The 57671-nt window shown below is 46.9% G+C and carries 55 protein-coding genes (1 of these 55 cut by a window edge); 32 read left to right on the forward strand and 23 right to left on the reverse strand.

The genetic code is table 11. The features are described from left to right. Positions 1 to 93 precede the first annotated feature (93 nt). Both P2W83_RS08305 and P2W83_RS08310 read left to right on the forward strand, forming a co-directional pair. Positions 94 to 810 (forward strand): ferredoxin--NADP reductase, encoded by a 717-nt coding sequence (locus P2W83_RS08305; RefSeq protein ID WP_276133252.1) that lies wholly within the window; start codon positions 94 to 96, stop codon positions 808 to 810. Positions 811 to 918: 108 nt separating this feature from the next. Continuing rightward, positions 919 to 3156 (forward strand): bifunctional alpha,alpha-trehalose-phosphate synthase (UDP-forming)/trehalose-phosphatase, encoded by a 2238-nt coding sequence (locus P2W83_RS08310; protein WP_276133253.1) that lies wholly within the window; start codon positions 919 to 921, stop codon positions 3154 to 3156. Between the two features lie 68 nt (positions 3157 to 3224). On the opposite strand, the gene P2W83_RS08315 is transcribed toward P2W83_RS08310, so the two are convergent. From P2W83_RS08315 to P2W83_RS08345, 7 genes are all read right to left on the reverse strand, one after another. Continuing rightward, positions 3225 to 5003 (reverse strand): glycoside hydrolase family 15 protein, encoded by a 1779-nt coding sequence (locus P2W83_RS08315; protein WP_276133254.1) that lies wholly within the window; start codon positions 5001 to 5003, stop codon positions 3225 to 3227. A gap of 56 nt (positions 5004 to 5059) precedes the next feature. Continuing rightward, positions 5060 to 6118, reverse strand: a complete 1059-nt coding sequence (locus P2W83_RS08320) for a beta-ketoacyl synthase chain length factor (protein ID WP_276133255.1) — start codon at positions 6116 to 6118, stop codon at positions 5060 to 5062. A 1-nt stretch (position 6119) separates the two neighbouring features. Then, the gene (locus tag P2W83_RS08325) at positions 6120 to 7316 is read right to left on the reverse strand and encodes a beta-ketoacyl-[acyl-carrier-protein] synthase family protein (protein WP_276133256.1); all 1197 of its coding nucleotides are present in this window, start codon (positions 7314 to 7316) and stop codon (positions 6120 to 6122) included. A gap of 243 nt (positions 7317 to 7559) precedes the next feature. Beyond that, the gene (locus P2W83_RS08330) at positions 7560 to 8171 is read right to left on the reverse strand and encodes a hypothetical protein (RefSeq protein WP_276133257.1); all 612 of its coding nucleotides are present in this window, start codon (positions 8169 to 8171) and stop codon (positions 7560 to 7562) included. A gap of 31 nt (positions 8172 to 8202) precedes the next feature. After that, on the reverse strand, positions 8203 to 9444 hold the full coding sequence (locus tag P2W83_RS08335) for an NAD(P)/FAD-dependent oxidoreductase (RefSeq protein WP_276133258.1): 1242 nt from the start codon (positions 9442 to 9444) through the stop codon (positions 8203 to 8205). Between the two features lie 38 nt (positions 9445 to 9482). Further along, positions 9483 to 10571 (reverse strand): SAM-dependent methyltransferase, encoded by a 1089-nt coding sequence (locus tag P2W83_RS08340; protein WP_276133259.1) that lies wholly within the window; start codon positions 10569 to 10571, stop codon positions 9483 to 9485. 186 nt (positions 10572 to 10757) lie between these two features. Next, a complete protein-coding gene (locus P2W83_RS08345; RefSeq protein WP_276133260.1) occupies positions 10758 to 11318 on the reverse strand; it encodes a Crp/Fnr family transcriptional regulator in 561 nt (186 codons plus the stop codon). 131 nt (positions 11319 to 11449) lie between these two features. On the opposite strand from P2W83_RS08345, the gene P2W83_RS08350 reads away from it, so the two are divergent. Together P2W83_RS08350 and P2W83_RS08355 are read left to right on the forward strand one after the other, a co-directional pair. Then, complete coding sequence (locus tag P2W83_RS08350) at positions 11450 to 12028, forward strand: YceI family protein (RefSeq protein WP_276133261.1); 579 nt, start codon at positions 11450 to 11452, stop codon at positions 12026 to 12028. Next, positions 12028 to 12420: a hypothetical protein gene (locus P2W83_RS08355; protein WP_276133262.1), complete on the forward strand. Its 393-nt coding sequence runs from the start codon at positions 12028 to 12030 to the stop codon at positions 12418 to 12420. The genes P2W83_RS08350 and P2W83_RS08355 overlap by 1 nt, the downstream gene beginning before the upstream one ends. A gap of 52 nt (positions 12421 to 12472) precedes the next feature. Here the strand turns inward: P2W83_RS08355 and P2W83_RS08360 are convergent, their stop codons facing one another. Together P2W83_RS08360 and lepB are read right to left on the reverse strand one after the other, a co-directional pair. Then, positions 12473 to 12862, reverse strand: coding sequence for a c-type cytochrome (locus P2W83_RS08360; protein ID WP_276133263.1), 390 nt, complete (start codon positions 12860 to 12862; stop codon positions 12473 to 12475). A 2-nt stretch (positions 12863 to 12864) separates the two neighbouring features. Further along, a complete protein-coding gene (gene lepB, locus P2W83_RS08365) occupies positions 12865 to 14094 on the reverse strand; it encodes a signal peptidase I (RefSeq protein WP_276133264.1) in 1230 nt (409 codons plus the stop codon). Positions 14095 to 14260: 166 nt separating this feature from the next. On the opposite strand from lepB, the gene P2W83_RS08370 reads away from it, so the two are divergent. Further along, complete coding sequence (locus tag P2W83_RS08370; RefSeq protein WP_276133265.1) at positions 14261 to 15643, forward strand: FAD-dependent oxidoreductase; 1383 nt, start codon at positions 14261 to 14263, stop codon at positions 15641 to 15643. Beyond that, complete coding sequence (gene recJ / locus P2W83_RS08375) at positions 15630 to 17339, forward strand: single-stranded-DNA-specific exonuclease RecJ (RefSeq protein WP_276133266.1); 1710 nt, start codon at positions 15630 to 15632, stop codon at positions 17337 to 17339. Before P2W83_RS08370 ends, recJ begins: the two co-directional genes overlap by 14 nt. Positions 17340 to 17720: 381 nt before the next feature. Here recJ and P2W83_RS08380 read toward each other — a convergent pair whose 3' ends face one another. Further along, positions 17721 to 18251, reverse strand: coding sequence for a DUF1772 domain-containing protein (locus tag P2W83_RS08380; protein ID WP_276133267.1), 531 nt, complete (start codon positions 18249 to 18251; stop codon positions 17721 to 17723). A gap of 46 nt (positions 18252 to 18297) precedes the next feature. Between P2W83_RS08380 and P2W83_RS08385 the strand changes: the two genes are divergently transcribed. After that, on the forward strand, positions 18298 to 18870 hold the full coding sequence (locus P2W83_RS08385; RefSeq protein WP_276133268.1) for a Crp/Fnr family transcriptional regulator: 573 nt from the start codon (positions 18298 to 18300) through the stop codon (positions 18868 to 18870). A gap of 1016 nt (positions 18871 to 19886) precedes the next feature. On the opposite strand, the gene P2W83_RS08390 is transcribed toward P2W83_RS08385, so the two are convergent. Then, positions 19887 to 20630 carry a hypothetical protein gene (locus P2W83_RS08390; RefSeq protein ID WP_276133269.1) on the reverse strand — a complete coding sequence of 248 codons (744 nt, stop codon included), beginning with the start codon at positions 20628 to 20630 and terminating at the stop codon, positions 19887 to 19889. A 571-nt stretch (positions 20631 to 21201) separates the two neighbouring features. Between P2W83_RS08390 and P2W83_RS08395 the strand changes: the two genes are divergently transcribed. The 6 genes from P2W83_RS08395 to P2W83_RS08420 all read left to right on the forward strand — a co-directional run bounded on the left by P2W83_RS08395 (position 21202) and on the right by P2W83_RS08420 (position 25779). Beyond that, the gene (locus P2W83_RS08395) at positions 21202 to 21423 is read left to right on the forward strand and encodes a helix-turn-helix domain-containing protein (protein ID WP_276133270.1); all 222 of its coding nucleotides are present in this window, start codon (positions 21202 to 21204) and stop codon (positions 21421 to 21423) included. Then, on the forward strand, positions 21423 to 23414 hold the full coding sequence (locus tag P2W83_RS08400) for a DNA/RNA helicase domain-containing protein (RefSeq protein ID WP_276133271.1): 1992 nt from the start codon (positions 21423 to 21425) through the stop codon (positions 23412 to 23414). The genes P2W83_RS08395 and P2W83_RS08400 overlap by 1 nt, the downstream gene beginning before the upstream one ends. Before the next feature lie 1221 nt (positions 23415 to 24635). Beyond that, positions 24636 to 24983 (forward strand): hypothetical protein, encoded by a 348-nt coding sequence (locus tag P2W83_RS08405; protein ID WP_276133272.1) that lies wholly within the window; start codon positions 24636 to 24638, stop codon positions 24981 to 24983. Between the two features lie 13 nt (positions 24984 to 24996). Continuing rightward, positions 24997 to 25248, forward strand: a complete 252-nt coding sequence (locus P2W83_RS08410; RefSeq protein WP_276133273.1) for a hypothetical protein — start codon at positions 24997 to 24999, stop codon at positions 25246 to 25248. Positions 25249 to 25315: 67 nt separating this feature from the next. Beyond that, on the forward strand, positions 25316 to 25465 hold the full coding sequence (locus tag P2W83_RS08415) for a hypothetical protein (protein ID WP_276133274.1): 150 nt from the start codon (positions 25316 to 25318) through the stop codon (positions 25463 to 25465). Positions 25466 to 25584: 119 nt separating this feature from the next. Continuing rightward, positions 25585 to 25779: a hypothetical protein gene (locus tag P2W83_RS08420; RefSeq protein ID WP_276133275.1), complete on the forward strand. Its 195-nt coding sequence runs from the start codon at positions 25585 to 25587 to the stop codon at positions 25777 to 25779. 169 nt (positions 25780 to 25948) lie between these two features. On the opposite strand, the gene yidD is transcribed toward P2W83_RS08420, so the two are convergent. The 5 genes from yidD to mscL all read right to left on the reverse strand — a co-directional run bounded on the left by yidD (position 25949) and on the right by mscL (position 28169). Beyond that, positions 25949 to 26200, reverse strand: a complete 252-nt coding sequence (gene yidD / locus P2W83_RS08425; protein WP_276133276.1) for a membrane protein insertion efficiency factor YidD — start codon at positions 26198 to 26200, stop codon at positions 25949 to 25951. Further along, entirely contained in the window at positions 26197 to 26646 is a 450-nt protein-coding gene (locus P2W83_RS08430; RefSeq protein WP_338090246.1) for a ribonuclease P protein component, read from the reverse strand. Before P2W83_RS08430 ends, yidD begins: the two co-directional genes overlap by 4 nt. Continuing rightward, positions 26618 to 26773 (reverse strand): 50S ribosomal protein L34, encoded by a 156-nt coding sequence (gene rpmH, locus P2W83_RS08435; protein WP_276133277.1) that lies wholly within the window; start codon positions 26771 to 26773, stop codon positions 26618 to 26620. Before rpmH ends, P2W83_RS08430 begins: the two co-directional genes overlap by 29 nt. A gap of 132 nt (positions 26774 to 26905) precedes the next feature. Continuing rightward, positions 26906 to 27667 carry a phosphoglycerol geranylgeranyltransferase gene (locus P2W83_RS08440; RefSeq protein ID WP_276133278.1) on the reverse strand — a complete coding sequence of 254 codons (762 nt, stop codon included), beginning with the start codon at positions 27665 to 27667 and terminating at the stop codon, positions 26906 to 26908. A 64-nt stretch (positions 27668 to 27731) separates the two neighbouring features. Beyond that, positions 27732 to 28169, reverse strand: a complete 438-nt coding sequence (gene mscL / locus P2W83_RS08445) for a large conductance mechanosensitive channel protein MscL (protein WP_276133279.1) — start codon at positions 28167 to 28169, stop codon at positions 27732 to 27734. A gap of 198 nt (positions 28170 to 28367) precedes the next feature. On the opposite strand from mscL, the gene P2W83_RS08450 reads away from it, so the two are divergent. From P2W83_RS08450 to P2W83_RS08465, 4 genes are read left to right on the forward strand one after another with little or no spacing between them, the layout of a single operon-like run. Beyond that, positions 28368 to 28991, forward strand: a complete 624-nt coding sequence (locus tag P2W83_RS08450; protein ID WP_276133280.1) for a TetR/AcrR family transcriptional regulator — start codon at positions 28368 to 28370, stop codon at positions 28989 to 28991. Further along, positions 28988 to 30334: a TolC family protein gene (locus P2W83_RS08455; RefSeq protein WP_276133281.1), complete on the forward strand. Its 1347-nt coding sequence runs from the start codon at positions 28988 to 28990 to the stop codon at positions 30332 to 30334. The genes P2W83_RS08450 and P2W83_RS08455 overlap by 4 nt, the downstream gene beginning before the upstream one ends. Positions 30335 to 30373: 39 nt before the next feature. Next, the gene (locus tag P2W83_RS08460) at positions 30374 to 31468 is read left to right on the forward strand and encodes an efflux RND transporter periplasmic adaptor subunit (protein ID WP_276133282.1); all 1095 of its coding nucleotides are present in this window, start codon (positions 30374 to 30376) and stop codon (positions 31466 to 31468) included. A gap of 24 nt (positions 31469 to 31492) precedes the next feature. Further along, a complete protein-coding gene (locus tag P2W83_RS08465; RefSeq protein ID WP_276133283.1) occupies positions 31493 to 34951 on the forward strand; it encodes an efflux RND transporter permease subunit in 3459 nt (1152 codons plus the stop codon). 76 nt (positions 34952 to 35027) lie between these two features. On the opposite strand, the gene kbl is transcribed toward P2W83_RS08465, so the two are convergent. After that, on the reverse strand, positions 35028 to 36230 hold the full coding sequence (kbl, locus tag P2W83_RS08470; protein ID WP_276133284.1) for a glycine C-acetyltransferase: 1203 nt from the start codon (positions 36228 to 36230) through the stop codon (positions 35028 to 35030). Positions 36231 to 36403: 173 nt separating this feature from the next. On the opposite strand from kbl, the gene P2W83_RS08475 reads away from it, so the two are divergent. The 3 genes from P2W83_RS08475 to P2W83_RS08485 all read left to right on the forward strand — a co-directional run bounded on the left by P2W83_RS08475 (position 36404) and on the right by P2W83_RS08485 (position 38535). Further along, positions 36404 to 37123, forward strand: coding sequence for a carboxypeptidase-like regulatory domain-containing protein (locus P2W83_RS08475; protein ID WP_276133285.1), 720 nt, complete (start codon positions 36404 to 36406; stop codon positions 37121 to 37123). A gap of 130 nt (positions 37124 to 37253) precedes the next feature. Next, positions 37254 to 37907, forward strand: a complete 654-nt coding sequence (locus tag P2W83_RS08480) for a DUF6766 family protein (protein ID WP_276133286.1) — start codon at positions 37254 to 37256, stop codon at positions 37905 to 37907. A gap of 31 nt (positions 37908 to 37938) precedes the next feature. Beyond that, a complete protein-coding gene (locus P2W83_RS08485; protein WP_276133287.1) occupies positions 37939 to 38535 on the forward strand; it encodes an acyltransferase in 597 nt (198 codons plus the stop codon). 74 nt (positions 38536 to 38609) lie between these two features. Here P2W83_RS08485 and P2W83_RS08490 read toward each other — a convergent pair whose 3' ends face one another. After that, the gene (locus P2W83_RS08490) at positions 38610 to 38972 is read right to left on the reverse strand and encodes an ArsR/SmtB family transcription factor (RefSeq protein ID WP_276133288.1); all 363 of its coding nucleotides are present in this window, start codon (positions 38970 to 38972) and stop codon (positions 38610 to 38612) included. A gap of 164 nt (positions 38973 to 39136) precedes the next feature. After that, positions 39137 to 39835, reverse strand: coding sequence for a tRNA (adenosine(37)-N6)-threonylcarbamoyltransferase complex dimerization subunit type 1 TsaB (tsaB, locus tag P2W83_RS08495; RefSeq protein WP_276133289.1), 699 nt, complete (start codon positions 39833 to 39835; stop codon positions 39137 to 39139). A 42-nt stretch (positions 39836 to 39877) separates the two neighbouring features. Here tsaB and P2W83_RS08500 point away from each other — a divergent pair, with 42 nt between their 5' ends. Next, positions 39878 to 40258, forward strand: a complete 381-nt coding sequence (locus tag P2W83_RS08500; protein ID WP_276133290.1) for a RidA family protein — start codon at positions 39878 to 39880, stop codon at positions 40256 to 40258. 54 nt (positions 40259 to 40312) lie between these two features. Here the strand turns inward: P2W83_RS08500 and P2W83_RS08505 are convergent, their stop codons facing one another. The 3 genes from P2W83_RS08505 to P2W83_RS08515 form a co-directional block, all read right to left on the reverse strand. Continuing rightward, a complete protein-coding gene (locus tag P2W83_RS08505) occupies positions 40313 to 41977 on the reverse strand; it encodes a glutamine--tRNA ligase/YqeY domain fusion protein (RefSeq protein WP_276133291.1) in 1665 nt (554 codons plus the stop codon). A gap of 54 nt (positions 41978 to 42031) precedes the next feature. Then, on the reverse strand, positions 42032 to 42634 hold the full coding sequence (locus tag P2W83_RS08510) for a hypothetical protein (RefSeq protein ID WP_276133292.1): 603 nt from the start codon (positions 42632 to 42634) through the stop codon (positions 42032 to 42034). Between the two features lie 113 nt (positions 42635 to 42747). After that, entirely contained in the window at positions 42748 to 43392 is a 645-nt protein-coding gene (locus P2W83_RS08515; protein WP_276133293.1) for a hypothetical protein, read from the reverse strand. 88 nt (positions 43393 to 43480) lie between these two features. Here P2W83_RS08515 and P2W83_RS08520 point away from each other — a divergent pair, with 88 nt between their 5' ends. The 11 genes from P2W83_RS08520 to P2W83_RS08570 all read left to right on the forward strand — a co-directional run bounded on the left by P2W83_RS08520 (position 43481) and on the right by P2W83_RS08570 (position 57543). Beyond that, positions 43481 to 43906, forward strand: coding sequence for a cobalamin B12-binding domain-containing protein (locus P2W83_RS08520; RefSeq protein WP_276133294.1), 426 nt, complete (start codon positions 43481 to 43483; stop codon positions 43904 to 43906). Positions 43907 to 43930: 24 nt separating this feature from the next. After that, entirely contained in the window at positions 43931 to 44710 is a 780-nt protein-coding gene (locus tag P2W83_RS08525; RefSeq protein ID WP_276133295.1) for an enoyl-CoA hydratase/isomerase family protein, read from the forward strand. Positions 44711 to 44743: 33 nt separating this feature from the next. After that, entirely contained in the window at positions 44744 to 45724 is a 981-nt protein-coding gene (locus P2W83_RS08530; RefSeq protein ID WP_276133296.1) for an outer membrane beta-barrel protein, read from the forward strand. Positions 45725 to 45886: 162 nt separating this feature from the next. Then, positions 45887 to 46465, forward strand: coding sequence for a Holliday junction branch migration protein RuvA (ruvA, locus tag P2W83_RS08535; protein WP_276133297.1), 579 nt, complete (start codon positions 45887 to 45889; stop codon positions 46463 to 46465). 14 nt (positions 46466 to 46479) lie between these two features. Next, the gene (gene sov, locus P2W83_RS08540) at positions 46480 to 53883 is read left to right on the forward strand and encodes a T9SS outer membrane translocon Sov/SprA (protein ID WP_276133298.1); all 7404 of its coding nucleotides are present in this window, start codon (positions 46480 to 46482) and stop codon (positions 53881 to 53883) included. A 115-nt stretch (positions 53884 to 53998) separates the two neighbouring features. Beyond that, positions 53999 to 54949 (forward strand): 1,2-phenylacetyl-CoA epoxidase subunit PaaA, encoded by a 951-nt coding sequence (gene paaA / locus P2W83_RS08545; RefSeq protein ID WP_276133299.1) that lies wholly within the window; start codon positions 53999 to 54001, stop codon positions 54947 to 54949. Positions 54950 to 54996: 47 nt separating this feature from the next. Beyond that, a complete protein-coding gene (gene paaB, locus P2W83_RS08550) occupies positions 54997 to 55299 on the forward strand; it encodes a 1,2-phenylacetyl-CoA epoxidase subunit PaaB (RefSeq protein WP_276133300.1) in 303 nt (100 codons plus the stop codon). A 22-nt stretch (positions 55300 to 55321) separates the two neighbouring features. Next, a complete protein-coding gene (gene paaC, locus P2W83_RS08555) occupies positions 55322 to 56143 on the forward strand; it encodes a 1,2-phenylacetyl-CoA epoxidase subunit PaaC (protein WP_276133301.1) in 822 nt (273 codons plus the stop codon). Positions 56144 to 56236: 93 nt separating this feature from the next. Then, complete coding sequence (gene paaD / locus P2W83_RS08560) at positions 56237 to 56752, forward strand: 1,2-phenylacetyl-CoA epoxidase subunit PaaD (protein ID WP_276133302.1); 516 nt, start codon at positions 56237 to 56239, stop codon at positions 56750 to 56752. Between the two features lie 42 nt (positions 56753 to 56794). Next, positions 56795 to 57136 carry a hypothetical protein gene (locus tag P2W83_RS08565; protein ID WP_276133303.1) on the forward strand — a complete coding sequence of 114 codons (342 nt, stop codon included), beginning with the start codon at positions 56795 to 56797 and terminating at the stop codon, positions 57134 to 57136. Beyond that, positions 57136 to 57543 carry a DUF3887 domain-containing protein gene (locus P2W83_RS08570; protein ID WP_276133304.1) on the forward strand — a complete coding sequence of 136 codons (408 nt, stop codon included), beginning with the start codon at positions 57136 to 57138 and terminating at the stop codon, positions 57541 to 57543. Before P2W83_RS08565 ends, P2W83_RS08570 begins: the two co-directional genes overlap by 1 nt. On the opposite strand, the gene rnc is transcribed toward P2W83_RS08570, so the two are convergent. Next, positions 57544 to 57671, reverse strand: partial view of a ribonuclease III gene (rnc, locus tag P2W83_RS08575; RefSeq protein WP_276133305.1) — the end only. 589 nt of this gene lie beyond the right edge of the window; 128 of the gene's 717 nt are visible here — the last part of the coding sequence; its start codon lies off the right edge, out of view; it ends in the stop codon at positions 57544 to 57546. It abuts the gene before it with no gap.

Genomic DNA, 57671 nt, shown 5'->3' on the forward strand with positions numbered 1-57671 from the left:
TTTTTATTGCCTATAATGTTTGATTATGTGCGCTTTGGCAAATCAAGTGGCAGAATACTGCGTCCCGCATTGGTATTTGTGTAACTTTATTGCATGATCCCCGAATGGCAAAAAGGAATTGTTCGTAGCATAGAAGATGCAACGTATAACACCAGGCGTTACTGGATCGAGTTGCCGGGAACACAACGCTTTGATTTTAAGCCCGGCCAGTTCGTTACAATTGACCTGCCTATACACGAGCAGCGTAACAAACGTTGGCGCAGCTACAGCATTGCTTCAGCACCCGATGGTGGCAATGTCATTGAGCTGGTGATCGTACTGGTAGATGGCGGTTCAGGCAGCACTTATTTTTTTGAGCAGGTTAAGGTGGGGACGGAGCTGACGCTGCGTGGTCCTCATGGTGTGTTTGTTTTACCGGAGCCCATTGAGAAAGAGCTGTTCATGATCTGCACCGGAACCGGCATTGCGCCTTTCCGCAGCATGCTGCACTATATTCATGAAAACAAGCTGACATATTCAAAACTGCACCTCATTTTTGGCACGCGCACGCAGAAGGACTTGTTGTATGCCGACGAAATGCATGGATTTGAAAAGCTGCTTCCGTCATTCACTTATTATCCAACATTATCCAGGGAAGAGTGGGATGGCCTGAGAGGGTATGTTCATTCAGTGTATGAAGCGCTCTGCGAAAAAAAGCCTGACGCAGATTTTATGTTGTGCGGCTGGCGCAATATGATCGACGAAGCGAAGCATCGCATCCTGGACCTTGGCTACGATAAAAAGGCCATTCACCTGGAGCTGTATGGTTAAGCCATAACAGCTTTGCACATTATCCTAAATTTATTAAGAATCAGCACGTTTGAGCTCTTCGGATGGCATACTCTTTTTAGGGTATACTGTCCAATGTGTTGATCTGCTATGGAAATAAATAAGAGGGTAATTATTGTGTCTAATCGCTTGCCTGTGAAGATCAAGGAGCAGGACGGCGAGATGACCTATCACACCAGCGAAGGCGGACTGGCTACCGGGTTAGCCAGTATATATAAACAAAACAATAACTTATGGATAGGATGGCCCGGCGCGATAGTGGAAGACCGGGTCAAAACCAAGGTTGAAGAAGACCTGCAGCAAAAAAACCTGCTGCCGATCTTTTTGACGCAGCAGGAGATCAATGAGTTCTACGAAGGTTTCTCGAACGAGACCATCTGGCCGCTGTTCCATTATTTCCCCACTTATACAACGTACAATCCCCAATACTGGGAAAGCTATAAAGCAGTCAACCAAAAGTTTGCCGATGCAATATTAAAAGTTGCATCGAAAGACGATGTAATATGGATACACGACTACCAGTTGATGTTGGTGCCGCAAATGGTGCGCGACGTGCTGCCTGAAGTAAGTATCGGGTTCTTTCAACACATTCCGTTCCCGTCTTACGAGATCTTCAGGATACTACCCTGGCGCAAAGAATTGCTGCAAGGTGTTCTCGGCGCCGACGTACTGGGTTTCCATACCTACGACGATGTCCGCCACTTTCTGAGTGCCACCACGCGCATCCTTAATATAGATGGTATGGCCAACGAGCTGACCATCGGTAACCGTAAAGTGGCAGTGGATGCGTTCCCGATAAGTATCGATTATAAGAAATACCGCCAGATAGCGGAAGATAATATAACAAGACGCAACGAGCGCAAACTCAAACAGCTCATCAATCATAACAAGCTGGTGATCTCGATAGATAGGCTGGATTACAGCAAGGGTATTATTCACCGCCTGCGTGCTTATGAACTGTTCCTGCAAAAGCATCCTGAGTTACGAGGTAAAGTAACTATGATACAACTCGTTGTACCATCACGCGACAATGTGCCTCAGTACAAAGAGCTGAAAGAAGAAATGAACAGGATGGTGAGTGAGATAAATGGCCGCTTCAGCACACTGGGCTGGCAACCGATACAGCACTTCTATCGTTCATTCCCAATACACCTGCTCTCCGCGCTATATAAAGCTGCAGACGTTGCATTGGTAACACCCATGCGCGATGGGATGAACCTGGTGAGTAAAGAATACATCGCCAGCAAGATAGACCAGAAAGGAGTACTGGTGCTGAGCGAAACGGCCGGCGCATCGCGAGAGCTGTCTGACGCTGTTCTCGTGAATCCGAATGACATCTGGGAGTTTTCTGATAAAATATACAGCGCACTCAATATGCCTGAAGACGAACAGAAACGCCGTATGGCTGCCATGCAGCAAACCGTTGCCCGTTTCGACATCTTCAACTGGGTGAACAACTTTATGGATAAGCTGGCGGAAGTGAAGGCGCAGCAACAGGCTATGTACACTCGCCGCATCAATACCTCTATACAGCAAAAGATAGGCATACGCTACTATTACGGCCAGAAGCGACTCATCTTCCTGGATTATGATGGTACGCTGGTGCCTTTCCATAACCAGGTAGACGCCGCGATACCTGATAAAGATTTGCTGAGCATTCTGAAGAAGTTGAGCGAAGATCCGCACAATACTGTGGTTATTACCAGCGGCCGCGATTACAACACGCTGCAGGCATGGCTGGGGCATCTGCCATTGGATATGATAGCTGAACACGGTGCCTGGTACCGAGATCATGGTAAAGAATGGCGTAGCCGTCGCGATCTGAATAACGAATGGCGACATGAGATACACCGTGTAATGGATATGTACGCTCGTCGTACTCCTGGTGCATTCATTGAAGAAAAAAGCTTTTCGCTGGCATGGCACTACCGTAAGGTGGAAGAAGGCCTTGGCTCGCTGCGTGCGCACGAGCTGATGGCGGATATCAAACACTTTGTATCCGACCAGGGTCTGCAATTGCTGCAAGGCGATAAAGTAATAGAGATAAAAAGTATCACCGTAAACAAAGGCAAGGCTGCCAAACGCTGGCTGGAAAAAGACGATTACGATTTTGTGATGGCAATAGGCGATGACTATACCGATGAAGATACCTTCAAGGCTATGCCCGATGACGCGATCACGATCAAAGTAGGGAATAATGTTTCGGCAGCTACTTATTTTATGAGTTCGTACGCCGAAGTGCGCGCACTGCTGCATGAACTGTATATGGCCGAAAACATAGGCGACCAGCTACGCCGGGATGCCGGCATACTTAAAGAAGCGAGTTGACGTAGATGACAGATAAAAATGAAAGGCGCTGCAATTGCGGCGCCTTTATATTTTCAGAATAATTCTCTTTATAGAAATCCCGGTCTGTCGAGTTTCTTGGCAATACGATAAGCAGCGTTCATCAAACCCACGTGGCTATATGCCTGCGGAAAATTGCCCCACTGGCTGCCATCCGTTGCATCAACATCTTCACTAAGCAGTCCAAGGTGGTTGGTGAATTTCATCAGGCTGTTGAAATGCTCGATGGCTTCCTTAACACGGCCAACGCAAGCCAACGCCTCAACATACCAGAACGCAGTGATCAGGAAAGTAGTTTGCGGCTTGCCGAAATCGTCTTTGTGTAGGTATCGGTAAAACAGTCCGTGGTCTGCTTTCAGCTCTGCTTCTACGGCAGCAAGGTGGTCGCGCGCACGTTCCGAATGCGGATCGAGGTAGTGCATCATGATCAGCTGCAGCGTACTCGCATCCAGGTTTTTGGTGCCTATTGCTTGTGTATACACCTTGCGTTCAGGGTCGTAGCAAGCTTCTATCTTGTCTTTGGCTTTTTCGCGCAGGTCGTGTGCACGGTTAAGCAAATGTTCATCGCCTATGTGTCGAGCCATTTTCATAGCTGCCATGCAACCCGCCCACTGGAACAGGTTAGTATAACAGTGCTCCTGCGTAAAATGCCTGAACTCCCAGATGCCTGCATCAGGCTCATCTATTGTATGCTCTATCTTCTCCAGTATATCGCTGATCCATTTGGATGAATCATGACGCTCTTCGAAGATAAAGCGACGGTCAGTGTATAGCGGGAGCAATGAAAGCAATACTTGTCCGTACGTATCGTTCTGTATATGCTCCACTGCTTGGTTGCCCACGCGCACTGGTTTGTTGCCTTTGTAACCGTCAAGGTCTACAATAACCTCTACAAAGTCTGCCGTACCGGTGATCTTATACAACGGGTTATACCTACCATCTTCTTTCACCGCGACGTTTGCTATAAACTGGAAGTATTGTTCAGCTTCTTCGAAGTGACCGATATTGTTGAAGGCGTTCAAAATGTAATAAGCATCACGCAGCCAGCAGTAGCGGTAATCCCATGTACGTCCGCTGCCGTCAAACTCGGGCAGGCTGGTGGTGCTGGCGGCTATGATGGCACCAGTGTCTTCGTACTGGTGTATTTTCAGTGCCAGCGACGAACGTATCACCTGTTGCTGGTACATGTTGCCAATACCGGTATTCTTTATCCAGTGTCTCCAGTACGATACGGTGCGCATCAGGAAATCTTCGCAGGTAGTGATCAGTGGTGCCTCGAGAGGCAGGCCATAAGTCAGCACGAGGTATTTAGGCTCATTCAGCACGAAATACTGGCCGTTCATGATGTTGTTGAGCGATACATTCGAGGTTAGTCTCAAGGGGCGCTCCAAACCCGTAAACTCTATATGATTGCTGCCCTGTGTTGCGTCTACCCTCCGTTCACCATATTCGCCTACCGGCCTGCAAACCATCTTGATCCTCGGGTAGCCTACTACGGGTTCTACCTTGCGTATCACCATTAGCGGACGGAAGTAACGTTCATATAACTGGAACCTCGGTGCAAAATCGGTGATCCTGTATGTGCCGTCAGCGCATTCTACCTCGGTGGTCAGTACATTGGTGTTTTCGATATAGCGTTGTGTGGAAGAAAATTCACCTTCAGGGAGTATTGAAAATTCACCGCCTTTCTCCTTATCCAGCAGCCCACCAAAGATGAAACTGCTGTCAAACTTAGGCCAGCAAAGCCACGAGATGTTGGTGTCCTTGGAAACATGCGCCAGGTAGGCACAGTTGCCTATGATACCCGACTCATAAATATGTGCTTGCATATCAGCTGATTAGCGTAATCTAAAATCAGGACAGCAAAAAAAGGATGCCAGCTTTCTTACCTCAGCACCGAAATGTGCCAAAAACTGTAATAGTGTACGTAATTGTTGATCAGCAAAATGTTCTCCAGCTTCTTAGGCGCATGGTTTAGCACCATTGATTCAGGAAGATGATTTTGGTCTGCTGCGTGCATGATCATACCGAGGCCTAACGCACTCGCGGTGCCATATTCGCCTGACAAATGTTTGAATGCTGCCTGGCTGTTTTTGGCAAAAGTGGATTGTTGCAGCTTTTTGTAAAAAAGGGATGTTCGCTCATCGCCGCTTATGCCCAGCATTACGAGGTCGATGTCTTCCAGTTTTATGCTATTGCGGGATATGAACTCATTTACCTTATTCAACGCAACGGTTATGTCTTTGGTGACAAAAGCCGAAATGTCTTTGACGTGCAGGTTAAGGCCTTGCGGTCTTGTATCGGTTACGGTAAAAAACGCTACGCCTTCGCCGGCTATGCTGCCGGTTTCAGCACTTGCAAGTAATTCGGATGGGTTAGAATTTTCTACCCGGTATACTTTCGCATGTTGCAATACGGCCTGGCTGGTGTCAGTGAGTTCGTCGATGCCGCCTACCAGCATTTTTTCGCCGGGGTGTTCCCCCAGGTACAACTGCGCATTGATCATCGCATGCTCGAACGAATGACCGCGTTGTACATAAGTAAGGTTATGACCATTGCATCCTGTAAGCATGGCTATCGTGCCTGCAACAGTATTGTGTGTAGATTGTATAAAGGCGGTAGGCGTAAGCATTTGTTCGCCCTGCGAGACCATCTTTCGCAAAAAGTTGTCGGTATCCTCGAGGCAACCCATAGCCGTTCCCACTGAGATAGCATCAGGGCGTTCGATACCGCTTTGTTTCATACACTCCTTGGCCGCGGCAATTCCCATACGTACTGCTTTGCCCATCCTGCGCAGTTGCATAGGCGGTATTTCGCCTGTATAGTCAGGTTCTATGGCCAGTATCTTATCCGTCTCCTCGTTGCGTACAGCATTAGGAAAACCTTCAGTCCTGTTGTTGCCTGCTGCGCTGATAATACCCGTGCCTTTCAGATACAGATCCATGCTAGCTTTTTGAAAAAACGAGAGATGAACAATTGCCGCCAAACCCAAAAGAATTAGACAGCACGTGATTTATATCCTGTCCGGTCTGTAGTTCAGTTACAGGCTTCCAGCCGATGTCTTCCATTTGTGTTTGCCAACGCAGGTTGGGGTATATGATGCCATCGCGAATAGCGATGTAACTAAATACCGCTTCAACGGCGCCCGCGGCTCCGAGTGTATGCCCGGTATACGCTTTGGTCGATGATGCCTTTGGCAGGTATCCATCAAACACGGCTTCTATTGCCTTTCCTTCAGAGCTGTCGTTATTAGCAGTGCCTGTGCCGTGCAGGTTGATGTAGTCTATGTCCTTTGGCGAGATGCCTGCGGTTTTCATCGCATTCTGCATCGCCAGCTTGTTGCCGGTACCTTCAGGCGAAGAGGCCGTCTGGTGGTAAGCATCATTATTGTTTGCGTAACCGCTGACCGTGCACACTGCCGTAGCACCACATTGCTTCATGGCCTTTTCACTCATCATCACGATGTAGGCTGCGCCTTCGCCAAGGTTCAGACCGCGCCTGTTATTGTCAAATGGCTGGCAGGGTTGCCTGTCTAGTATCATCAGCGTATTAAAACCATTCAGTGTAAAGCGTGAAAGGCTGTCGGCACCACCGGCTACGGCAACATCTATCATACCGTTCTGAATCATTTGCGCGGCCATCATGATGCTGTTGGCTGATGAAGAACACGCAGTGCTCACGGTGGTCATGAAATCATTGAAGCCAAAAAGCGCAGCTACGATCTCTGTTACCGCGCCACATTCATGATTCTCCAGCTTAGAGAAATCAACATCGTTTCGGTCTTTCTGAAACTGGCCATAATAATTCTCGGTCAGGTCCATACCGCCAACGGTATTGGCAGAGAAGAATCCTACACGCAACCCCTGCACCTTGTCTTTGAACGGAGCCCAGGCTTCTTTTACAGCAACGGCGCTCAGCAATGCTGTACGTGGCCATTGCTCGCCAGCTCCTGTAAGTGCGGCAAGTTCTTTATTGGAAAGTTTTACCTCTGCGACGGGTATCTCGTCGCGCCAGTGTGTTTGAAGGAATTCCGGTTTGCCGATGTTGCTGCGTCCTTCTACCAGCGACGCTTTACACGACTCAGTATCATTACCGATAGCAGTGATGATACCGGTACCAACAACATAGGCTTTTGCTCTCATCGAATGTACGTGGTGGTTTTAGATGCGAAGATAACATCTGAAACCGGTGCTTTTTTTCGGTTGTCTGATCGTCCGTCTGCGGTTCCTCTTGGGGCAGGTTCTTCATCTGCCTGGGGGCAATTTGCAGGGACGGTCAATAAAAATACTGTTTCCTGTTCACGTACATGGTCCAACTTCTGGCGTACAGCTCTCAAACGCCAGGGTTTGATCAGTTGCAGTCTTGTGTGCTCCAAATCTGTTGTTTTAGCGTTTATATATTTCCTGCATTGCAGCTGCAGAAAACTCAATGCCTTGCTTTCCTTTTTCTATCCAAAACATGCAAACATCATTGACATTTGCTGTTGCATCTACCCAGCCGCAAAGACATGCATCCATGCCCCTGTTATTGAGTAGATCGTTCACCCAGAACTGCAGTTCGCCTGTGTCGAATGTATCGCTTACCAGGCAAAGCTGCTCGCCCTTGAAACCATGCCTGATGCAAATCTCGCCAAGCATGATGTTAGGTAAGGTGTACACAAATAACGCAGGACTCGGAATAGTGGCCAAACTTTGCAGATATTTTTTATCCACATCTAAACACCCGTGCGACGTCATGAGCACGACTGCAACTTTGGTTTTATCCAGTCCTTCATACAAGAAACCTTGTTCGGAAGAAAGAAGAAATTCGGCACCGAGCCAGGCCCATTTACAGAGTATATCCATCTTGAAAAACTTGAGATAGTTATACTGCTGTTGCTGGTAGAACAGTGCGGGATCCACAGGGCCTGATGGCTGATCAAAGGTTAGCACCGGAACATTGTTCCGGTGTGCTAACTCATTGTTAATGTGTGTCCAGTGACTGATGGCCAGGTTCAAATGCTATAGATTTTTTCAGCGCAAACAGGAATTACATGGAAGTTTTTGTAGCTGTCAGGTAGCGCGAAAGTGTTCTGATATTTTTCTCGTGGTTTTTCACGAATGGATTGCTTTCATCCCATACATAACCGGCCAGTACCGAGCATATCTGCGACATGATCTCAGGGTTCCTGTTCTCGGCAAAAAATATGTTGAAAAGTGTTCCGTCGTACCATCCGTTCACATAGGTGCGGAATACGTCTACACCTGTCATCATCTTCTTCATGTAGTCATTCTCCCAATCAGGTTGTTCGCCGTTCAACTGGCGTACTACCATGTTGGCAGCAAGTTGCGCGCTCACTGATGCCAGTGTAACACCCGAAGAGAATACAGGATCTAGGAATTCTGTTACGTTGCCGGTAAGCACAAAGCCTTTACCGTAGAAAGTTGAAGTAGTAGCGCTCCAGCTTTGCAGTGATCTTGGTTCGCCCCAAACCATCTCCGATTCATCGAAGCGTACTGCCAGTTCAGGTTGTGCATTGAGCAGCGCCCTGAATTGTTCTTTTATATCGCCCGGAAATTTCTCGAAGAATTCAGGATCGCCCACGTAGCCAACCGATGTGTTGCCATTAGAGAATGGGATCACCCATATCCACGTTTTAGGATCGTGAACGAAAACAGTAATGCGGTTAGGTTCAACAGCCTCGCTACGTTTGGGGTCTGTCATGTGACAGAACACCGTTTTGCGCGGAGACTGTGTAGATGGTTTGTCGAGGCCAAACAGGCGCGGTATCACGCGGCCATAACCGCTCCCATCTACAATGAATTTAGCTTGTATCGTTTCTTCTTTACCATCCTTTACAACAGTAGTAATAGAATGATCGTCGAATATCTTGATGTCGGTTACTTCAGTTTCGTAATGTAATGGAATGCCCATTTTTTCACATTCATCTGCGAGCACTTTATCAAACTCTGAACGGGGCACCTGCCATGTCCAGTTCCACCCCGGGGTAAACTGCTGATTGAAATTGAAATCGCAGACCTGGTCGCCCATCACGAACTTGGCGCCATCTTTTTGCTGAAACTTTTTTGCTTTCACCGCGTCGAGGAATTTTGCTTCTTCGAGCGCTTCCATGCAGCGCGGCAGCAGGCTTTCTCCGATCACAAAACGTGGGAACAATTGCTTTTCTACTATTTGGACATCCAGTCCCTTCTGGTGCATAATAGATGCGGCAATAGTGCCCGAAGGGCCCGCGCCGATCACTAACACGTCTACTTGCTTCTTGATACTCATAAAAAATGATACGTTACGGAGTAACTATAATGTGTGGTTTATTTTTTTCTTAACTCGAGGATAGTGTGGCTCAGTCCGACATTGTCTGTGATGTTCACAACTTCAAAACCTGCCTGGTCTATCAGTTTTGAGAACAATTCATACGCATACATCTGGCTGTTGCCGTTTGCCATGGTGGTAAAGTATAGCGAGGTCATTTGCAGGCTGAATGCCGATGCTTCGAAACGCTGGCGGTCCCAGAAAGTTTCGTTGATGAACACGCGGCCATCAGGACCCAGTGCGCGGTGGCACTTGCCCAAAATAGAAATTACCTGGTGTTCTGCAAAGCAATCCAGGAACTGACTCATCCATATCACATCGTAGCCGGTGGGGAGATCGGATTTTTCGTCCAGCATATCTACCGCGAAGAATTTAGCGCGGTCGCTATAACCGGCATCGGCAACTATCTGTTTGGCCACATTCAACTGCACCTGCAGATCTACCAATCCTATTTCCACATCGCTATCATAACCCAGGCAGGCCAGCGTGAACTTGCCAGTATTCGCACCGATGTCCATCACCTTTTTAGTAGGCTGCGAAAATATCAGCGGCATTGCTACCGGGAAGGCATTATCTGAATAGTAATGATCGAAATCGAACCAGCTGGTTTTAGCTGGATCTTTCATGATCGAGAGGCCCTGGTAAATAGTTGACCAATCGCCGAGGTGACGCAGACCCGCTGGTCTTCCTTCTTTAAGAGACGCTTCAAGATCCTGCGCACCGTCGTAACACACATCGCGCATGAAATCTGTGTTGATACGCGTCATCGGGTCGTTCAGGAAGAAGTGCCCGGTCTTTGCGAGGAAAAATTTGTCCTCGTTACGGAATACAAGACCAATACCCAGCCCCGCTTCTAATAGTACGCGTACTGCATACTCAGACATATTTACCTGTTTGGCAAGATCGGCCACAGCGCTGCCCTGGCGGTTTTGTTCTACCAGGTTTAGGATATTACTATCGCGCAATATGATGGATGCCTGGAACACATAAGGTGCAAATGCAATGAACTGCGCCATCGATATGGCTTCAAGCGCCGGTTTCTTGTCGGTTGAAAACAATGGAGCTTTTTGGGTCTGGGTCTCTACCATAAAATAGTTCTAAGGGCTCCAAAAATAAGGAAGTACAAGCGGTTTAGGTACAGTTTAAGGTTTTAGATATGTACTTATTTTAGAGGATTTTAATATGCATTTATTTCCTCTTTATCTAAGGTCAAGGCTAAGCCAATTTAGGAGAAATGGGGTAAGTCGAAGACCGCGATTAGCGACTGGATCACCTCATGGTTTTTTTGCTAACTCACTGCGCACTTTGCTCAGTGCTTCAGGCGTGACACCAAGATAGGAAGCGATCATTTTTTGCGGTACGCGCTGCACGATATCTGGATATGTTTCAATAAAATCAAGGTAGCGTTCCTGCAACGTGGCGCTCATTAGCATGATTATTCTCTTCTGAAGCACATAATTTCTTTTGAGAAGCCTCATTATTGCATTGTGATTATGTTCATTAAACTGTGAGAAAAGCTCACTATTGAAAACCTCCACCTCGGAATCTTCGAGAGCGTCGATAAACAGCTCTGCGGGCTTATCATGAATATGCGCACCGATATCGGTAATTATCCAGCCTTCGGGTGCAAACATGAAAACATGTTCTTTTCCTTTTTCATCTATTGCATAGCTTCTAAGGCAACCGCTTCTTACAAAATAGGCTTTTCCAACTTTTTCTCCTTTTCGGAGCAATATCTGGCCTTTCGATACCTGTTTTGTTGTCACATTTGACTTTAACTTCTGCAACATATCTGCAGATAGTCCTTCAGGAAAATTGTCAAAAATTGAAGGCATTTGTAATGAATAATTCAAACGAAGATAGGCCGTTTCTTAATCTACATTAATGCAGATTGTTTAGGTCCTTTTGACCTTTGCATTGTCACTGCATACCAAAGGGAGGCAAAAACAACGACAGCATTTATAGAATGTTGATCAATACAAATTGTCAATTATCAGAAACAATCAAATCAATGAAAAATTTAAAATCAATTGCAGCAGCATTCGTCATTCTGGTTGCGTCGGCTTTCACAACTGCCAATTCCATCAACTGGAAAATAGCAGATGGCTATTCCATAAAATTTACAAGTAAAGATCCGTCCGGGGTATTCACAAAATTTCGCGGGGATATAGTTTTTGATGAACATAACCTCAGCGCTTCAAAATTTGATGTAGCCGTTGATGTTTCTTCTATCAACACCGGTAACGGCATGAAGAATAAAAAAGCGAAAGGCGAAACATTCTTCGACGTTGAAAGGTATCCTGAGATAAAATTTACTTCCAACAAATTTTCTAAAGCTGTGGCTGGTTACGAGGTAAAAGGAATATTAGACATGCATGGAGTAAAGAAAGAAATTACGATCCCCTTTACATTTATCAATAACACCTTTGCCGGGAGCTTTGTAGTTAATAGGCTTGACTATAACGTGGGACCTGAAAAAGGAATGGCGGGACACGCCGCGAAAGAATTGAAGATCGAAATTTCAGTACCTGTAACTAAGCAGTAATGAAAAAGGTATTTGCACATGGCGTGATCGCGGGGGTATTGGCAGCGCTAGCGGGCGGGATTTACCTGACCATTTACAAGAATACCCTCGAGGTCTCGTTCGACCAGATCGTCAATATTCCCTCAATTGCAGGAAGCTGCGTGTTCGCTACTATGTTAATTGCGGGCGGATATGCTGTCTTATTAAAAACCAACAAGCTGAGATTTTCAGGATGGTATAACGTAGCAGTTGCCGTTATTTCATTTGCGACAATAATCGGCCCAATTAGCATGAGTTTACCATTGGATATTGAAAGTCCTGAAATGTTTCCTGGGCTGATCGTACCAATGCATTTTTTTCCTGCACTGGCATATTTTACAATTGCCCCGCTCTTCAACTACCCTAAAGCCTAACGGCGGCCACTATCTAAAAAACAAGGGGCGCATTTAGCGGCCCCTTGTTTTTTTATTGTGCTCCGGAGTTGATGTACTCCAGTACTTGGTCTATGTCTTTATCTGTAAGATGCGGCATCGGCGTCATCATTGCATAATTCCATTCCTTTGCCACTTGCACTGCACGTGGGTCGCCGGCGTTGATCATCTCCTGGGAGCTGCGCACAAAAGCTCTGAAACGTGTAGTATCGTTATCCCAGCGGGCCAGCGCACCTTCCAGCTTCGGACCGATCTTATCGGCCTTTACGGTATGGCACTGCGCGCAGTTGTTGATGAATATTTGTTCGCCGGCACTTACCATTGTTTCCGCGGGAGTTTCAGTTATTGCCCCTGTAGTGTTTTCACTATTGCCGCAGGATGCTAGTACTAATGCTGATAAAATAATACCTATCGCTTGTTTCATAACTATTCGCTTAAAGTAGTAACACCACGGAACAGGCGGCTCCAGCGGATGCCGTGTGGGCCATAGCTCAGCCATACGAACCATGCCTTGCCTACCACGTGGTCTTCAGGCACAAAACCCCAGTAGCGCGAGTCGGCCGAGTTGTGGCGGTTGTCACCCATCATCCAGTAGTAATCCATTTTAAACGTGTACACATTGGTAGGTGTACCGTTGATAACAAACTGGCCGCTTTGCTCTTCGAGCTTGTTGCCTTCGTAGTTGGCAATAATGCGACGATACAGCGCGATATTCTGTGGCGTCAGCATGATGCTCGAACCCTTTTTCGGGATAGTGATCGGTCCGTAGTTATCGCGGTTCCATTTGAAGTTAGCCGTATCGTGCGGGTATACCCACTCAGCCGGATTAGGTGATGTCTCGCCCGGTTTGTTCAGGTAAGGCTCAACAGCAGCCACCTGCGGTTGTTTCTTGATAAAGGCAACTTCTGCAGGATCAAGCGTAAATACAAACACACCATTGCCTACAACGATCGGTTGGTCGATCTCGTTATCGTCCAGTATATCGGTAGGTATTGGTTGGCCATTGGTGCGTACAACATACGATGTTTGCGAATGCGGGAATTGCTGACCGGGTTTGTCATTTACATATACAACGCCGTTGCGCACTTCCAGTTTATCGCCCGGGATACCCACGCAACGTTTGATGTAGTTCTCTTTCTTGTCAACAGGGCGCGTCATGATGGTGTACATGCCATGCACCTGCTCGCGGCCATAAGCGCGCACCAGTGTGTAATAATCCACTTCCTGCTGCACTTCCATGGCTACAGTGTCACCGGCAGGGTAGTTGAATACCACGATGTCGTTGCGCTCTACCTTGCCGAAGCCCGGCAGGCGGCGGTATTTCCACTGTACGGATTCGCTGTATGACTTGCCACCGGTAACAGGCATAGTGTTATGCACCAGCGGCACGGCCAGTGGCGTCATAGGTATGCGTGGCCCGTAAGACATTTTGCTAACGAACAGGTAGTCGTTGATCAACAGGCTGCCCTCCATCGATCCCGTTGGGATGGTATAAGCCTCGATAAAGAAAGTACGTATGATAGTAGCAGCTACGATGGCGAAGACAGCTGCATCCAGCCACTCGCGGGCAACCGATTTTTTCTTTTTCTTCTTGACCTCAGTGGTCGTAGTGGTAGTGGTGGTCGTTTTTTTGTTGTTCCAGAATGCTAGCCGCATGAAATTGGTATATAAAGCACCAAAAGTAACAAAACCAACACCATTTTATTATAGAAACGGTTTAGTATGTAAGTTTTTAACATTATTGATTCCTGTCAGTACGTGGACAAACAGCTCCGGGCAAGTCGCCTCAATTTCTTTACTTTGCCTGCAAATTATTGATTACATGGCTCGTTCAGTTACCATATTAGGAGCAGGTCTTGTTGGCTCTTTGCTGGCTATCATCTTACGCAAACGCGGTTACGACGTTACTATATATGAGCGTCGACCGGATATGCGTTCTAATAAGATAGCAGCCGGCCGCTCCATCAACTTGGCCATGAGCGCCCGTGGCTGGAAAGCTCTCGACCTCGCCGGCCTACGCGCCGACCTGGAAAGCATCGCTATACCGATGTACGGCCGCTACCTGCACCAGGCCGATGGCAGCTCTGCTTTTCAGCAATATGGTAAGAACAACGAAGCTATCTATTCAGTAAGCCGCGGTGAACTGAACAAAAAACTCATGACCCTGGCTGAGCGCGAAGGCGCAACCATTCACTTCGAGCACCGTTGTACGAAAGTAGATGTACACGACAACCGCCTGCACTTTCAAAAGCTGGATGGTACTGAACTGTCCGTACTAGCCGACTTATTGTTTGGTGCAGATGGAGCTTTCTCTGCATTGCGTAGCAGCTATGTAGGCATGGAGCGCGTAAACGCTTCGCAGCAATACCTGGAGCATGGCTACAAAGAGCTGAGCATACCACCGGACGCGGCAGGCAAGATCCAGATGGAGCAACACGCCCTGCACATCTGGCCGCGCAAGAACTTTATGATGATCGCGCTGCCGAATACGGATGGTACGTTCACCTGCACGCTGTTCTTCCCATTCTCTGGTCCGGTGTCATTTGAGAAACTGACCACGAAAGACGAAGTACTGGCGTTCTTCAAAGAGCAATTCCCCGATGCGGTGCCGATGATGCCGACGCTGCTGGATGATTTCTTTAATAATCCAACGTCTTCACTCATCACCACGCACATCTTCCCATGGCACCATAGCGACAAGAGTGCGCTGATCGGCGACGCGGCCCATGCCATCGTTCCTTTCTATGGACAAGGCATGAACGCAGGCTTTGAAGACTGTACCATCCTTGCCGGACTGATGGACCAGCACGGCGACAACTGGGATGTCATATTAAAAGCATACGAGCAAAAAAGAAAACCGAACGGCGATGCGGTTGCGCAGCTCGCACTCCTTAACTTTGTAGAGATGCGCGACAAGGTAGCCGATCCTAATTTCCTCGAGCGTAAAAAGATCGAAAAGGAATTAGGCAAACGTTACCCCGACCGTTTCATCTCTGTTTACGAGATGGTATCGTTTAGCCATACACCCTATAATACTGCCTTGAGCTGCATACGTGCGCAGGATCAATTGTTGCAGAACATCATGAACGAAGGAAACTTTTTTGACAACATAGAACAACAACAGTTCTGCAACCGCCTCGATGCGTGGATGAACGACTACCATCACGCGGTGCAACAACTGGATTTCGGAAATGGCGCAAACTAAACGCTGGACTTTAAAACCAGCGGACGAAGCATACATAAAGCAACTGTCCGACAGCCTGCATATACACCCTGCACTGTGCCGGATACTTGCTGTGCGCGGCATTGCCGGTTTCGATTCAGCTAAAAGTTTTTTCCGCCCCGAACTTAGCCACCTGCACGACCCCTTCCTGATGAAAGGAATGGAGACCGCGGTAACCCGCATCTCCGAAGCCATGGAGTGGCATGAGCGCATCATGATCTATGGCGACTATGATGTGGATGGCACCACTGCCGTGGCCGTTGTTTACTCTTTCCTCAGAAAGAACTATAAAGGAGAACTCTCCTATTATATACCGCACCGTTACCGCGAAGGTTATGGTGTCAGTAAAGCAGGCATCGACCATGCGCATGCAAATGGTTACACCCTGCTCATTACGCTCGACTGTGGTATCAAATCCGTAGAGCTGATACAGTATGCGCAATCGCTGGGCATTGATGTGATCGTGTGCGACCACCACACGCCTGACGCAATGCTGCCCCCTGCAAAGGCCATACTCAACCCCAAGCAGAGCGACTGTAAATACCCTTATAAAGAACTTTCCGGTGCGGGCATTGGCTTTAAGCTGATAACCGCGCTGTGCTTAAAATGGGGCAAGCCGCTCGAGGACGCTTATGAATACCTCGACCTGGTTGCAACCAGCATAGCTGCCGACATAGTACCGATAGATGGCGAGAACCGCGTGCTGGCCTTTTACGGCCTGAAGCGCGTCAACGAAAACCCGTCTCCCGGCATACGTACACTGAAGGCGTTGGCCCAGGTAAACCGCAACCTCTCCATCTCCGACCTCGTGTTTGTTATCGGTCCGCGGGTGAATGCCGCCGGACGTATGGACGACGCCCGTAAGGCCGTTGACCTGTTCATAGAAACCGATACTGAAAAATTGACCGCCCTTGCCGAAGCACTGCAAAGCGATAACTTCGATCGTAAGGAAGTAGATAAGAACATCACCGAAGAAGCCCTTGCCATCATACAAGGCGATACCGCCATGGCTGCCCGCAAGAGCACCGTGCTCTACCAGAGCCATTGGCACAAAGGCGTAGTAGGCATCGTGGCCAGCAGGCTTATCGATCATTACTACCGTCCCACTATCATACTCACGCTGAGCAATGATAAAGTGACCGGCTCCGCACGTTCGGTGAGTGGCTTCAATATATACGAAGCCGTGCACGAATGCCGCGACCTGCTGGACAACTACGGTGGTCACTTCTATGCTGCGGGTATGACCCTGCACCCCGACCGCGTAGCTGCTTTTGTTGACCGTTTTGAACAAGTTGTAGCCGGCAAGATCACAGAGGCCATGCTGATACCGGAAATAGAGATAGACGCCGAGATCAGCCTGCGCGATGTGCGCCCGGCGTTCCATAAGATCATCAAGCAGTTTGAGCCTTTTGGTCCGGCCAATATGAAGCCTATCTTCCTCACCAAGCGCGTGTACGACTACCAGGGCCACAGCCGCATAGTGAAAGACCTGCACATCAAATTCGTAGTGCATCAGCAAAGCGGAGTAGTGATGGACGGCATCGGCTTCAACCTTGCCGATAAATTCGACATCGTTCAAAAAGGCCCGTTCGATATCCTCTACAACATCGACGAGAACGAATTCAACGGCATCACCAAGCTACAGATAAGGGTAGTGGATATAAGACCCGCGCAGTAACAATACCCCTAAATCCCCTAAAGGGGGCTTCCCCCACTAAACGTCATTGCGAGAGAGTATTTGTGAATGCAAATACGGCCGAAGCAATCTAGCCACGCGTTATGCATCGACATTCTTCGCTGAACAAATGTTCGTGTCTGACTCAGGCAACGAAAGCTTGTGGCATGTTGAGCCGAATTCCCGAACCCTGAACGGTGCCATCGCCGTGAGAGTTCCATCGAAATTCCATCGCTTGGACAATTACCTTCATCACCTACGCTACCCCCAAACCCCCTAAAGGGGGCTTTCGGACTTTTATTGTTTTCTCTTTTCCTGAAGTCCCCTTTAGGCAGACCTTGAAATAATTGTCAAAACTGCCGGGGGATTTAGGGGTTTCGGTTACTACCCCCACACCAACCCCACCAACAACGCCCCCAACCCCGACACAGTAATAACACCACGTATCTCGATCAACCGCAGCCACTGAACCCGTAAATCCTCCCAGTTCGAAAAGTCCCCTTTAGGGGGTTTAGGGGTTAAGGCTGCCAAGTTCACCATCCTGTTAATCGGCTCATTCCCTTTCAGCGCCAACACTACATCAACCACCAGGCACAGCATGGCTATGACCGATGTAATAAACACCCAGCTCCCCGGCTGCCGTGCCGAAACCGCCACCATGACCGTGCTCAGCGCCAGGCAACTGTAGTAAACCACCTTCCAGCGCTGTTGCATCAGCCCGTCTACCGCGCGGCGCTGCTCCAGGAAGTTGGTGATGCTCACATTCCTCAGCGCCCCGCTCAGTATGATCAGGTAAAAAATAAACTGGCTGGCCACTATCGTGTAGCTGACCAACTGCAGCAGGCGGAGGGTTTTAATTATCGTCATAAATTCATTTGTTTTATGGCTGCAAAGAAACCAGCATGTCCGCTGCAAAATCTTGACGCAGGTCAATATTTTTGATCAACCGCAACCACCCGCTATGCTCGACAATCTGTACAGCTATATAACCAGCCAGGTGCCCCTGACCGACGAGGCCTGGCACGACATGCAAAGCATACTGGCGCCGCGGCAGCTGCGCAAGAAAGAGCATTTCCTGCGGCAGGATGAAGTGTGCAAATACCTTGGCTTCATTACCGAGGGTTATGTGCGGCTATATTATTTGGTAGATGGCGTGGAGGTGACCAAAGACTTCAACTTCGAGAACTGGTTTTGTGGCTCGCTGGCCAGCTTTAGCCTGCAGCAGCCCTCGCGGTTCAACATAGTGGCTATGGAGCCCGTAACCCTGCTGCAAACCAGCCGCGACAACTTTTACCGCACCATAGACAAACACCCCGCGCTGCAAAAGCTGGCGCGCCTGCACCTCGAGCGCATGTTCATCTACAACGAGCAGCGCGAAACCACCTTCCTGCTCGACACGCCCGAACAGCGCTACCGCGACCTGCTCTCCCGCCAGCCCGGCATACTGCAGCGCATACCCCTCAAGTACATCGCGTCCTATCTCGGCATAGCCCCCGAAACCCTCAGCCGCATCAGGGCAGGGAGTATGGGGTAAAAGTTATTTCCCCTCCTTCTTTTAAGGAGGGGCGCAGGGGTGGTTGCTGGGGCGTGCGCAGCCATGTGCGAAAGCGGGGGATGTTTGTTGAGGCCAGCACTGTCGCCCAATCAACGCTGTCATTCGCCCAATAGCGCTGTCATTCTGAACGCAGTGAAGAACTCTTCTCACCGAAGGTAATCTGCCTGGCACAAGTGCAGAAGCCTAATAGATTGAAAATTCTTTTTGCAGCCGGCTGGGTTACTACTATGGAGCATCCGTTGCTGCCTGCCCCGTCCGATAGGCGGGGTCGCACTCTTGTACGGTGGAAGTCGGGAGACAATTATAATCCTAGGTTGTCGAAAATAAAAACGCCGGTGATTGTGGAAAGACTAAACTTTAGAATTTCACCATCTGTTTCATCTTCCAATAGATACTCATCCCCGTTTATGGCGATGATCTTATATTCGATACCACAAATAGTAATTTTGCTGCCGACCGTTAATATTTTAATAAACACAGGCTAAAAATTAGAACTATCATGTTTGACCAAAAAGTATAAGCGCCCTCCAGAATATAAAGCATAATACCCCAAGTATCAGAAATCTGAATTGCCAGTTAAAGTTTATTACTCCTTTACGTTGGTATTTGCGATTCATGTGATGCCCGTAAGCAGCTTGATCCGGGTCGTCTTTAAGAATTAGGATGTTCGCTCTAGTTACGCTCATTATGTTCAGAATGTACCAGCACCCACAGATAAAGCTCATGACCCAAAAGAAAACTGCAAAAGCTAGGGGAATCATGGAAACCGTTGGCTTCGTCGATTTCGTCAGCTCAACTGTGTAAGCAATTGACGAAATACAGACTGCTAAAATAAAGTAGGTATACTTTTCCTGGACCTTAGTCAGTCTTTCGACTAAAGTTTCAAGATTGTCCCTATCTCTTTCTCTATCTGACACTTTATTTGATTTTTATGAAAGATAAGAAATGACAAGAACTATTGTGGAGAGGGCTTGTTGGAGCCGGCTGAGTTGCTGCTATGGAGCACTTACGGCGTTGGCAGCGTTCATTGTTTGGTAAATGTGGTCGAAATATTTGTCTATATCCTGGTTGATTTCTTCATTTTCTTGGAGCGGTTTTCCTTCAATTCCCGCCAGTACGACGTTCATTTTTTTATGTCCATTAACCAGATATATCTTATTTGCGATATCGAAGATTAGATCTTCAATTGATTCAATGGATTGTTTGAAAAATTTTTCGTCCATTTTGTTGAATAGGAGCTTTTTTATCCTTTCTGTACTTTCTTTTAAGTTTTCATCCTTCTCACTTGTTGCAATTAGATCGATTTTGCTTTTTAAAGTGTCAAACTGGCTTAAAATACTCTGCTTCCCATTTAGGTGAAATGCGAGCACTGGATCTACAGCTGATAGATTTATCACCGTTGATCGGAAGCCGGCCTCAAGATCCTCATAGCTGTTTTTAAGAACATCGTTCACTAGGTTTACTATGACTGGTGAAAACAGTTCTGACACTGTGTTAACCATTTCTGGAGTGGGGTTTTCAGAAAACCGCTTTACAAATTTTTGTGCGTAAAAATCGATGGCTGGTGTTAGATGGAATTTAGGTATCAACGCTCTAAATTCAAGTAGAAAAAATAGCGCTTCTTTGCGTTTGCGATTATCTTCTTTCCTGCCTTTGTACCACTGGGCGATATGGCTAATAATTACGCCGAGTAGGCCACTTCCGATTGCAACTAAAAATGGGATATAGTCTTTATTCACAAGGCTGAGTTTTTAGAATTCTACAAAAAGAAAGGGAGATCTTATTCCAAACTAGATAAAAGGAGTTGAAAATCAAATCTAGAATGCTGAAAACCGGCTTGATGCTATTACACGGCGTTTAGCACTAGCCAAGCTTATCGGTCGGACTGTTGTCAGTGCCCCATAGCCTCGGCGCTAAAAACGAAGTTACTAATTCGGAGTTTTCACAGCGGAAATGAGAAATAGGAAGTCGCTTATGTCGCCTTTTGTTGGCGCTTCGCTCGTTTCTTGCACATCGTCAAACTCATGCCACGTATGATCTAGTTCATTATCCCATGTTCCAAAGTGTAAATCCCTCAGTTTCCATCTATCAACATAGAACCATTCTCCGTCAATTAAGCACGCTCTTATTCTGTTTCGTACCTGTTCTAACGCCATTCCAGTTGTATTAGTAAAAACAACCGTGTCGTGTTGTTTATAATTTCCGGCGTCTCTGTATAAGTACGAAAGTGCAATATTCATAAGCGAATATAACCAATGACACTTAAAGTCCGTTGACTTAAAAGCCACATCCAGATACCTTGTTGTCGTAATGGATATCAAGGGTAAAGTAGGACAGCGGGTCAGAGAGTTAAGACACGAATTGCGCTTGTCGCAAGAAGCACTGGCCAATAAGGCTGGCGTCGATAGGACTTATATGACCGATGTCGAGAACGGGCGCAGGAACATATCTGTGGAGATTCTCGAGAAGATTATTCTTGCCCTTGAGACATCCTTTCAAGATTTTTTCACCGCTAAAGAGTTTAAAAAGTAATGGGAGCATTTTACTTAAACTCTATCGGTGGTTTCCTTAAGCATGATGATAATGCGATTATTGGCAAACTCACGAAGCAAGGTGCAAATTCTGGTTTTCATCAACAGCTACACAGTCAAACAGACTCTTGGGACATTGCAGTTCCAATTTTGAAAGCAAATTTTAAGCAGTTAATCTCCGATGTCGATCGAGCAAAAGATTGGACTATATTGTTAGAATACCCAATAGTAAGACGAGACAAACGAATAGATATTGTCTTGATTGCGGATTCTATTATCATCGTCATTGAGTTCAAGGCAAGTAAGCCTAATTATTCAGGTGGTGGTGAGCATCAGCTTTTAGATTACTGCCTTGATCTTAGAGATTTTCACTTCGAATCGAGAGACAAAATAATCGTACCGATACTGCTCATTCCAAATACTAGAGCTAGGAAAATTGATTTGCAATTTTCTAGTGATTTCGTTCAGCAAACACTTTTTGCTAATGATAAAAATCTAAATGATTTGTTGCGGCAAATTGCCTCTATTAGCCATAAACGTGGTAGGATTAATGCAAATAGCTGGAATCAAAGCTCATATGCGCCAACTCCTACTATCATCGAAGCTGCGCGAGTATTATTTGCCGGACATTCAGTAGAAAACATAACGAAATCGCATGCTGGAGCTACGAATTTGACTAAGACGACTGACGCAATTGTTAGTGCAATTAACAAAGCTCGAAAAAACCGCGAGAAGCTAATATGTTTTATTACTGGAGTTCCTGGCGCGGGTAAAACTTTGGCAGGCTTGCATATTGCACATCATTCCGACTTTCAAGCAAAGGACGTATCCCTTGCTACGTTTTTATCGGGCAATGGCCCGCTCATAAAGGTACTACGGTCTGCACTTGCGCGAGACGCAAAAACAAGGTTAGCAAAAGAAGACAAAGCTGTTAAAGAAAAGGAGCAGGAGAGAATTATCGCATTTATTGAAAATGTGCACCGCTTTATTGATGGATACTTTGAAAACAAAAAGGCTAAACCGAATAATCAAATTGTAATTTTTGATGAAGCACAAAGAGCATGGAATGCGAAACAGTCTATGCGGAAGTTCAAGCGAGATTTTTCAGAGCCGGACTTGATGCTTGAGATAATGGACAGACATAAAGATTGGGCTGTAATTGTGGCTCTGATTGGTGGAGGGCAAGAAATAAATACAGGTGAAGCGGGTCTGCGCGAATGGGGCAATAAATTAAAAACAAAGTACAAACATTGGCGTGTGTACGTGTCACCGCAATTGGAGGCCGGAGATCATAGTACGGGGGATTTGACTTTATTTGAAACAAAGGTCAAACACGTCGACGTAACACGTGTGAAGGATTTACATTTAGATGTTTCCTTGCGTTCTTATAAAGCAGAGAAATTGTCAGAATGGGTTCAACAACTTCTAAATAACAGACCACAAGCTGCCGCGACCCTGTTTGCAACGTATTTGCATAACTATCCGATAGCTATTACAAGAGATTTAGATGCCGCAAGGGAGTGGTTAAAAGAAAGAGATAAAGGGACGAGACGTGTAGGTTTAGTTGCCAGTTCAGGCGGACGCAGGCTTAGGAAACAAGGTCTTGATGTAAAAGGCGAATTTGATGCGGCCAGTTGGTTTCTGAATGACAGGGAGGATGTGAGGTCATCATATGCATTAGAAGTTCCTGCAACGGAATTTGGAATTCAAGGTCTGGAACTCGATTGGACCGGTGTTTGTTGGGATCTAGACCTCCGTAGGCATAAAGATGACTGGGATTTTAAACTGTTCAAAGGAACAAAGTGGACGAATGTAAAAGGCGTTGAAATGCAGCGATTCATAACGAATAAATATCGTGTGCTCCTTACTCGGGCAAGGGAAGGAATGGTGATATATGTTCCTGTAGGCGATGAACATGATAAGACAGCACCACGAAAGGAATACGACGCGATTTATTCGTATATGATTTCTTGTGGTGTGCCTGAGCTTTAGTCTTCATCTTCAGTCACTAAAAATACATTCAAGCAACTTTCATTAATGCAAAAGTGAGCTTCCCATTTGGCATTGGTATGCATGAAGCAATCGAAGAAAGTTCTTGCGCCACATTTAGGGCAGGTCATTGGCTGGTCGTTCATGAGCCATACGAAACTAGTATCAAGCAGGAGCATGCTGCAAACGTAAACTGAACTATTGGGCTGGTCAATCGGAAATAAGTGAACTTTCTGTTTCGCGAGATTCGATATCACTAGAGGCCACCCCTCTCCCGTCATTGCGAGGAACGAAGCAATCTCGCGCAAACATGGGCTTGTTTAACACCAATCAGTTTGGGACGGTGCGGTCAATGTAGAATGTCGATGCCTGACGTGTGGCAAGATTGCTTCGTACATATTTGCATTCGCAAATACTGCCTCGCAATGACGTTTGGTAGTTGGACGCTTGGTGGTGGGGTGGAGAATGACGGGAGTGAGTAGACATCCTGCCGTACAAGGGTGCGACGCAACGGGTGCTCCATAGCAGCACCGCCAGCTGGCTGCAAAAATCCTCTACAATTATCGTAAAAATATTGTATATTTGTAGTAGTAAAACCTTGCTATGCAAATACCTATACAACCCATCAGCTACCCTCCATACCTCAGCAGCTCAACCCTGCCAGGTTATTCCGTTTTGTTTCCGGAGTTTGTTCTCTGCTTTAGAAATCACCCCAAAACGGCAACAATCGGCAACAAAAAATACAGCTGTGCGCTGCGAGTTTATGATCCTGTCATTGATAATCAATCAGCAACGCGCACAGCGGCAACAACAGTTCGTGGATTCATGACAAAAGCGGCAACATTTGCTATCAACGGATATGAGAATCGCTTATTCGTCAGCAGTGCTGGCCTCAGCTACCACCCCCGGCCCCTCCTTAAATCAAGGAGGGGAGTTTGAGAAAAAGCACCGAAAATGTGTTGTAAAAGCGAACAAATTGAAGTGAAGACCCCATCCTGTAGCGGTTTTCGTGGAGTAGCATAGTTTGAGGTTTGTAATATCCGCGATTAGACACCAGAGCTTATGATTTTGGTCAAAAAAACTACGGGCTGATTCACATTTGTTTAACTGTTATCAGGCTGTACCGTAGCCTCAAGCTCATGCAAATGCGGCACAATCCTTTGAGTTAACTTCAGGATAACTAACCCCGGAATCGCCAGTCCGGGCACCCTAAATCACCAGTTTATGCGATCCTTTATTATCACCGTTACCTATATGGGCAATCCCATTATATTGCGTTTTGTAAATGAGAACAATACTATCGATGCCGGCTTCGAGGTGGAGTCTGTTAACAATAAGGCGTTTCCCCATTTTCATGTAGAGGGCCGCGATAAGGAGTGGCACATTGTGGGCAAGGTGCCCGCCGAGATGTATGGCCTGGAGCCGCGCCTCAGCGAACTGATCTATGAATGCCTGCATGAGGGCCCGGCTGCTGCTGCACCGCCTTACGCACAGCGCTCTTCAAGCCACCCCGCTGCTACACAGGCCCAGCTCAGGTCGCTACCAAGAGGAGAAGAAGTTGAACGTCACTAATAAAACCGTCACCATGAAGAAACCTCACTTAAAATGCCCGGGTTGCTCTGGATCTAATTTTCAGCTACATGAGATCTCCATCGCCAACCCTCAAACCAAAGAGGAGGCCGAGACCAGCAGCGCTATCGTGGTATGCGGCGACTGCAGTGCCATCGTGGGCGTATTGTCGCCTCCATATCCACCAGCCAAACACCTTGGAATAACCATTGTGCCGGTGGTGCATGCTCCCTACCAGGAAGGAGCGTATGGTGAGGAGTCTTGTTAAAACTATGTTGTATGATGTGCGCTGGCTTGGTGTTTATCGGTGAGCTAGATAGTTAAAGAATAGTACTATGGAAAACGTGATTCAAACGGTGAAGAAAAATAAGAAATTGAAAGTGGCCAGGGCGCTATTTGGTATGTTGACAGCGGCTGTTAGCTTGTATGTAGCTGTAGAGAATTTCCGCAAGCTGCGGAAAGGCCCGCAGTTGAAACTGGAGTAAACGCAGTGTTATAGTATTGTCAAAAGCGGCGGTAGCGTACAGTTTGGTGCGTTTTGTGCGTTAACTTTAGTGAGGCTCAGCAGTCTAAAGAAGTAGGTACGAAAACGAGGAGGTTTGGAATGAAGACGTTTAAAGTCATATTCGCCAAGAACGAAATTGTAGTTTGCCTGGAAAGCAATGCCAGGATGCCCCGCGAAAAAGACATCATGTTTGAACAGAACAATGGCAACCTTATCTACGCTCTTGTGAGAGCATCGGACATATCGGATGCCTGCCACAAGGCAAACTCACTGGTTGGGCAGGTAAAGCGCTAGGCACCAGGTTACAGCACATAAAAATATTTGAACTCGTCTGTTGACTCAGGAATAAGTCAATTGGCAAAGCGAAAGCCGTCATTTCTATGACGGCTTTCGTTATACCTCCCCCGACAAGTTGTTGATTTTCAATGGAGTCGTCCCTCCTAAAGGAGGGACGATATCCGCATTAAGCGGTTCCCCCTTTAGGGGGCGGAGGGGGTGGTACGGGATCATACCCATGCCCACCCCATGGGTTGCACCTCAGGAATCGCTTAAAGGCCAGCCAGCCGCCTTTCCAGGGGCCGTGCTTCTTGATGGCTTCCAGTCCGTAGGCGCTACAGGTGGGTGTATACCGGCACTTAGCCCCCAGCTGCGGCGACAAGAACGCCTGGTAGGCGCGTATCACCCAAACGAACAGGATAGAGAATAGCTTGTTCATGATGGTTCAACTTGTGGGTTGATGGCGGTTTTCAGCTTGCCCATGCCCTTGAGTACGGCCTTCATCACCTGTTCCTGTGTGGGGTTGGCGGTGGTATCGGTATAGAGGATGAAGAGCTGGATCTGGGTGTCTTCGGGTATAGCGGGATAGAGCTCCTGCTTTTGCAGGCGCCATGCTTCGGCCATCAGGCGGCGTATGCGGTGGCGGGTCACCGAGAGGCGGTGCTTTTTCTTAGGCACAGAGAAACCCACCCTGACAGGAGAGGGCTCAGCGCCGCGCGGCACGGCTTGATAGATGAACTTGAGCGGAAAAACAGAAAACGCTTTCCCGGTACGGAAAAGCGTATCAATATGCTGCTCGCGCTTAAGCCGCTCGTATGCTTTGAAAGTATTACGAATGGCAGTTGAGTTTATGCGATTACTTAAGACGGCGTTCGTCAGAAACAGTCAGTTTATGGCGACCTTTTGCACGGCGAGAAGCCAATACTTTACGGCCGTTCGCAGTTTCCATACGCTTACGGAATCCATGCACATTCTTACGACGACGGCGAGATGGTTGAAAAGTACGTTTCATATTCTAATTTTTTGTTCCTGCCGGAGCAGGGAATTTCTTTAAAGGGAGTGCAAAGGTAAAGGAAATAATGAAAACCAAAAAATCTGAACGGCAGATTCTGGTGAATTTTCTGATTATCAGGGCAAAAATAGGCTATTTTACTGCAACGCCTGATCCTTTTGAGGCTTGAGCAAGGTCGCGGATCAGCATCGGATCCTTTTCGATGGCGTTACCTACCACTACAACGGTAGCGCCAGCCTGGCAATTGGCGTAGACTTTTTCCGGTGTCTGGATGCCGCCACCCACAAATAATGGAATTTGGGTATGTGAGGCTACTTTATGGATCATCTCTTCGGAGATGGGGTTTTGAGCACCGCTGCCGGCGTCCATATATAATATATGCTTGCCTTGCATTTCGCCAGCCCATGCTGTACACAAGGCTATTTCGGGCTTGTTGGCTGGCAGGGGAGCGGAATTGCTCATATATGATACGGTCGTTGCAGCACCGCCGTCAACTACCATATATCCGGTAGAGATCACTTCGAGTCCGCTGGCTTTGACTAAAGGGGCAGACACCACGTGCTGGCCAATGAGTAGGTCTGGGTTGCGGCCGGAGATAAGGGAGAGGTACAACAGGGCATCGGCATAAGGTGTGACTTGTGCCGGGCTCCCCGGGAAAAGTATTACAGGTATCTGGCTCTCGGCTTTGAAGCGCTGGATGCAGGCATCCAGCTCGTGAGAAAGTAAAAGGCTGCCACCCATTAACAGATAATCTACGCCAGCATCGTTACAGAGTTCGGCTAGATACTTCATTTCGGAAGGGGAAACTTTGTCGGGATCCACCAATACGGCGAAACCGGAGTTTCCTTTTTGTTTCCTGGTGAGCAGATCCTGGTAGATTTTTCCTGTGGCCATATATCCCTGTCTATCGATACAAAAATGCGCAATTAATTGCGTTTATGCCAAAAAAACTGCGTATTTATTTATCCTGTTTCAATAAGTCTCTTATTTCCATTAGTAACTTATCAGTAGAGCTGGGGCCCGGCGGCACAGCTTCAACAACCTGTTGAGTTTTGAGTTTATTGAGGGTTCGGATGGCTACGAAGATGAAGAAGGCAATGATCAGGAAGTCGACAATGGTCTGTACAAAATGGCCCCAGGCAAATACATTGGCGCCGGCGGCTTTGGCCTTTTCTAGCGAGGCGTAGACATCGCCATCTTTACCGGGTGATAGCACGATGAACTTATCGGCCACGTTCATATCGCTTTTGGTAGCGGCAGCTATCAGTGGCATGATGACATCGTCAACCATCGCAGTAACGATCTTGCCAAATGCGGCGCCTATAATAACACCGACCGCAAGGTCGAGGACGTTGCCTTTAACTGCAAATTGCCTGAATTCGGACCAGAAACCCATGTATGTGTGATTTTAGATAAAGCTAAAGTAATCTTTTCCGGAAAACCAGTCATCGAGGCGGAAAAAGACCGCATTGAAACGGTTACTGGTTGTGTCGTGCTACATTCCAATTAGTTTTCTTGATAAGCCTCATAGAAACAATAGATACTGAGGAAACGTTTTTTGTGGAAAATGTTTCCATAGTTTTGCGTCCGAATTATGGAACCTCTTATTAAAATACTCAGTGCGTCTGCCGAGCTGTTCCGCCAATACGGCTTCAAGGCGATCACGATGGACGACATAGCGCGCCGGGCGGGTATTTCGAAAAAGACGCTCTACCAGCACTTCGCTAACAAGCACGAAGTGGTAAACGAATCGGTGACGTGGTATAAATGCCGCGTTGCGGAGGGCTGCCAGGCTGCGATAGACTCTTCTGAGAATGCCATAGACGCCATGCTGCGTACGCAGATGCTGCTTGATCAGACCTACAAGCAGATGAACCCGATGGCCTTGTTGGAAATGCAACGTTTTTTTCCCGAAGCCTACGAGCTGTTTCGCAATAAGCTGATGGAAGACGACGTGAAGATGATCAGGGATAACATAGAACAGGGCATAAGGGAAGGTTTGTACAGGGAAGGTATAAATGCTGACTTCCTGGCGCGGTACAGGCTCGAGACCTCACTTATCATGTTTCAGCCCAACCTGCTGGTGAACGAGCGCTACGACCTGATGTTTGTTACCCACGAGATCTGCGAGCACTTCCTGTACGGCATCATGACCACCAAAGGAGAAAAATACTACCACAAATACAAAGACAAATACTTAAAGCAAGTTTCAAAATGAGACGCCTAGTTTTATCATTAATCACACTAGTACCATTTATAAGCCTGGCACAGCCCAGGCCGCTACATCTGCAGGAAGCTATGGACTATGCTGTTAAAAACAACATGGTAGCCCGGAATGCACGACTGGACATACAGATACAAGAAGCCCGGAATGCAGAGATCACTGGTCTTTCACTTCCACAAATAAACGGTGAAGCCAAGTATACACAGTTTACTGATCTGCCTGCGCAGTTTTTTCCCGGAAGATTTGCTGAAGCTTTTACCGGGAAGCCAGTGAAAAATGCTGATGTCTATCAACCCGTTCGTATGTCGCCGGTATATGGAACTTCTGCTAACTTGACAGGTTCACAGTTGCTTTTTGACGGAAGCGTTTTGGTAGCATTGCGTGCACGTAATACCGTATTGAAATTAACAGAACAAAGTGCCCGGTTTACCGAGGAAGAAATACGCTATAATGTTCAAAAGGCATATCATGCGGTTGCTATTTCACAGCATCAGTTTGTGATCTTCAGAGCATCGCTTGCAAATGCTCGTGGCATTCTGAATGATCTCATAGCTCTGCGCAATGCCGGCTTTGCGGAAAAGATAGAAGTAGACCGTGTGCAGGTGCAGGTAAACAACCTTGTTACTGACAGCATACGTGTAAATAGCCTGCTTGATCTGAGTGAGCGAGCTTTGAAATTTGCGATGGGTATGGACCTAAATGAGCAGCTTGTTCTGGTTGATACGGTTATTGAAACCAATGTCGCATTTGCCGAGGCAATGTTAAATGATGAGGTTAATTATCTGAATAGAACGGACTATAATCTGTTGCTCACGCAACTGCAACTTAATAAATACGATCTTAAACGGCACCGCTCTTCGTATTTGCCGTCTCTTGCGTTGTTTGGTAGTGCCGGATATAATTATGCCGCAGATAATTTCACGCACCTCTATCAAAACGAGTACGTATTTAGCTCTTTATGGGGGGTGACGCTGAACGTGCCCGTATTTGATGGCTTCCAAAGGCGCAATCGAGTAGTGCAAGCCAAGCTGAATGTATTGAAGACAGAGAATAATATCGAGAACATGGAGCTTGGTATCGACTTCCAGGCAGGCCAGGCGCGTACTACTTTGAAGAATAGCCTGATGGCCATGGACAATCAACGTCGTAACATGGAACTCGGTGCGTCTGTGCTGGACTTGGCTCGGAAGAAATACAAGGCTGGTGTAGGGAGTAACATTGAAGTAACGCAAGCGCAAACCGAATTGCTGCAATCACAAACCAACTATTTCCTGGCATTGCTTGAGGTGTTTAACGCACATGCAGACCTGAAAAAAGCACTTGGAGAATTTAAATAAAACTTAACCACACAACAATACTTTTTTAAAACACATAGCATGAAACGCTTCGTTTATTTAATAGCAGCAACCACCATTCTCGCTTCCTGCGGCGAGAAAACCGTTAACAAAACCGAGGAACTCACTAAACTGAAAAGAGAGCGCGCTGATCTTGACAAGAAAATATCTGCACTGGAAGGTGAAGTTGCTAAAACAACACCAACAAAAGGCACTCCTGTTTCGACTATGACTGTAACACGCGGCCAGTTCGACGCTTATGTTGATGTACAAGGACAAGTGACCGGTGACCAGAACATCTTGGCCACCTCACAAGCTCCCGGTATCGTAAAAAGTATTACAGTTCGCCCTGGTCAGCAAGTAGGTAAGGGCCAGACCCTGGCTATACTTGACGCCTCGGTAGTAGAACAACAGATACAAGCACTTGAACCGCAAATAAGCCTGACGAAGGCTTTATATGAAAAACAGCAAAAGCTATGGGCGCAGAATATTGGTACGGAAGTGCAGCTGCTTTCTGCCAAAGCATCGTACGAAGGTGTTGTAAAACAAAAATCTGCTCTGCAAGCGCAACGTGCTATGTATACTATTAAGTCACCGATAAGCGGTACAGTGGATGCGGTGGATATCAAACCGGGCGACGCTGTTAATCCTGGTATGAACGGTATCAAGGTGGTAAACATGGCTGCATTGAAAGCAACGGCATCGTTGGGTGAGAATTACCTCGGTAAAGTAAAACAAGGCGATCCTGTGAAGCTCGTGTTCGTTGAAACGGGCGATACTATTAACTCGAAGCTGAGCTATGTAGCTAGGGCGATCGATCCGATCTCACGCGCTTTCAAAGTTGAAGTAAACCTGGGTAGTAATGCTGCACTGCATCCAAACATGAGCTGCCGTATGCAGATAGCTAACTACAGGAACAAGACGGCTATCGCTGTGCCGGTACGTGTTATTCAAAAGACGTCGGAAGGCGACCTGGTGTACATAGTAGATGGCAACAAAGCCAAGGTTGTTCGCGTAGTTACTGGTCGTACTTCTGATGGCATGATTGAAATAGTAAGCGGTCTGAAAGACGGCGATGTGGTTATCACTGAAGGTTTTGAGAACCTCGACAATGGCGAAGCGGTAGCACTGCAATAAATATCACCACAGTAAAAAGTTTTTATGAAAGACGTATTCAAAGAGTTTAAACCATCCAGCTGGGCGATAGACAATCGCACGGCGATATATATACTCACCATCATCATTACCCTGGCGGGTTTGATGACCTATCTCAACCTGCCTAAAGAGCAGTTCCCGGAGATCAAGATGCCGCAGATCATTGTGCAGACATTCAATCCCGGTACTTCTCCTGAGAACATGGAGAACCTGGTGACCAAACCCATTGAAAAAGAGGTAAAGAACCTCACTGGTGTAAAAAAGGTTACCAGCAACTCATTCCAGGATTTCTCGGTTGTGATAGTTGAGTTTAACACTGATGTAGAGGTAGACAAGGCAAAGCGTGATGTGAAAGACGCGGTTGATAAAGCCCGCCCGGAACTACCACAGAATCTGCCTAACGAACCTGAAGTAAAGGATATCGACCTGTCTGAGATGCCTATATTGTACGTGAACATCTCGGGTAATTATGACCTGAACAGGCTGAAGAAATATGCAGATGATGTGCAGGATGAAATTGAAGAGCTGAAGGAAGTGAAACGTGTAGATATGGTAGGCGCGCTTGAGCGTGAGATCCAGATCAACGTGGATATGTATAAGATGACTGCGTCTGGTTTCACCTTTGGTGACATCAAAAATGCGGTTGCTTACGAGAACATATCTTCTACTCCGGGGCAGGTGTCAATGAACAACCAGAAGCGCATCCTTAGTATTCGCAACGAGTTCAAATCGGCTGACCAGATAGGCAACCTGATCGTAAAGAACCAACATGGTAAGGCCCTGTATATCCGCGACCTCGCAGAAGTGACTGATAACTTCGAAGAGCAGGAGAGTTATGCGCGCCTTGATGGTAAGAACGTTATTACGTTGAACGTGATCAAAGCCAAAGGAGAGAACCTGATCGAGGCATCGGATAAGATCATGGCGTTGATGGAGAAAATGCAGAAAGAACAACTGCCAAAGGATCTGAGCATTGTAATAACCGGTGACCAAAGTGATCAGACACGTACCACGGTGCATGACTTGATCAATACTATCATCATCGGGTTCATCCTGGTAACAGTGATCCTGATGTTCTTCATGGGTGTGACCAATGCCCTGTTTGTGGCCATGTCAGTACCTCTGTCATGTGCTATAGCCTTCCTGGTGATGCCGGGCTTAGGTTTTACACTCAACATGATCGTACTGTTCTCCTTCCTGCTGGCGTTGGGTATCGTGGTGGATGATGCCATTGTGGTGATAGAGAATACGCACCGTATATACGATAATGGTAAAGTACCGATCAAGAAAGCTGCTAAGGCAGCTACCGGTGAGGTGTTCCTGCCAGTGTTGTCTGGTACTGTAACTACGCTGGTGCCTTTCATCCCTCTGGCATTTTGGACAGGTGTTATCGGTGAGTTCATGTTCTTCCTGCCGGTTACGCTGATCATCACGCTGCTGGCATCGCTGCTCGTGGCTTATATCATCAACCCTGTGTTTGCGGTAGACTTTATGAAACCGCACGATCATGGAGCTGTGGCCAAGAAAGTAAGATGGACAAAACGCGATAAGGTAACCATGATCATCTTCCTGGCGCTGGCAGCTATTTGCTACATAGCGCAGGCTTGGGGTATGGGTAACTTCATCCTGTTTATTTATGGTTTCGTGTTACTGGAGAAATACGTATTCCGCAAATGGATACACAGTTTCCAGAACAAAACATGGCCTGCTTTCCAGGATTGGTATACTAAATGGCTGAAGCGCGCACTGGCAAGGCCTTGGGCTACGATAGGAATTATGGTTGGGGTTTTTGTGTTTGCGGGTGGACTAATGAAAGTACGCAGCCCGAACGTAGTGTTTTTCCCTGAAGCTGAACCAAACTTTGTATACGTATACCTGAACATGCCGGTTGGTACTGACCAGGCTTATACCAATACAGTGCTTGCAAAGCTGGAGGGCCGTGTGAATGGTGCATTGGGTATAGACTATAAAACGGGTAAGAAAAATCCAATCGTAAAATCGGTGATCTCGAATGTAACAGTGGGTGCGGTTGATCCGACAAGTGGTGAAGTTGGTAACTTCCCGAACAAGGGGCGTATCACTGTAGCCTTTGTAAAATTCTCAGAGCGTAATGGTGAATCAACTACCAAATATCTCGAGAAAGTACGGGCTGCTGTGAAAGGCGTGCCCGGTGCTGAAGTGACCGTTGATAAAGAACAAGGCGGTCCACCATTGCCTAAGCCGATCGTTGTAGAGATAACAGGCGACAACCTTGACTCGCTGATCGTTACCTCTGACCGTGTGAAAAAATACCTTGAGAGCAAACGCATAGCTGGTGTGGAAGAATTGCGTAGTGACTTCCAGGCAAACAAGCCAGAGATCGTGTTTGACCTTGATCGTGAGCGTATGAACAATGAAGGTATCTCCACAGGCCAAGTGGTAATGAACTTACGTACTGCAGTATTTGGTGAAGAAATATCACGCTTCCGCGATGCGAATGATGATTACCCCATCACGCTGCGCCTGCAGAAAGACCAGCGGGAGAATATTGAAGCGGTGCGTAACATGCCGCTGGTGTTCCGCGACATGGGTATGGGTGGTATAGTGCGCGAAGTGCCTGTGAGTGCGTTTGCAAATATCTATTACGATAACACTTATGGTGGTATCAAACGCCAGGATCTGAAACGTATCATCACCTTGTCATCAAACGTGTTGACTGGTTACAACCCGAACGAAGTAGTGGCAGCCATACAAGAAGAACTGAATAACTACAATACACCTGCAGGCATCAACATCCGTATGGGTGGCCAGCAGGAAGAGCAGGCTGAGACAGGTGCCTTCCTGGGTAATGCGATGATGATCTCTATCGGATTGATATTCCTGATACTGATCATGCAGTTCAACTCTTTCAGCCGCACAGTGATCATCATGTCTGAGATCATCTTCTCGATCTTCGGTGTGTTCCTGGGTGTGGGTATCTTCAAAAACGATTTCTCTATCGTGATGAGTGGTATTGGTATCGTAGCGCTGGCGGGTATCGTGGTACGAAATGGTATCCTGTTGGTAGAGTTCATGGATCTGATGCTGGCGCAAGGCATGAAACCTTACGATGCGATAGTAGAAGCAGGCCGTACGCGTATGACGCCGGTATTGCTTACGGCGACGGCCGCGATCCTCGGTTTGATACCATTGGGCGTTGGTCTGAATATGGACTTCGCATCGCTGTTCAGTGAGTTCAATCCGCACCTGTACTTTGGTGGTGATAGCGTTGCCTTCTGGGGGCCGCTGGCATGGACCATGATCTACGGTCTGAGCTTTGCGACATTCCTCACGCTGATCATTGTACCGGTAATGTGTTTGCTGGCATTCAGGGCCAAAGACTGGGTGCGCAACAAACGTCAGCAGATGGCTGCGAGCATGGCCGATGATTCAACGCACACCACAACAACACATACTACAACGAAGGTTTATACAGAACAAGAATAGGACATAGACATATAGGCTGGTAAAAAGAAAAAGCCGTCCCGATTCTTCGGGACGGCTTTTGTTATTTCAAAGAAATTTAAGCAACCTGCGCTTTCAGCACACCTAGCTCTTTACCTATTTTGGTAAAGGCTGCAATGGCTTTATCAAGATGTTCGCGCTCGTGTGCAGCAGATATTTGTACACGGATACGCGCCTGTCCTTTTGCTACTACCGGATAGAAGAAGCCGATCACGTAGATGCCTTCGTCCAACAGCTTGGCGGCAAACTGTTGCGCCAATGGTGCATCGTATAGCATGATAGGAGCAATAGCGTGTGTGCCCGGTTTAATATCGAAACCAGCTTCCGTCATTTTGCTGCGGAAGTAAGTAGTATTTTCTTCCAGTTTATCGCGCAGGGCAGTTGTTTCGCTCAGCATATCCAGCACTGCGATAGAAGCGCCTACTACGGCAGGAGCCAGTGTATTAGAGAACAGGTAAGGACGGCTGCGCTGGCGCAGCATCTCGATGATCTCTTTGCGTCCGCTGGTGAAACCGCCTGATGCACCACCAAGGGCTTTGCCCAGTGTACCGGTGATAATGTCGATACGGTCCATAACACCACACAGCTCGTGTACGCCACGGCCTGTTTTGCCCATAAAGCCCGAGGAGTGGCTTTCGTCGATCATTACCAGCGCATCGTATTTATCGGCGAGGTCGCAGATCTTATCCAGCTGGGCAATGGTACCGTCCATAGAGAATACAGAGTCGGTAACGATGATACGCGTACGGGCATCCATATTTGCCTGAAGCTGTGCTTCCAGGTCGGCCATGTCGTTGTGCTTGTAGCGGGCACGGCGTGTTTTTGTCAGGCGTACACCGTCGATGATAGAAGCGTGGTTCAGCTCATCTGATATAATGGCGTCATTTTCGCCCAACAGCGGCTCGAATACACCACCATTGGCATCGAAGCAGGCAACATATAAAATAGTGTCCTCAGTGCCCAGGAATTTAGCCAGTTTAGCCTCCAGCTCCTTGTGTATATCTTGCGTACCGCAGATAAAGCGTACCGAGCTCATGCCGTAGCCACGCTGATCAATTGTTTTGTGTGCAGCTTCGATCACTTTAGGGTGAGAAGAAAGGCCGAGGTAGTTGTTGGCGCAAAAGTTCAGCACTTTTTTACCATTTACCACGATCTCAGCGCCTTGCACCGATTCAATGATACGTTCCTGCTTATATAATCCTGCGTCTTTTATGTCCTGCAGTTCCTGCTGCAGGCGGCTGTAAAATGATGGACTAGACATATTCCTGATTTTGAGGCAAATTAACTAATAATTGCGCAAAGCCTCAATATATCAGGGCTCAACGAGTTACAGGAACTGATGAGCGCCCCTGCGGATTATATATCTTAAATAATTCCCAAATTATTCAGTATCACTTACGTGCGCTGGCGTGGTTATTATCTTTACTTCGTTGTATGAGACAATGGTTAACCATATTACTGATAATAGCCGGGTTTGCGGTAAACGCGCAAACGATGAGCGGTGTGATCGCTGACGCCCAGACCGGTATTCCTTTATATGGTGTCACCATTGTCAATACTGCTACCCAGGTATCAACCTACAGTGATGAGAATGGCGGGTTTACCATCCCCGCTAAAACGGGGGAGGAAGTAGCTTTTTCTTTCCTTGGATATAAAGACGGCAGGCGCAACATGCCGCCAACTGCAGGCACCGTAAAGGTCCGTGTTGAGCTTGAACCTTCGAGCATCCAGCTAAACGAAGTAGTGATACGCCCGGATTACACTCCTTACCAGGTAGATTCCGTGCGCAGGCACTCGACTTACCAGCGTGCACTGGCCAGGGAAAAATCAAACTTCATGAGCCCGGTGTCGATGCTGGCCGAGAAAGTAAATGGTCGTAGCAAACAGCTGTATCATTTCCAGAAGAATTTTAATAAATGGGAGAATGAACGATATGTCGATTCACGGTACACGCCTGAACTGGTGACAAAACTCACAGGTCTTACGGGCGATAGTGTTGGTGAATTTATGACTGCTCATCCCATGCCATATGACTATGCGCGTGCTGCATCTGATATGGAATTGATGATGTGGATACGGTACAACTACAGGCAATGGTCTGGTAAGGCCGGACCAGAATTAACAAAGCCGGAACAACACCTGACAAACAGATAGTCCCGATTGAAATACCAGTCGCTTGTTTTGGCGGTACCAGTTCAAGTAACCAAAGCATAGATGGCTTTGAGGGTATTGAAGCCTAAAGCAGCTATATAATATTGGTATAGTTTTTTGACCGGTCGGCCATATGAAATGGCTCAAAAACAACAGCCTGTCTATTACACTTTTAGTTTTGTTTTTGTTTAGCATCGTCGGGCAAATAGTAACCGGCCATGAAGAGCATAACCAGGAAATGCAGCAGGAAGGTGGAGTAGCTATCTCTATGAGCGATTACCTTACTTCAGGGCATTTTTTCCAGTCTACTTTCGAAAATTGGGAGAGCGAGTTTTTGCAGATGGCGCTGTTCGTCGTGCTAACAATGTTCCTATACCAAAAAGGCAGCAGCGAATCTAAAGACCCGGAAAAACAAGAAGAGGTAGACCGCGAACCGGATGCCAACAAAAAGGATGCTCCATGGCCAGTTAGAAAAGGAGGCTTGATCCTGGCTATCTATAAACATTCATTGTGTTATACGCTCTTCCTATTATTTATATTATCGTTCGTACTACACTGGTACGGCAGCCTGAAAGATTATAATGAGGAAGAAGCCTTAAAAGGATTGCCGCAGGAAACGGCCATGCAATATTTGCACAACAGCCGCCTTTGGTTCGAATCGTTCCAAAACTGGCAAAGTGAATTTCTTTCGGTGTTCGCTATTGTCGTCTTGTCTATCTTTTTGCGGCAGAAAGGCTCCCCACAATCCAAACCGGTCGATGCCCCGAATTTCGAGACCGGCGAATAGCTAAAACCAAATTCCCGCTTAATTTCGTTACATGATCTACAGCTTTAAAGGTTTTACCCCTGTGGTGCACCCAAGTTCTTTTGTACATCCACAGGCTGCCGTTACGGGCAATGTAATAATAGGTAAGGATGTATATATAGGTCCGGGTGCTGCCCTGCGTGGCGACTGGGGAGGTATTATAATTGAAGACGGATGTAATGTGCAGGAAAATTGTACGATACATATGTTTCCCGGTGTCACGGTTACCTTGAAGGAAGGCGCCCACATAGGCCACGGAGCCATCATACACGGTGCAACCATCGGCCGTAATGTGCTGGTGGGCATGAATGCCGTTATTATGGATCAGGTTGAGATAGGTGACGAATGTATCATAGGCGCATTGAGCTTTGTGCCGGCCAATAGCAAGATACCCCGCCGGTCGCTGGTGGTAGGCAACCCCGGTAAGGTCATTAAAGAAGTAAGCGATGACATGATCGACTGGAAAACCAAGGGTACACGGTTGTACCAGACGCTTCCCGCCGATTGTCATTCTAGCCTGGTAGCTACCGAGGCCCTTACCGAAATACCAGCCGACCGACCTGCCCAGGAAGCGCTATACGATACCTGGAACAAGATCAAGAACAGCTGAGCTTAAAAGAACAAACCCCGCCATTTGGCGGGGTTCAATCTCTCTCTGGATAATCTATTTAGAAGATAATATCATTAAGCTTCGTCAGAATTCACCAGTTCGTTTACAAATTTTGCCACAGAGGCGATACGCGAATGATTCAGGGCGTAGTGAATGAATTTACCATCACGCTCAGTTATAACAATATTAGCGCGACGAAGAATAGCTAGATGTTGAGACGCTACTGATTGTTCCAGACGCAGCTTAACATAAATGTCAGTAACATTCATGCGCCTATTTTCTTCCAGCAGTTTAATGATCTGCTGACGCAATTTGTGGTTAATTGCCCTCAGTGTCATTGCTGCACTTTTCACTGCCATGTAGTCCAGCTTAATCTGTTCGTTCGAACCTTCATCTTTGCGAATCACCAGCGTGTTTGCTGACATTGTGGTTTCCATTTCCATTTAAATTTTACAGAGGTTATGAATAATTTATTAAAATAATGTAACTTATGTAGATACACCGTTACTGAATGCAAACATACGACATAGTGAAATATGAAACAACAATATATTCGTAATGACTGTTAAACCACCGTTAAAATATGTTAAACACTACCGTATTACTTGTTTAATGTATTGGTTTTGTTGCTGTTATGAGTATACACATCTTTAAGGTAAAAGGGCTCTGAGTTGGCCAAATTGACAAAACCATTACAATCCAGTTGCTGAAATGCGTAATGAGCCCATGAATGAATATCTAAAATATCATTCGGTTCAACATGGATACGCCCGTCGGCTGAAAGGCTTTCCAGGTAAGGATTTTGCGATCCTGTAACGAAAATAGTTCCTGCCGTTTCAGCCAGAATAGGCTGGATATCAGCTTCAAAAGCATGGGTAGGCTCCTGTACAGCTTGCAATTTATTGTTATACGTGGTTATGAAGAATTCCTTATCGCGTGCAGGTAGAATTGCTGTATAATTGTCATATTTTAACAAATTCTTATAATATTGCTGGGCTACCAGCAAAAAGAGCCGGTTATGCATCATAAGGGGCTTGTCCAGCGCGTAACAAAGACCTTTTGCCGTCGATAAGCCAATCCTTAGGCCGGTATACGAGCCGGGACCGCCACAGACTGCTATCGCCGAAAGGTCTGAGGCCTTAATGTTTTCTTCTGCCAATACCTGGTCGATGAGACCATTAATAATAGCTGCAAAATTCCGGGAATCGGAGCTGCTACGCTGGCTAACTACCTTGCCACCGGTAGCCAGGGCTACGGTCCCTGTTTCAGCCGAAGTATCTATAAGTAAAATATGATCCATGAATAGTGGTGCAAAAGTACGGTACGCTGTACATTTGCGACTATGGAAAAAAAGATAATAGGTACAGACGCTGCTCCTGCACCCATTGGCCCTTACAACCAGGCCGTGCAGTTTGGCAATATGCTCTTTATATCTGGCCAAATAGCGCTGGACGCAGCAACCGGCGAGCTGGTACAGGGAGATATCAAAGCAGAAACCCAAAAAGTAATGGAAAACCTGCAGGCGATCCTTAAAGCCGCCGGAATGGATTTCTCGAACGTGCTCAAATCAACCATTTTCCTGATGGATATGGGCCAGTTCGCACAAGTGAACGAAGTATACGGAGGTTATTTTAAAGAAGATCCCCCCGCTCGTGAGACTGTACAAGTAGCCGGTCTGCCTAAAGGTGTGAAAGTGGAAATCAGTGTGATCGCTGCTAAATAAAATATAAAAGGGCAATGTTGTTATGCATTGCCCTTTTTCTTATTGCTTTATCTATTATTGTTTCTTCGCTTCCTTGGCCCAGGTATCTTTCAAGCCCACGGTGCGGTTAAATACGAGGTGTTCCGGGGTTGAATCAGTATCTACACAGAAATACCCTTTGCGGAGGAACTGGAAGTGATCGCCGGTTTGAGCGGTGGCCAGTGCTGGCTCTATATATATCGCTGGCAATATGTGTTTCGAGTTCTCGTTGATATAGCTTTTGAAATCGCCTTCCTCGCTCGATGGGTCTTCTACCTTAAACAGGCGGTCGTACAACCTAACCTCAGCGGTTTTCGCATGTGGTACGCTCACCCAGTGGATTGTTCCTTTCACGTTGATACCGCTTGTATCATGTCCGCTGCGGCTTTCCGGTATATAAGTGCAATGGACCTCTGTCACATTGCCTTCGGCGTCCTTTTTGAAATCCTCACATTTTACAATGTAAGCACCCTTCAGGCGTACCATCAGGCCGGGACCAAGGCGGAAAAATTTCTTTGGCGGGTTTTCCATGAAGTCTTCGCGCTCTATCCACAGCTCGTTACTAAATGGAACTTTTCGGGTGCCGCCATTCTCGTCCTCTGGATTATTCTCCAGGTCAAGCTCATCGGTTTGGCCCTCCGGATAGTTAGTGATCACCAGCTTTATCGGGTCCAGCACCGCCATCATGCGGTTGGCTTTTTTATTCAAGTCCTCGCGTACACAGAATTCCAGCAGGCCCACGTCTACCATATTCTCTCGCTTGGCTATACCTACGGTATCGCTAAACTGGCGGATCGCTTTGGCGGTGTAGCCGCGGCGGCGCATACCACTCACCGTTGGCATACGGGGATCGTCCCAGCCATCAACATGACCTTCGTTCACCAGCTGTAGCAGCTTGCGCTTGCTCATAACGGTGTACGTCATGTTGCGGCGGGCAAATTCGTACTGCTGGCTGGGGTAAATACCCAGTTTTTCGATGAACCAGTTATATAATGGACGGTGATGTATAAACTCCAGTGTGCAGATAGAGTGGGTGATATGTTCGATGCTATCGCTTTCGCCATGGGCAAAATCGTACATGGGATAGATGCACCATTTATCGCCTGTGCGGTGGTGGTGTGCATGCTTGATGCGGTACATCAGCGGGTCGCGGAGCAACAGGTTCGGATGTGACATGTCGATCTTGGCGCGGAGTGTTTTTTCGCCGTCTTTGTATTTGCCGGCGCGCATTTCTTCAAACAGCTTCAGGTTTTCTTCAATGCTGCGATCGCGATAAGGGCTGTTTTTACCCGGCTCCATAGTATTGCCTTTCATGGCGGCTATCTCTTCTGCTGAGCTATCATCCACGTATGCCAGTCCTTTTTTGATCAGGTCAACGGCGAAGCCATACAAAGTTTCAAAATAGTCGGAAGCATAGTACTCGCCATCCCACTGGAAGCCGAGCCATTTGATATCGTTCTTAATGCTTTCCACATATTCTGTTTCCTCGGTTACCGGGTTGGTATCGTCAAAACGCAGGTTGCATTTGCCGTTGTATCGCTTTGCCAGGCCGAAGTTGAGGCAGATAGACGAGGCGTGGCCTATATGCAGGTAGCCATTCGGTTCCGGCGGGAAACGCGTGTGTATATGTTCGTACTTTCCTTCTTTAAGGTGTTCTTCGATTATCTCTTCTAAAAAGTTGAGTGACCTTTCTTCGCTCATAGATGCTTGGTTGCGGAGAGCAAAGGTAAATGTTTGCATGCAGATGCCGCAGGGCTAAAAACGGTACAAGATGCCGGCGTCAGCGGAGAGCAAATAAAAGCGAGAACCGCCGTTCACTATATTGCTTATCATATGCTTGTAGGATATGCCTGCGATTGCCGAAAAAGCGCCGATCCTATACTCCAAAAACACTGACGCATCAGCAAATGCACCCATTTTTTTCACATTAAGAACGTCGTTAGTTTGGTCAGGTTCGCCGGCTGTTGTCATTGTTAGTTTTGCGCGTGTGTTGTATGAAGGGGCAATACCAACTGCAGGTACTACTGATAACCTTTGAGAAAGATCTATTTGGTACGCTACCCTGATAGGTAAATAGAGATAGCCAAATCTATAATGGAGGTTTACATATTTGCTGGCGCCCATGAAACCTACAATCTTAAATCCGGGGTTAACATAACCAAGGCCTGTTTCGACTCTTAGCCGACTAAACTCGATACCCGTTGCCAATTCGCCCTTATAGAATGTGATTGATGCAGGCCTGTCCATTAACTCGGAATTAAAGCTGCGGCCAATGCCCAAATGGGGCTTAATGTACCACGAGCGGGCAGAACTTGCAATAGAGAATGATAATGAGATTAGGATGAATAGCTTTTTCATGTGTAAGATGCTAGACCCTAATTTAGCTTAAATACCGACAACTCGCATATTAACGGCTATTTATTACTTGGTGCGGAGAGCAGGGTAAATGCTTGGAAAGAGATGCCGCAGCGTTAAAAATGGTATAAAATACCAGCGTCTCCAGAGAAGAAATAAAAGCGATCGCTCCCGTTCTTAAAAGTAGGATTAACCATACGTTTATATGATACACCTGTGGTAATTGATACTGGGCCAACCCTGTATTCTGCAAATAGCATTCCGTCGGCAAGCGCACCCAGCTTATTTACCTGTGGCTTGGCACTAAAGGGCGGGGGAGTTGTTCTTGTGGTAGTGACTATGCGCTCTGCCTGGATGTTATAAAGCGCGGCGATACCTGCAGCAGGAACAACTGAAAGCCCAGCAAATATCTTTATTCTATATGCTGCTCTTATAGGTAAATAGGCATACTTAAAGTTGTAATCGATGTCAGAGTGAGCTATTGCCTGCCCTGTCTGAAGATTGAAATCGTCTTCGAACGTTAATCCCTTAAGTTCGTAGCTAGGATTAAGAAAACCAAGTCCCGTTTCGATCCTGATCTTACCAATCTCTCTGCCTGCCGCTAGCTCACCCTTGAAGAACATAGACTTTTCATAATAGGATGGTGTCTGTCTGGTCAGTTTAGTTTGACCGATACCCACAGTTGGTTTGATATACCATGATTGCGCGACGGCGCTAATTGAAACAAAGATCGCTAGGAGGGGAAATAGTAGTTTTTTCATAAGGTTCGGTATTACTGATAGTCTAAAATACTCATTAGATGCAATCCAATCTATAAATTATTACTTTTATCCGCTTTTTCAACAAGATATGACAGATAAGATGCAGCGCCCCGTGCGCGTGTTGGTGGCAAAGGTTGGGCTCGATGGTCACGACCGTGGTGCTAAAGTAATTGCAACCGCCTTGCGTGATGCAGGTATGGAAGTAATATATACCGGCCTGCGCCAGACGCCCGAAATGGTGGTAGCGACAGCCTTGCAGGAAGACGTGGATGCCATCGGCATCAGCATTCTGAGCGGTGCGCATATGACAGTGTTCCCTAAAGTGATGCAGCTGATGAAAGACAAAGGGTTGAAGAATGTGCTGCTCACAGGTGGTGGTATCATTCCCGACGAGGATATGCAAAAACTCAATGAGCAAGGTGTCGGCAAACTGTTTGCTCCCGGAGCGCCTACTTCTGAAATCGCTGGTTACATTAACCAATGGGTGCACGAACACCGCAGCGAGTTATTTTAATTATCATCACATAAGAGATATTATATGTACCAGACGTTATTGACCGAACTGCAGGATGGCATTTTTACTATCACCATCAACCGCCCAGACAAGATGAACGCCCTGAACAAGGACGTGATCGCCGACCTGGGGAAAGCCATGGACGAGGTCTATAATAATGCAGAAATAAAAACAGCTATCATTACCGGTGCGGGCGAAAAAGCCTTTGTTGCCGGTGCCGATATATCAGAATTTACGAGCCTTAGAGGCGACGGTGGTGCCGACCTGGCACGCCTTGGCCAGTCAAAAGTGTTCGACAAGATCGAGAACAGCCCGAAACCTGTGGTGGCGGCGGTAAACGGTTTTGCTCTGGGCGGTGGCTGCGAGTTGGCGATGTCCTGTCATTTCCGCCTGGCCAGCGAGAACGCCAAATTTGGCCAGCCGGAAGTGAACCTGGGCCTGATACCAGGCTATGGCGGTACACAAAGGCTGACACAGCTGATAGGTAAAGGCAAAAGCATGGAGCTGATGATGACCGGCGACATGATCGGTGCCGACGACGCTAAGTCACTGGGTTTGGTAAACTACGTAGTGCCACAGGCCGAGTTATTGCCCAAGGTTAAAGAGCTGCTGCAAAAAATACAGTCAAAAGCTCCCTTGGCAATCACAAAAGTTATATCTTGTGTGAACGAGGCGGCAAAATCAGACCCCAATGGCTTCGAAAATGAGATCAAGCGTTTTGGTGAATGCTTTGATACTGAAGATGCTAAAGAGGGTACTGGTGCGTTTCTCGAAAAAAGAAAACCTGTATTTAAAGGAAAATAATTTTTTATCTTCAACGCTAAATTATTGTAGCAAATGCGGAAAAACATTGTCCGTAGCCTCTTAGCCCTGACTGTGAGCGCTGCTGCTTTTACAGCTGCTGCTCAGCCGGCAATACCGCGTGAATACGTGGAAATGCCCGGCTTTTCTTTGGGCATAAACTTTGGTATGACCGACCTGTGGGGCGATATCGGAACTCAAGGTATCGTTGATCACTATGGTAACAGCAACTACTGGGATAAGCCTTGCTTTATGGGCGGTATGTTTGGCCGTTACCTCGCTCACCCTATGCTGGCTGCACGTTTCGGTATCAACTATGGTACCTTATATGCAAACGACAACTGGAACCAGGATAAAGCTGAAAAAGCAAAATCTACAGAAGAAGATGCATTTCAGCGCTACCTGCGCAACCAGGACGTTCGCGCCAATATCTGGGAAGCAAACCTGATGGTGGAGTTCAACCCTTTGCGTGGCAACTCTGAATCAAGGGCTGCACAAAAACGCATGCAACCTTACATTTTGGCGGGTGTGGGCGGTTTCCACTTCAAACCTCAAAGCTCGCTGCTTAATGAGCGGACTGGCGACAGGAAATGGGTTGATGTACATGACCTGCACCTGGAAGGTGAGGGCCAGACGCCAACTGGAAAACCAACAGAACATTATTCGATGAAAACCTCGCTGTGGCAGCTTAATGTGCCATTAGGGTTTGGTCTGCGTTGGGATATCGGTGATCAATATGCACTGGGTATCGAATACCTTTATCGTATCACGTTTACTGACAGGCTTGATAACGTAAGTTCTGAGTTCGCAAGTAAAGATTATTTTGATCGCTACCTGCCACCAGAAAAAGCTGCTGTAGCCAAAGCACTCTATGATAAATCATACGAGCTCCAGCCAGGTATTGAGCGCAGGCAGTGGAGCACCCGCGGTAATAAAGAAGTAAAGGATGGTTACTCTTCGATATCCATCAGTTTCATATATAAGATTATGAATAATAAGAGCCCCTGGTGGTTCTAATTCGATAAAAAAATCATTATTTTACAGAGCGGTATGTTAACACATGCCGCTCTTTTTTTCAGAAGAAATGTGGCCGGTGCATTGTGTGCAGGGTGTATGCTATTACATACATATCTGTGACAATGTGTTTGGGCTAAAAAACTATTTTTAGAAACAGAGAATATGTTTGCTTACCTCAAAGGGACGATCACTTATAAAACCCCGTCGCTACTATATCTTGATGTGAATGGTATAGGATATGAATTGCATACAACATTGCAAACCTACGACAAGATACAGTCGCAGGAGAGTTGTAAGCTGTTTACCCATTTGCAGATACGCGAAGATGCCTGGGTGTTATATGGTTTTGCCGACGAGCAGGAGCGTTCTACTTTCAGGCTGTTGTTAGGCATAAGTGGTGTGGGTGCGGCTACGGCGCGCATCATTTTATCGTCGCTTACGCCCGCCGAACTTGACCGCGCAGTTTCGCACGAGGACAGTAAAGCGTTGGAGAAGGTCAAAGGTATTGGCGCTAAAACCGCGCAGCGCATCATTCTCGAGTTGAAAGGCAAGTTATCTGTTGAAAATAATTCTATGTTAACGTCGAAAGCCACGCACAATAGGACCGAGGATGACGCGTTATTTGCTTTGGTAAATCTTGGCATTAATAAGGCTGTAGCAGAGAATGCAATTAGGAAAATAAATAATGCTTCCTCTTTGTCTGTAGAAGATTTGATCAAACAGGCACTACGAGTGTTATAAACCTAAGAACTGAAGTGAAGGGACATAGCTATTTCGGATATAAATTTTTATTTTTCATTGCATTGGTTGTTGCTATAGCCAATGCGGCTGCGCGTGGGCATGACGAAGATTTTACCTTCGATAATCCAGACCCAGCTCCTGATACTCCGGCCACTGATACAACACGTCGTTTAAGGTTCCCGATATATGACCGTACCGGCGTTCCCGGCGAAAAAGTTCCTTCAAGCATCGATCTGAAAAGTCCTTCGAATGTTGAGAAATCGGTAGAATACGATCCCGAAGAAGGCCGATACTACTTTACTGAAAAAATAGGTGATGAGTTCATTCGAAACCCGAACTACCTCACCATGGACGAGTACCTGAAATACCAGGGCCAGCAGGATGAACAAGCTTACTGGAAACGCAGACTCGATGCCCTCACTCTTTTCAACAAGAAACCTCAGCTGCCTACCATGTACAAAGAAGGTCTGTTCGACCGCATCTTTGGTGGCAATACGATCTCTGTACGTCCGCAAGGTAACGTTGACGTGACCTTTGGAGGTAACTGGCAGAACATCAAAAATCCAACACTGCCTGCACGTGCACAGAAGTACGGCATCTTCGACTTCGACATGCAGATGAACATCAACCTGCTGGCGACTGTTGGCGATAAGTTGAAACTGAACATCAGCAATAATACCAAAGCAACCTTCGACTACCAGAACATACAGAAGCTGGAGTACACAGGTAAAGAAGACGAGATCATTAAAAAAATTGAAGCCGGTAGCGTGAGCTTCCCGCTCAATAGCAGTTTGATAAGCGGTGTGCAATCGTTGTTCGGTATCAAAACACAGCTGCAGTTTGGTAAACTTTGGGTTACTGGTGTCTTGTCGCAACAGCGCTCAAAACGCCAGAGCCTTACTATACAAGGCGGTTCGCAAACACAGCAATTTGCCATCAAGGCCGACGACTATGAAGAGAACCGCCACTTCCTGTTAGGTCATTATTTCCGTAATAACTACAACAAAGCACTGGAGCGCTATCCGCTCATCAGCTCTTTGGTGCAGATCAACAAGATCGAGGTTTGGGTTACCAATACTACCGGTGCCACCGAAGGTATCCGTAACGTTATTGCGTTTATGGACCTTGGTGAGGAGAATCCTTACAACCAGATGCACCGGGGTGCAGTAAGGGGAATACCTATGGGATTGCCCGACAATAGCCAAAACAACTTGTACAGCCAGTTGTTGCAAAACCCGCTTGCCCGTAACCAGGGATCCAACATCTCTGCAGTTCAGTCATTGGGTGACTCTAATGGTCGTGAGTTCTTCCCGGTTACTGCACGTAAGCTGAACCCGTCAGAATTTTCGTTTCACCCGCAACTCGGTTACATCTCGCTGAACACTCAGCTTAATCCGTACGACGTACTCGCTGTTGCATATCGTTATACTTACAACGGTAAAGTGTACCAGGTGGGTGAGTTTGCAGAAGATCTGCCACCAACCAACAACACCAACCAAAATTCGAACGATCAAAAAACACTCTTCCTGAAGTTGCTGAAAGGCACTGCACCCAATCCGCAGTTGCCCGTGTGGGACCTTATGATGAAGAACGTGTATGCTTTAGGTGGCCTTGGTGTTTCTAAAGAGGAATTCAGGCTGAACGTATTGTACCAGGATCCGGGCGGTGGTGAAAAACGCTATTTTCCCGAGGGACCGAATACAGGTAAGTTGCTATTGGAAATGTTCAACCTCGATCGCCTCAACTTCCAGAATGACCCCGCACCCGATGGTATATTTGACTTTGTAGAAGGTATTACGATCAACACACAGCAAGGCAAGATCATGTTCCCCTTGCTGGAGCCGTTTGGTGATGATCTGAAACCACAACTGGGAGGTGGATCTCAGCTGGATAAGAAATATCTCTACACTATCCTTTACGATTCAACAAAAACAGTAGCAAGGCAGTTCCAGCAAAACAACCGTTACGTCATCAAAGGTTCTTACAAATCTGCATCTTCTTCAGAAGTGTTCCTTGGTGGTTTTAATATCCCTCAGGGGTCTGTATCGGTTTCGGCTGGTGGGCAGAAACTGGTAGAGAATGTAGACTACCAGATAGACTATGGCCTTGGTAGGCTGAAAATATTGAACTCAGGTATCCTTAACTCAGGCATCCCGATCAATGTGCAGTATGAAGACAATGCAACTTTTGGTTTCCAGACACAGAACTTCATAGGGACAAGGCTTGATTATTATTTCAGCGACAAGCTTTCGATAGGTAGTACCCTGATGCGTCTTACTGAGCGGCCGTTCACGAATAAAACAACCTTTGGTGAAGACCCGATAAAAAATACAGTAATAGGTGTTGATGCGAACTACCAGTCTGAATTTCCTGCGCTGACGCGTGCGCTTGATCAGCTGCCGCTGTTTTCGACCACTGCGCCTTCGTTTGTGAATGTAACTGGGGAGGTAGCAGGCTTGTTGCCTAGTCACTCAAAGCAGATCAATGCACTCGATCCTGAAGGCTCCGTATATATTGACGATTTTGAAGGTACCCGTAGTTCATACGATCTGAAATTTCCCGCAACAGCATGGAAGCTTTCTTCTACACCGGTAGGCGCCCTTGATAAAACGAATAGATCAATATTGCCGGAAGCAACTGCCAGCGAAAACCTGGCATATGGCAAAAACAGGGCGAAGCTGGCCTGGTATTTCCTGGAGCCTACGCTGGTAGATGGGAACAACGGAATACCCGACCACGTAAAGAAAGACCCTAACCAGCACTACATCAGGTTGGTACAGCAGCAGGAAGTATTCCCCGAGAAATCTACAAACGCTTTACAGAATGCACTAAGTACACTTGATCTTGCATTTTATCCTAAAGAGCGCGGCCCGTACAACTATGACGTTACCCGCAGCGCGGTGTCAGAAGGTTTGAACCCGGATGGTTCGCTTGCACGACCTGAAACGAGGTGGGGCGGTATTATGCGCCCGATTGATAATAGTGACTTTGAACAGGCCAACGTGGAGTTTATCGAACTCTGGGTGATGGATCCGTTCATCAACAATCCGGATGCTAATGGTGGTTCACTCTATATCAACCTTGGTAACGTTTCTGAAGATGTATTGAAGGACGAGAGGAAGTTTTTTGAGAATGGTATTCCTTATCCCGAAGACAATACCAAGCTGGTAAAGACAGTTTGGGGCAATGTTCCGAAATTTTCAAATGAGATCACCAAGGCGTTTGAAACAGATCCAGCATCGAGAGCTTTACAGGATGTAGGCTATGATGGTTTGAATAATGAAGCTGAACGCAGCCATTTTGCTAACTACCTAGCGGCTGCTCAGGGAGCAGTTGATGCTACTGCTTACAAGTCTATCAACGACGATCCGTCAAGCGATGATTTCAAATACATTTATGATTACCCCGCAAGCACACCTGTATTGGAGCGCTATAAACGTTTCAGCAACCCACATGGTAACGCACCTGTGGAGTCAGGTTCAAATACTGGTCTTGCATCTGGTGGAACTAACGTACCGGAATCAGAAGATATCAACCGCGACAACACGCTGAACGTTGCTGAAGATTATTATCAATATCGTATAGACTTCACACCTGACATGCAGGTGGGTTCCAATTATATCATTGATAAGAAGACTACGCCTGTGAAGCTTCCTAACGGTACTACCGAAAATGAAACATGGTACCAGATGAAAATACCTATCCGCGAGTACAGCCATAAAATCGGTAATATTTCCGACTTCAGGTCTATACGTTTTATGCGTATGTTCCTGAATGGTTTTGAGGATAGCGTGGTGCTTCGTTTTGCGCGCATGGAATTGGGTCGTAACAACTGGCGCCGTTATCAATTCTCTATGCGTGATCCGCGTATCGTAGTTCCGATCACAGATCCGGATAAAACAGAATTTGCCGTTACATCAGTAAGTGTTGAAGAAAATACAAAACGTCAACCGATCCCATACCTGATGCCTCCGGGTGTAAGCCGTCAGAATGCACAGGTAGCCAGCGCGCAAACAGTGCAGCTGAACGAGCAGGCGCTGGCATTGCAGGTGTGCAACCTGGAAGATGGTGACGCGCGTGCTGTATTTAAAGAGGTGAGCGTAGATATGCGTCAGTTCTCAGGACTGCGTATGTTTATCCATGCTGAGTCTCGTATAGGCCAGCAGCCGTTGCGCGATGGCGATCTGCGTGCTGTTATTCGTATCGGTAGCGACTTTACGACCAACTACTATGAGTACCAGGTACCGCTGAAAGTAACTCCGAATGGTAACAGTTCGGCAGATGTAATATGGCCGGAGGAAAACCGCCTTGACCTTATACTCGAAGACCTGGTGAAGGTAAAAACCGAAAGGAATAACAAGGGTATACAAAGCTTCATTCCATACGAAACGGTAGATAGCAAGGGCAATATCATATCAATATTGGGTAACCCGAATATTGGCGAGGCCAAAACTGTGATGCTTGGCATCCGCAATCCGCTGAAGAGTGCAGAAACACCAAACGATGATGGCCTCGCAAAATGTGCTGAAGTATGGTTCAACGAACTGCGCATGATAGGACTGAATGAAAAGCCGGGTTATGCAGCAGCAGGTAAAGTGACTGTGCAACTGGCTGATCTTGGCAATGTGAATCTGAGTGGTAGTATGCACACACAAGGTTATGGTAATATCGACCAGAAATTGAACCAGCGTTTCCGCGATGATTTCTATCAATACAACGCGTCTACCAATGTCAACGTAGGAAAACTCATGCCGCGCAAGTGGGGCGTTCAGCTGCCTGTGTTTGTTGGATATTCAGAGAATATCAGCAATCCGCAATACGATCCGTTCGACCTGGACGTGACGTTCAAGGATAAGCTGGATAATGCGCGCGATCAGGCGCAACGTGATTCACTGAGGAAAATCGCGCAGGACTTCACATCTATAACATCATTTAACCTGTCTAACGTTCGCGTATTGGGTAATCCTGAAAAACAGAATAAGACAGTGATGCCGTGGAGTGTGAAGAACTTTGACCTGAACTATGCATACAACAAACAGTTCAAGCGCAACCCTATAATCGAGTCGGATGAACTGGTGAACCAGCGCCTTGGCCTTGGTTATACATACAATATTAAATCACGACCAATAGAGCCGTTCAAATCGTTAGTGCGTTCAAAGTCTAAATGGCTCTCACTGATCAAAGACTTCAATTTTAACCTGCTACCTGCCAACGTTTCCGTTCGTAGCGATATGAACCGCATCGTTGATGAAACAATGGTTCGAAATGTGTCTGACGCGATCGTTAAGATCAAACCAACTTATTTCAAAAACTTTACGTGGACCAGGTTGTATACTATGCGTTGGGAATTGTCACGCTCGCTGTCGTTCGACTATACTGCTACTAACAACTCGCGCATTGATGAGCCGATTGGACGTATAGATACCAAAGAAAAACGCGATTCGCTTATTGACAAGATCGAGACATTTGGTCGTAATACTTATTACACACAGCAGTTCAATGCTAGCTATAATGTGCCGCTGCAAAAGCTGCCGATCACAGACTGGACGAGCATCAGGCTGACTTACGGCGCTAACTATAGCTGGACCGCAGCATCGTTGTTGACAAAAGAGTTAGGGAACACGATCGGTAACACGCAAACCAAACAGGTAAATACCGAGCTTAACTTCCTGCAGCTCTATAATAAAAATCGCTGGTTGCGTGCAGTAAACCAGCCTAGACCAACCGGCCGCAATCAGCCGGATAAAAAAGCTGACGAAAAGAAAGTAAAAGACTTGCGCGCCAGCCAACGAAACAATAAGCCGGGCTCGTCGAAAACAGCAGATACAACAAAACCTGAAGTGATCAACACTGCTAATCTTACAGACAAGCAACTTGACTCTTTGCGCAAGTCGATGAAAGCGAAAGAAGTGGCGAAGAGTAAAGAGCAAAAGGCAAAAGAAAAGCGCGATCGCAAACTGGCTCGTCAAAAGAAACGTAACACGCCTATGTCGGTATCAGGAGGCGAACGTTTTGTTGGCAGGTTGCTGACAATGGTAAGGCGTAGCACTGTGTCTTTGACCGAGAACTCTGGTACCGTTTTGCCGGGCTATATGGATAGCACCAGGTATATGGGTGTAAACGACCAGACCTTGGCGCCCGGATTTGATTTTGTATATGGCTACCAGCCAGACAGAGCATGGCTCGAAACGCAGTCGTTCAAAAACCGTCTGAGCCGCGATACGCTGTTCAATTCACAGTTCCAGCAGCAGTACTCACAGAATCTGAATATTACAACAACGGTAGAACCGATCGCCGACCTGCGTGCAGACATCAGCTTTACACGTACGTTCAGTAAAACACATAACGAACTGTTCAAAGACACTACCAACAATGGCCTGCCGTTCACTCACAATAGTCCTTATGAAACTGGTGCCTTCACGGTTTCTTATATTGGTTTAGGTACGATGTTCAAACCCTCAGAGGTGAATTCTGGCGTTTATTTGCAGTTCCTTAAAAATCGTGAGATAGTTTCTGAAAGGCTTGGACGCAACAACCCGTATTCGGGTGGCATCCCTGACCCTGCCGATCCGACCTATTCAAAAGGCTACGGACGTTATTCGCAGGATGTGCTGGTTCCGGCATTCATAGCCGCTTACAGTGGTAAGAGCGCCAGCGACGTTGCGCTGGTCGACCACAACAACAATAATGTACGCAGTAATCCATTCAAATATTATACGCCTAAGCCGAACTGGCGCGTAACATATAATGGTCTGTCTAAGCTGCCAATGTTTAGCCAGTATATGAACAACCTGGTACTGAATCACACGTACACGGGTACGCTGGCAATGAATAGTTTTGTATCAGCATTGTTCTTCCAGGATATTTATAGTGTTGGCTTCCCGTCGTTCCTTGACTCTAACTCGGGCAACTTCGTACCTTTCTACCAGGTGCCGAACGTTACCTTCTCTGAGCAGCTGAACCCGATGATCGGTATCGATGCCTCGTTTAAGAATAATTTCACAGCACGTTTCGACCTGCGTAAAACACGTACTGTGGCACTGAGCATGGTAGACTACCAGGTGAGCGAAACAAGAAGTACAGAATATGTGGTTGGTGCCGGTTACCGCATTCGTGGATTGGTGCTGCCGTTCGAACTGTTTGGCGTGAAGAAACTGGATAACGACCTGAACATCAAAATGGATATAGGGCTGCGCGACGATAAGACCACCAACAATTACCTGGCGCAGAACATTGCGGTGACGACCCGTGGCCAAAAGGTGATCACTATATCGCCGTCTGTAGACTATATCATCAGCGACAAACTCACCCTCAGGTTCTTCTACGACAGGCGCCAGAGCATACCATACACCACCAACTCGTTCCCGATCACGACGACGCGGGCAGGCGTCACCCTCAGATTCATCTTTGCACAATAATATGTTTCCCGCCACACATGGCGGGAAACTTGTTTTATGATAAGTTAAGATGATATATATCAACCGCCAGTTTGGCGCTTAAATGTTATATTTGTACCTCAAAATTCATAGTGGAATGACTGTACAGTCGTTTGAAAAAGGCTTTAACGACAAGCTCGATAAGGAACTGACCATCGAGCCGCGTGACTGGATGCCGGATGACTACCGGAAGACACTCATCAGGCAGATATCGCAGCATGCGCATAGCGAGATAGTAGGTATGTTGCCTGAGGGCAACTGGATCACGCGTGCCCCATCGTTGCGTCGCAAAGCTGTATTGCTGGCCAAAGTGCAGGATGAAGGCGGTCATGGTTTATACCTATATAGCGCTGCAGAAACGCTGGGTATTACCCGCGACGAAATGCTGGATCAACTGCACACCGGTAAGGCAAAATATTCTTCGATATTCAACTATCCCACTACTACGTGGGCAGATATGGGTGCGATAGGCTGGCTGGTAGATGGTGCTGCCATCATGAACCAGGTGCCTCTATGCCGTACATCTTACGGGCCGTACGCGCGTGCTATGGTGCGTGTGTGCAAGGAAGAGAGCTTTCACCAGCGCCAGGGTTTTGAGATCATGCTAACGCTGGCAAAGGGTACCGAACAACAAAAGAAGATGGCACAGGATGCGTTGAACCGCTGGTGGTGGCCATCTATCATGATGTTTGGTCCTTCGGATGAAAACAGCCCGCACACAGAGCAAAGCATGCGCTGGCGTATCAAACGTTTTACCAACGACGAACTCCGTCAGAAGTTTGTTGACGTAACGGTAGAACAAACCAGGATACTTGGCCTCGAAGTGCCCGATAAAGACCTGAAATGGAACGAAGAGCGTGGTCACTACGATTATGGCCAGATCAACTGGGATGAGTTTTGGGCAGTGGTAAAAGGTCACGGTCCATGCAATAAAGAACGTCTCGAAGCGCGTAAGAACGCATGGGACGACGGTGAATGGGTTCGTGATGCTGCCATGGCTTACTCTCAAAAACGTAAAGAACGCGCTGCAAAAAAAGAAGCTGCATAAAATTACATTGGCTACTTCGGTAGCCAACGTTTTCAATAATTGTCCTCATGTCACAACAAACTGTAAATAAAGCTGAATGGCCTTTGTGGGAAGTGTTCATCCGTAGCAAAGCTGGCCTTGATCATAAACATGCCGGTAGCCTGCACGCTGCTGACGCACAAATGGCGATGGAAAATGCCCGCGATGTATACACCCGCCGTATGGAAGGTGTTAGCATTTGGGTGGTGGAAAGCAAATACGTTCATGCATCAGATCCTGGTGAAGCAGATTCTATGTACGAACCGGCTAATGATAAGATCTACCGTCACCCGACGTTTTATGATCTGCCTGATGAATTGAAACACATGTAGTTTTTGACCAACAACAAGAACAATGAGCATTCAGAAACTGCTTTACACATTACAGATCGCAGATAACGCTTTGATTCTCGGTCACCGCATCAGCGAATGGTGCGGACACGGGCCGATATTAGAACAGGATATAGCGATCACCAACACTGCGCTCGACCATCTGGGCCAGGCGCGTAGTTTGTACCAATATGCAGCCACTCAATTCAACGCATTATCGCCTGAAGAGAGGGCCGGCCTGTTTACTTCCGCGGCTTTACAAGCCAACATAGCAAACGGAAAACACATTGACGAAGACGACCTCGCCTACCTGCGTGATGGTTGGGACTTCAGGAATGTGTTGCTGGTAGAGCAGCCAAACAAGGATTGGGCGTACACAGTAGCCCGGTCTTTCCTGTACGATTGTTTTAGTTACTTCTTTTATTCGGCGCTGAAGAACAGCAAAGACGAAACACTTGCGGCTATTGCTGAGAAATCTCTGAAAGAAGTTACTTACCATATACGCTGGAGCAGCGAATGGGTTATCAGGCTGGGAGATGGTACGGAAGAAAGCCATGCGCGCATGCAGCAGGCGCTCAACGACCGTTGGGTTTATACCGGAGAGCTAGTGAAAATGAGCGAGGCCGATAACGCCATGCTGGCTGAAGGCGTGGGAGTTGACCTGAATGCAATTGTGACGCAATGGAAAGAGCGTGTAGCTGCGGTAATAGAAGAAGCGACACTGACCTTACCGCCCGATACCTGGATGCAGGAAGGTGGCAAAGAAGGCCGTCATACCGAACACCTGGGTTATATATTGGCTGAGCTTCAATTTATGCAGCGCGCCTATCCCAACATGGAGTGGTAGTTTTTAGCTGATCATATTTCTATAAAAAGTTTTGAGAAGGGTTGAAGGCACATTTAACTTATTGTGCTTTCAACTCTTCGTAATTTTACAACAATGAGCGCGAGCGCGAAGAACATATCTAAAGAGCAGGTGTATGAATGGCTGTCATCGGTCACCGATCCTGAGGTGCCGGTGCTGACTATTCAAGACTTGGGTATTGTTCGCGATGTGATCATAAGTACTACCGACAATGGGCAGCAAGAAATTGCGGTAGTTATTACGCCTACCTACAGCGGATGTCCGGCAATGGATGCCATCGCTCTGGGTATTAGGATGGCGTTAGTTGCTAAAGGCTTTCGTCACATAAAAGTAGAGCACCGCTTGAGCCCGGCCTGGACCACCGACTGGATGACAGAAGAAGGCAAACGAAAGCTGGAACAATATGGCATTGCTCCGCCTATTCGCAAAGCAGTCGATCCGCTGGGTCTTTTCGAGGAGGACAATGTGTCTTGCCCTCGCTGCCATTCCACTGATACAATACTTGTAAGTCAGTTTGGGCCGACTTCGTGTAAGGCATTATACAAATGCCAATCCTGCCATGAGCCGTTTGAGCATTTTAAATGCCATTAAGCCAGCAATTATTTGCTAATTTTATTTCAAGTTGTTTTTGCTATGTACGAAAACAAAAATGAATCGCTTGCACCTTTACACGTTTTTTACAGACGCATATTTCGAAACTTCTTTGTAGCGTCGATGATACTAGGCACCTGTCTGGGTATTGGTATATTGGGCTACCATTTCACCGATGGTATTCCATGGATAGATTCTTTGCATAATGCATCGATGATATTGAGCGGCATGGGGCCTGTAGTGGAGATACGCTCAAATGGCGGTAAAGTATTCTCTTCGTTCTATGCCTTGTTTAGCGGTGTAGCATTCATTACTAACATAGGTATCATATTGGCGCCTGCTGCACACAGGCTGTTTCATATACTGCATCTTGAGGAGGATTGATGATGAGATTCCTGCTGCTGTTTCTATTGTTTGTTTTTTTAGCATTACACCTGTATGCGCAACAGGAACCTCTTAACTACAAGACTGCAACGAAGGAGCTAAAGCAGGCCTATAACGACGGCTCTTATACGCGCTTCAGACTGATGTTGAGTGACCTTGTAGAAGAACAGATACCAATGCAGGAACTCGCTGCAGTATTCGATGCGCTGAAACCAACCTATGGACAGATAAGTGCCTTTCATTTTCTCGGTGTTGATGAACAGGGCGCACGTTATACGGTGAGATTTCAGAAAGGAGCGCTTGATGTGCTTGTACTGCTGGATAGCAGCAACAAAATATCGCGACTTGAGTTTGAACACTATAAAGAATTGATAAACGCCGCAGGAGTAAGCGGCAGGAAGCCTTAGTTATTTTACTTTCAGCTTCACCAGCGCTTTTTGCGCTGCTACCTGGCCAGCTTCTTTTTTGTTGTAGCCAGACCCTGATTCTACCAGTTCTCCATCCAGCATCACACCTATGGTAAACACTTTGCGCG

Origin of the sequence: Polluticoccus soli (assembly GCF_029269745.1) — a bacterium.
GTDB lineage: Bacteria > Bacteroidota > Bacteroidia > Chitinophagales > Chitinophagaceae > Polluticoccus > Polluticoccus soli.

Excerpts from the sequence above, each read along its gene's own strand:
- P2W83_RS08305 (WP_276133252.1), top strand. The coding sequence starts at position 94 with ATGATCCCCGAATGGCAAAAAGGAATTGTTCGTAGCATAGAAGATGCA.
- P2W83_RS08310 (WP_276133253.1), top strand. The coding sequence starts at position 919 with ATGGAAATAAATAAGAGGGTAATTATTGTGTCTAATCGCTTGCCTGTG.
- P2W83_RS08315 (WP_276133254.1), bottom strand. The coding sequence starts at position 5,003 with ATGCAAGCACATATTTATGAGTCGGGTATCATAGGCAACTGTGCCTAC.
- P2W83_RS08320 (WP_276133255.1), bottom strand. The coding sequence starts at position 6,118 with ATGGATCTGTATCTGAAAGGCACGGGTATTATCAGCGCAGCAGGCAAC.
- P2W83_RS08325 (WP_276133256.1), bottom strand. The coding sequence starts at position 7,316 with ATGAGAGCAAAAGCCTATGTTGTTGGTACCGGTATCATCACTGCTATC.
- P2W83_RS08335 (WP_276133258.1), bottom strand. The coding sequence starts at position 9,444 with ATGAGTATCAAGAAGCAAGTAGACGTGTTAGTGATCGGCGCGGGCCCT.
- P2W83_RS08340 (WP_276133259.1), bottom strand. The coding sequence starts at position 10,571 with ATGGTAGAGACCCAGACCCAAAAAGCTCCATTGTTTTCAACCGACAAG.
- P2W83_RS08345 (WP_276133260.1), bottom strand. The coding sequence starts at position 11,318 with ATGCCTTCAATTTTTGACAATTTTCCTGAAGGACTATCTGCAGATATG.
- P2W83_RS08350 (WP_276133261.1), top strand. The coding sequence starts at position 11,450 with ATGTTGATCAATACAAATTGTCAATTATCAGAAACAATCAAATCAATG.
- P2W83_RS08355 (WP_276133262.1), top strand. The coding sequence starts at position 12,028 with ATGAAAAAGGTATTTGCACATGGCGTGATCGCGGGGGTATTGGCAGCG.
- P2W83_RS08360 (WP_276133263.1), bottom strand. The coding sequence starts at position 12,862 with ATGAAACAAGCGATAGGTATTATTTTATCAGCATTAGTACTAGCATCC.
- lepB (WP_276133264.1), bottom strand. The coding sequence starts at position 14,094 with ATGCGGCTAGCATTCTGGAACAACAAAAAAACGACCACCACTACCACT.
- P2W83_RS08370 (WP_276133265.1), top strand. The coding sequence starts at position 14,261 with ATGGCTCGTTCAGTTACCATATTAGGAGCAGGTCTTGTTGGCTCTTTG.
- recJ (WP_276133266.1), top strand. The coding sequence starts at position 15,630 with ATGGCGCAAACTAAACGCTGGACTTTAAAACCAGCGGACGAAGCATAC.
- P2W83_RS08385 (WP_276133268.1), top strand. The coding sequence starts at position 18,298 with ATGCTCGACAATCTGTACAGCTATATAACCAGCCAGGTGCCCCTGACC.
- P2W83_RS08395 (WP_276133270.1), top strand. The coding sequence starts at position 21,202 with ATGGATATCAAGGGTAAAGTAGGACAGCGGGTCAGAGAGTTAAGACAC.
- P2W83_RS08400 (WP_276133271.1), top strand. The coding sequence starts at position 21,423 with ATGGGAGCATTTTACTTAAACTCTATCGGTGGTTTCCTTAAGCATGAT.
- P2W83_RS08405 (WP_276133272.1), top strand. The coding sequence starts at position 24,636 with ATGCGATCCTTTATTATCACCGTTACCTATATGGGCAATCCCATTATA.
- P2W83_RS08410 (WP_276133273.1), top strand. The coding sequence starts at position 24,997 with ATGAAGAAACCTCACTTAAAATGCCCGGGTTGCTCTGGATCTAATTTT.
- P2W83_RS08415 (WP_276133274.1), top strand. The coding sequence starts at position 25,316 with ATGGAAAACGTGATTCAAACGGTGAAGAAAAATAAGAAATTGAAAGTG.
- P2W83_RS08420 (WP_276133275.1), top strand. The coding sequence starts at position 25,585 with ATGAAGACGTTTAAAGTCATATTCGCCAAGAACGAAATTGTAGTTTGC.
- yidD (WP_276133276.1), bottom strand. The coding sequence starts at position 26,200 with ATGAACAAGCTATTCTCTATCCTGTTCGTTTGGGTGATACGCGCCTAC.
- rpmH (WP_276133277.1), bottom strand. The coding sequence starts at position 26,773 with ATGAAACGTACTTTTCAACCATCTCGCCGTCGTCGTAAGAATGTGCAT.
- P2W83_RS08440 (WP_276133278.1), bottom strand. The coding sequence starts at position 27,667 with ATGGCCACAGGAAAAATCTACCAGGATCTGCTCACCAGGAAACAAAAA.
- mscL (WP_276133279.1), bottom strand. The coding sequence starts at position 28,169 with ATGGGTTTCTGGTCCGAATTCAGGCAATTTGCAGTTAAAGGCAACGTC.
- P2W83_RS08450 (WP_276133280.1), top strand. The coding sequence starts at position 28,368 with ATGGAACCTCTTATTAAAATACTCAGTGCGTCTGCCGAGCTGTTCCGC.
- P2W83_RS08455 (WP_276133281.1), top strand. The coding sequence starts at position 28,988 with ATGAGACGCCTAGTTTTATCATTAATCACACTAGTACCATTTATAAGC.
- P2W83_RS08460 (WP_276133282.1), top strand. The coding sequence starts at position 30,374 with ATGAAACGCTTCGTTTATTTAATAGCAGCAACCACCATTCTCGCTTCC.
- P2W83_RS08465 (WP_276133283.1), top strand. The coding sequence starts at position 31,493 with ATGAAAGACGTATTCAAAGAGTTTAAACCATCCAGCTGGGCGATAGAC.
- kbl (WP_276133284.1), bottom strand. The coding sequence starts at position 36,230 with ATGTCTAGTCCATCATTTTACAGCCGCCTGCAGCAGGAACTGCAGGAC.
- P2W83_RS08475 (WP_276133285.1), top strand. The coding sequence starts at position 36,404 with ATGAGACAATGGTTAACCATATTACTGATAATAGCCGGGTTTGCGGTA.
- P2W83_RS08480 (WP_276133286.1), top strand. The coding sequence starts at position 37,254 with ATGAAATGGCTCAAAAACAACAGCCTGTCTATTACACTTTTAGTTTTG.
- P2W83_RS08485 (WP_276133287.1), top strand. The coding sequence starts at position 37,939 with ATGATCTACAGCTTTAAAGGTTTTACCCCTGTGGTGCACCCAAGTTCT.
- P2W83_RS08490 (WP_276133288.1), bottom strand. The coding sequence starts at position 38,972 with ATGGAAACCACAATGTCAGCAAACACGCTGGTGATTCGCAAAGATGAA.
- tsaB (WP_276133289.1), bottom strand. The coding sequence starts at position 39,835 with ATGGATCATATTTTACTTATAGATACTTCGGCTGAAACAGGGACCGTA.
- P2W83_RS08500 (WP_276133290.1), top strand. The coding sequence starts at position 39,878 with ATGGAAAAAAAGATAATAGGTACAGACGCTGCTCCTGCACCCATTGGC.
- P2W83_RS08505 (WP_276133291.1), bottom strand. The coding sequence starts at position 41,977 with ATGAGCGAAGAAAGGTCACTCAACTTTTTAGAAGAGATAATCGAAGAA.
- P2W83_RS08510 (WP_276133292.1), bottom strand. The coding sequence starts at position 42,634 with ATGAAAAAGCTATTCATCCTAATCTCATTATCATTCTCTATTGCAAGT.
- P2W83_RS08515 (WP_276133293.1), bottom strand. The coding sequence starts at position 43,392 with ATGAAAAAACTACTATTTCCCCTCCTAGCGATCTTTGTTTCAATTAGC.
- P2W83_RS08520 (WP_276133294.1), top strand. The coding sequence starts at position 43,481 with ATGACAGATAAGATGCAGCGCCCCGTGCGCGTGTTGGTGGCAAAGGTT.
- P2W83_RS08525 (WP_276133295.1), top strand. The coding sequence starts at position 43,931 with ATGTACCAGACGTTATTGACCGAACTGCAGGATGGCATTTTTACTATC.
- P2W83_RS08530 (WP_276133296.1), top strand. The coding sequence starts at position 44,744 with ATGCGGAAAAACATTGTCCGTAGCCTCTTAGCCCTGACTGTGAGCGCT.
- ruvA (WP_276133297.1), top strand. The coding sequence starts at position 45,887 with ATGTTTGCTTACCTCAAAGGGACGATCACTTATAAAACCCCGTCGCTA.
- paaA (WP_276133299.1), top strand. The coding sequence starts at position 53,999 with ATGACTGTACAGTCGTTTGAAAAAGGCTTTAACGACAAGCTCGATAAG.
- paaB (WP_276133300.1), top strand. The coding sequence starts at position 54,997 with ATGTCACAACAAACTGTAAATAAAGCTGAATGGCCTTTGTGGGAAGTG.
- paaC (WP_276133301.1), top strand. The coding sequence starts at position 55,322 with ATGAGCATTCAGAAACTGCTTTACACATTACAGATCGCAGATAACGCT.
- paaD (WP_276133302.1), top strand. The coding sequence starts at position 56,237 with ATGAGCGCGAGCGCGAAGAACATATCTAAAGAGCAGGTGTATGAATGG.
- P2W83_RS08565 (WP_276133303.1), top strand. The coding sequence starts at position 56,795 with ATGTACGAAAACAAAAATGAATCGCTTGCACCTTTACACGTTTTTTAC.
- P2W83_RS08570 (WP_276133304.1), top strand. The coding sequence starts at position 57,136 with ATGATGAGATTCCTGCTGCTGTTTCTATTGTTTGTTTTTTTAGCATTA.